Genomic DNA, 57,671 nt, shown 5'->3' on the forward strand with positions numbered 1-57,671 from the left:
TCCACCACAATACGGGTGCGCAGATCCTTCCCCTCGACCTCCCCAACCTGCTGCACCGAACTCTCGGCCTGCAACACCTGAGCCAGGTCATCGAGGGAAAAGCCGAGCTGCGCGAGGCGGGTCTCGTCGATATCCAGATAGGCCACCTCATCGATCACGCCGGATCGCGATACCTTGGCCACGCCCTCAACAGTCAGCAGTTCACGGCGAATCGCCTTGGTGATTTCCCGCATCTCGCTGTGGGAGAAACCCTCGCCGGTGACCGCATAATAAATACCGAAGACTTCCCCAAAATCGTCGTTCACCACTGGAGGCAGGGCGCCGCGGGGCAGTTGCACCTGGGCATCGCGTACCTTGCGGCGCAGCTCGTCCCAGATCTGGGGCAGCTGGTTGGAATCGTAATGATCTTCGATACTGACGCGGATCTCAGACATTCCCGGACGCGAGGTGGAGGTAATGTCTTTCAGTTGCGCCAGTTGCTGAATCGCAACTTCCAGCTTCTCCGTCACCTCCTCCTCGACCTGCTGCGCACTGGCACCCGGGTAGGCGGTAAAAACCCGCGCTTCCTTGATCGTAAACGCCGGGTCCTCCAGGCGTCCGATATCGGCGATTCCCCACAGGCCGCCGAACAAGCAGATGAGCATCAGCAGCCAGCTGTAAACAGGCTGCCGGATAAATATCTCGGAAATCTTCACCGCAATCCCCCCAGAGAGCCCGCTTTACTGCTCGGTCTCGGCAACAGGTTGTGCTGCCGCCGCGGCTGCATAATTACGCACTTTGGCGCCTTCGTAGAGATGTTGGCCACCAGCCGCTACCAGCATCGCGCCGGGGTTGAGCCCCGCTGTTACCTGCACGGAATCTCCGTCAGTGCGTCCAAGCTCAACGTCGATACGCGAGACACTGTGGTCGTCGTTGATCTGCCAGACATAGGGTGTGCCATCAGCGTTCGTCTGTACCGCGGACAGTGGCACCCGCAATTCGCCCACGTCCTGTTTCAGGCGCAGTTTCACCCGCGCTGTCATTCCGGGCAGTATCTGTACTTTTTCCGGGCGGGCCATGCCCAGCTCCACGACATAGGTCTGTGTCACGCTATCGGCTTCGGCCTGATGCTCGCGGTACTCCAGCGGAAACTCCTTACCTGGCAGGAACTCGAAGCTCGCGGTAATAGACTCGACCCGATCCGCATCAATGGTTGCCAGCAGCCGCTCAGGTACCGATACCTGGACACGGACCTCAGATACGTTCTGCAAGCGCACCACGCCCTGGCCCTTCTGTACATTGGAGTAGCTCTCGACCAGCTGGCGCGTGACCAGCGCATCAAACGGCACGCTCAGGCGGGTGTAGGCGAGGTCCTGCTCGGCATTCTCAAGCGCTACTTTGGCCAGGTCGTAATTGGTCTGCGTCTCGTCCAGCTGCTGCGAGGAAATCACGTTGCGCTCCTTCAGGGCCTGCTGCCGCTCGAGTGTCTTTTCCAGCAGCTGAAGGTTCACGCGAGCCTCCTTCACACGCCGGCGAAAATCCCGATCATCCAGGGCGGCAATCACCCGACCCTTGGGGACAAACTCCCCCTCACTGAATTTCACTTCCTGCAACTTGCCGCCGACCTGGAACGACAGGTCCACCGTCTGTACCGCCTTTACCCGCCCGGCAAACTGGCGCGCAGAAACGTCACCAGCGCTGGAGACACTGGCAACCTTTACCGGCCACACACGCTCGACCGGTTTCTCGGTATTTTGCGAATCGCTGCAAGCGGAAATGGCAACGACAGCCGCGAGCAGCAACGCCAGTGAAGGACGGACACTTCCGTACAATTTCATATTCAGTTCCCGGAAACTCTTGTTGGGGAAGAAGGGATCAACAGAAAAGTCAGTCGAGGTCTGCCGCCAGAGACAACAGGCGTTTGCGCAGACGTTCGAAAATGGGGTCATCGGGCTCCAATACCCCGAGCACACGCCCGAGGAACAGGCCACGAGTGGCGAGCAGCAACAGCAGGGCGAAATCAGGGTCACTGCAGTTTTCTGTCAGCTCACTGCGGATCTTGGCCTCTTTGGCCTTGATCGGCTCCAGCAGGGCCGGATCCTCGGCCACCGCGGCAATCAGCGCACGCGGCAGGCCCTCATCGTCCTGCATCATGCAGAAGGCGGAACAAATACGGGATGCCAGCGGGCCCCCGTTGCTGCCACCCTCGGCTGCATATTCCTCCACCAGCTCTGCCTCGCAGGCGATGGATGACTCCAGCATCGCCTGCAGCAGAGCCTGCTTGGTGCGAAAGTGGTGCAACAGTCCACCCTTGCTCAGGCCGCACTGTGCCGCCACCGCGTCCAGTGTCAGCTTGCGAGCACCACGCTCCCGCACCACCTCCTCGGCAGCGCGAATGATGGTCTCTTTGTCGACCTTGGACATATGACCCTCCAGCGGCTCTCGGTCAAAACCAACCAACTGGACGGTATGATACTGACTTGCAGAAACCAGTCAACCAAACCGTTACCCGCTGCCCCACCCTACCCAGTCAGTGATGTGTCAGTGGAGAACTCGGTAACTCGAGGGCATCTGCGGCAGGCGGGAATCAGGTATTGGCTGGGCAGGTGAAAAAGGCGGGCTGGCCGCGGAAGTTGCCAAGGGAGCCAGGAGCCCCAAAGAGCCCCAAAGAGCCCCAGGCAGAAGAACAAGACAGAAGAGCGGGTGATATCAGCGCGAGAATCGCAAAGAAATGAGGATGATCGGCTTCCGATTATCCCCTCCCCCACTGAAATTCACCGTCCGCCGCACGAGGGACTTTGCCGCCCACGCCAAGCCCTGCGCGCAGAGACGCCAGTTCATCGGGGCTGATTGCCCCCTGCTCGCATAGCGCAGCCATTGCGGCATACGCGATACTGGCGGCGTCGACTTCGAAATACTGACGCAGACTTTCGCGGGACTCACTCACACCAAACCCATCCGTGCCCAGCGTGACATAAGGGCCCGGTACCCAGCGGGCAATGCTGGCGGGCAATGCTCGCATGTAATCGGTACATGCCACCACAGGCCCCTCGAGGCCTGACAGCATGTGCTGCAGGTAGGAACGCTGCCCATCCCCGGGCGCCTCGCGATTCCGGCGCTCCACCTGCTCCGCGTCCCGCGCGAGCTCGGTGTAGCTGGTGACACTCCAGACATCAGCCTGGATTCCACGTTCCGCCAAGAACTCCTGGGCCTTGAGCACTTCCTGCATGATGCTGCCGCTGCCGAATAGCTGAACCGGTGGCAGCTTTGTGTCAGAACACCGGCCGGCCCGGTACCGATACAGGCCCCGGCGCACGCCCTCTGCGATTGCCTGGCGGTCACCTGTCGGCATCGCGGGCATGGGGTAATTCTCGTTATAGACGGTGAGATAGTAGAAAACTTCCTCACCGCGTCCGTACATAGCCTCAACCCCTTCGCGCAGTAATATCGCCAGCTCGAACGCAAATGCCGGATCGTAACTGCGCATGTTCGGCACGGTCGACGCCAAGATATGGGAGTGCCCATCCTGGTGTTGCAAGCCCTCACCATTAAGCGTGGTCCGACCTGCCGTGCCCCCGATCAGAAAGCCGCGGCACATGCTGTCAGCCGCTGCCCAGATCATGTCCCCCACGCGTTGGAAGCCGAACATACTGTAGAAAATATACAGGGGAATCGTGGGCACACCGTGATTGGCATAGGCTGTGCCGGCGGCCAGGAATGAGGCCATTGCCCCGGCTTCACAAATCCCTTCCTGAAGGATCTGCCCGTCCGCAGCTTCGCGATACGGCAGCAGGCTGTCGCCATCCACCGGCTGGTACTTCTGCCCTCCCGGCGCATAAATACCAGCCTCCCGGAACAGGGCCTCCATACCAAAGGTGCGCGCCTCATCCGGAACAATCGGTACGATATATTTACCTAACTGCCCGTCCTTCAGCAGCTTCGCCATCATCTTGACGATAGCCATCGTCGTCGAAATCGGACGCTCTCCGCTGCCACGGAAAAATTCTTCAAACAGCGCTTCATCGGGCGCACTCAACTGCTCGCAGTCCACACGGCGGGCAGGCATCCCGCCACCGAGTGCGCAACGCCGATCCAGCAGGTATTGCAGCTCCTCCGAGTCTGCCGGCGGCCGGTAAAGGCTGGCACGGGCCAGCTCTTCATCCGTTAAAGGGATACCCAGTTTTCTGCCAATATTGATGCGTTCCTGGTCGGAGAACTGCTTTTTCTGATGGGCTGTATTCTTGCCCTGCGTCGAGTCACCGAGACCATCGCCTTTGACGGTCTTCACCAGTATCACCGTGGGCTTGCCACAGGCCTCTGCAGCCCTGGCGAAGGCGGCATGAATTTTCTTCGGATCCTGGCCGCCACGTTTGATTTCCCGAACTTCGTCATCGGTCAGGCTACTCATCAGCGCCCGCAGTTCCGGAGAGTGCTCTACCCAGTGCTCACGCTGCGCGCCACCGGGTCGGGTCGAATACAGCTGGTAATCGCCGTCGAGGGTTTCATCCATCCGTCGCTGCAGCACGCCGTTGCGATCATTCTGCAACAGGGTGTCCCAGCCGCTGCCCCAGACCACCTTGATCACCTGCCAGTCGGCGCCGCGGAAGCTGCGCTCCAGCTCCTGGATCACCTTGCCATTGCCACGTACCGGCCCATCCAGCCGTTGCAGGTTGCAGTTGATGACCAGTACCAGGTTGTCGAGGTTTTCACGGGAGGCAATATTGATGGTGCCGAGTACTTCGGGTTCGTCAGCCTCACCGTCACCGATAAAATTCCAGACCTTGCCGCCATTGAGAGGTTTCAGTCCCCGGGCCTCCAGATATTTGGCAAAGCGGGCCTGGTAAATTGCGGAGGGGGTGGAGAGTCCCATGGACGCGGTAGGCGCCTGCCAGAAATCCGGCATCTGGCGCGGATGCGGGTAAGAGGAGAGCCCGCCGCCCGGCTGCAGCTGGCGACGGAAATTCTTGAGCTGTTGCTCCGTCAGGCGTCCTTCCAGATAGGCTCTGGCATAAATTCCCGGCGCCGCGTGGGCCTGCACATTCAGCAGGTCGCCACCGTACTCACTATCCCGGCAGCGAAAGAAATGATTGAAGCCCACTTCGAGCATGGTCGCCGCCGAGGCATAGGTGGCAATATGCCCGCCGACTCCGGTGCCACTGTCCGCAGCCTGCAAGACCATGGCCATCGCATTCCAGCGGTTGAGGTTCTCGATGCGCTGTTCGATGCTCAGATCACCCGGATACGCGGGCTGTTCGGAGAGCGGAATCGTGTTGCGATACGGTGTATTCAGCGGTGCCTCGTCCAGCTGCACACCATGCCTGACGAGACGCTCCTGCAATGCCTGTAGCATGCCTTTGGCTCGCTCGGCGCCATGGTGGCGCAGGATATCTTCCAGCGACTCCAGCCACTCCTGGAGCTCCAGATCCTGGCTGTCGATTAACTCCTGAACATCCAACTGCATATTCACGGTAACAAGATCCCGGCTAGGTGTAAGACGAAGGCAAACCGCTCACGGGAGCTCTCCCTGTACCTCCACCATAACAGCAGAAGTATCCGGTTTTCCCCCGATCGAACTGGCGTTTAGTCCTGAATTCGCACCGTGGCGATCAGCGAATACTGTCCAGAGCCTGCCCCAGGTCCGCCATGATGTCTTCGGCATTTTCCAGGCCCACCGCGAGGCGGATCAGCGTTCTGGAGATGCCCGCTTCGGCCAGCTCTTCCGGTCCGTAAGTGGAGTGCGTCATGGATGCAGGGTGCTGGATCAGGGTTTCGGCATCCCCCAGACTGACCGCACGCTTGCACATCTGCAGCTGGTTGATGAAGCCCACCGCCTGCTCGAAACTGCACTTGAGCTCGAATGCCATCACGCCACCGGCACCCAGCATCTGCTTGCCGAGCAGCCTGTAGCCGGGGTGATCCGGGAGACCCGGATAATAGACTTTCTCGATGGCGCTATGGTCCTGCAGAAACTCAGCCACCGCCTGAGCGTTTTCACTGTGGCGCTGTACCCGCAGGTGCAGGGTTTTCAGCCCCCGCATCACCAGCCAGGCATCGTGGGGGCTCATAATGGCTCCGATGTCCTTGCGGGTCGTCATCTTGATGTGATTGATCAGCTCAGCCGAGCCACAGAGAATGCCTGCCACCACGTCACCGTGGCCATTCAAGTACTTGGTAGCGGAATGCAGCACCAGGTCAATGCCGTGCTTCGCCGGGCGTTGCAGAATGGGGGACATGAAAGTGTTGTCGATCACGGTGGTGATTTCGTGCTCGCGGCCGATACCACCGATCATATCCAGGTCCATAACGGTCATGCATGGATTGATCGGCGTCTCACCGTAAATCACCCGGGTGTTGGGTTTGATGGCCGCGCGCAACGCCTGCTCGTCTGCCAGGTCCACAAAGCTGACCTCGATACCCAGTGCCGGCAATTGGTGATTGAACAGGGCAAAAGTGCAGCCATAGAGACGGTGGGAAGTAATCAGGTGATCGCCGGCTTTCAGCAGCGCAAAGATGGCCGCGGATACCGCGCCCATACCAGAGCCAAAAGCGGCTGCCGCCTCGGTTTCCTCCAGCACTGCCATGCGGGCTTCCAGCTCATCGACGGTGGGATTCCCCAACCGGGAGTAAATGTGCCCCTGGTCTTCACCGGCAAAGCGGTCGGCCCCCTGCTGCACATTGTCGAAGACAAAGGTCGATGTCTGGTAAATCGGTGTAGACAGCGGACCGAACTCACCCTGCGACTTTTTGCCGCCGTGAATGACATTGGTCTCGATGTTTTTTGATTCCCACATGTTTGCCTCTCTTATCGTTATTGATCCGGCGGGCCAAACATGTGGCGCCGCCTAGGGCTCAGGTAAGTCCAGCTCCGTTGTCTGCTTCAGGGCCTTCAACACAATGCTGGTATGAATCCGCGCTATCCCCGGTAGCGGAATCAGCCGCGTGGCAATGAAGTGGTCGAGCGCCCGGTTGTTTACGGTGGAGACTTTGATCATGTAGTCGTATTCACCGGTCACGTGATAGCACTCGAGCACCTCCGGCATCGCCACCAGCTGGCCCAGCACCTCGGCAATGCGTTCGTGCTGGTGCAGCTCCAGGGCAATCTCAATCAGGGCCAGGTTGTCGTGGCCCAGCTTTTCCCGGTTGAGCATCGCGGCATAACCACTGATATAGCCTTCCTGCTCCAGACGCCTGACACGGGCCAGGGTCGCCGGTGGTGACAGGTGTACCCGGTCGGACAGCTCCACATTACTGATCCGCCCTTCCGCCTGCAGCACCCTCAGGATGGCGATATCCGTGCGATCCAGGGACGAAATGGAGTTTAACATTATGGCCACCAAGCAGATTTAAATTAGGTTAATAGAACGATATTCAATTTATTATTAGGCAACAACCCCCAAATTGGCCCCTAAGTTAAGAATGTTCTGTTGGCGACAGCCGGGGCTTTCCAGTTGTTAAGTGCCGTCGCCAGCAGTCGACAGACGGCAACCCCGGTGTTCTTCTGGCTGGCATGCGCCCATGCGCCGTATTCCAGCTCCGGCCCATCTCACGATGCGGCAGACACCGCTATGCCCTATCATCCCGGGCCTCAGAACATAACAAGTCCACTTCATCATCGACGGTTGGAATTCACTCCCATGCATAAAGCAATCTCTCGCGGGCGCGCCAGACTGTTGGCAGGCTGCCTGCTCGCCACTGCCCCCCTCTGGGCTCTCACTGCACAAGCTAACGAGCTCGAAGCCCCTCTGCCCAAGCTGCTTCCCTGGGAGGGGGCTTCCGAAAAGCTGATCATGCAGGAGGGCGAGTGGGTGACCCCGGCAGAGGCAAGTGGTTTTGCCACCACCCCGAACTACCGGCAGACCCGCGCTTTCGTCCAGCAGCTTGCCAAGGCGAGTCCGGATATCACGGCCAGGGATATCGGCACCTCGTCCAGCGGCCGCAGGATTCAGCTGGTGACACTTACCGAGGGCGGTAGTGACCCCAGAAGCAACGGCAAGCCCACTCTGCTGGTCCAGGCCGGTATTCACTCCGGCGAGATCGACGGCAAGGACGCCAGCTTTATGCTGCTGCGGGACTATATCGGCGGCGACCAGGCGCTGCGGCAACTGATCCAGCAGGCGAACCTGCTGATCATTCCTATCCTGAATGTAGACGGGCATGAGCGCTCTGGTCCCTTCACCCGCATGAACCAGCGCGGCCCGGAAAACTCAGGCTGGCGGACCAACAGCAATAACCTGAACCTGAACCGCGACTACGCCAAGCTCGATACACCCGAGCTGCGGGCAGTGATGGAGATCGTCAACGAGTACCAGCCGACGCTGTACCTGGACGTGCATGTCACCGACGGTGAGGACTACCAGTACGACATCACCTACGGCTACAACGGCTCCTTTGCAAGCGATTCCCCGGCCATTGCCAGGTGGCTGGAAACCCGCCTGCAGAACACGCTGGACACAAAACTGACCGAAGCCGGACATATTCCCGGCCCGCTGATTTTCGGCGTGAATTCAAAGAACTTTGCCGATGGCATCAATCACTGGACAGCCAGCCCGCGCTTTTCCAATGGCCTGGGCGACCTCCGCCACCTGCCTACCGTGCTGGTAGAGAACCACTCGCTGAAGCCCTATCGCCAGCGGGTGCTCGGCACCTATGTATTGATCGAGGCAGCACTGCAGGCGCTGGCCGAGGACGGCAAGCAGCTGCAGAAAGCGATTGCCACCGACCAGCAGCGCCGCCCCGAAAACCAGGTGCTGGCATGGAGTACTAACAAGACCCCTGACACCACCGTCTTTGGCAAGACTCCGTTCAAAGGCATTGCTTATAAGAAAGAAAAGAACCCCATCACCGGCGACGAGCAGGTGGTATGGCTCGGTAAAGCCAAGGATTACCCCGCCCTGCCAGTTTTTATCGACAACGTAAAAAGTGTGGAAGTCAGGGTGCCCAAGGCCTTTTTCATTCCCAAATCAGAAACGCTGGCGCTGGAGCGCCTGAAAGCGCATGGCATTGAAAGCACGGAGCCCGAGCAGAAAACTGTGACGCTCACGCAACTGAATGTGGATGACCATAACTTCGCGACCGAGCCCTTCGAGGGCCACTTCCGCGTCTCGGCCACATTTTCGGAAGATCAGGTCGAGCGCAATCTGGCGGACTATGTCAAAGTCAGCACCAACCAGCCGCTGGGCAAGCTCGCGGTTGCGCTGCTGGACCCGCGCGGTCCCGACTCCTTCTTCCAGTGGGGATTCTTCAACGGCATATTCCAGCGCACGGAATACTATGAGCCCTACGCGCTTGTACCGCTGGCAGAAAAAATGCTCGAAGCAGACGCTGCATTGAAGGAAGAATTTGAGAAAAAGCTCCAGGACAAGGAGTTTGCCAATGACCCCAGGGCTCGCTTGGAGTTTTTCTACCAGCGCGGTCCGTATTACGACGGGGCCTACTTGAAGTATCCGGTGCTGATCAAGTACTGAGTCCACGGATATAACCGTCCCGGCCAAAAATCATATTAAACATCGGTCGGGACGCTTCCGCGCATGTGAACGCGCCGACTTTTCTGCCTTCTTCTTTGGATGGAAGCCCCATCTCTTCCGCGACTGCAGGGTATGACCTCTCACTCTGACGTGTTAGGGTGTTGTATTCCGATTTCCCGGACGGCGAACGCGCTATCTGAGATAAAAATGCACAATAATCCCCGGCATCGAGAATGGAGCAACCGAAAGAGCGCCCTCTCAGCGCTCTCGATGCAGCTTTACTAGGATCAATTTTACTTCTGGTTTTGGGCGGGGCTATCGGCCTGTTTGGAAGTAATTCGTTAAGCGGTGCCACTCAGGTGGCGATGATGATGACCGGCTTCCTCGCCGCACTGGTCGGCCTGAAGAATGGTATTGGCTGGGACGAGATCGAATCAGCCATCGTCAAATCTACCGCCCGCACAGCTGGCCCCAACCTTATCTTCCTTTCCATTGGCGCCCTGATCGGAGCCATGATGCTCTCTGGCGCAGTGCCAACGCTGCTTTTTGTTGGCATGAAACTGCTGTCTCCGCAGTGGTTTTATCCCACCTGCTGTCTCATCTGCGCCATCGTTTCAATCTGCATCGGCAGCTCATGGACCACTGCCGCCACTATCGGTGTTGCTCTGGTCGGCGTCGCCTATGGTTTCTCGCTCTCGCCAGCCATTACCGCAGGAGCGGTGGTGAGTGGAGCCTATTTCGGTGACAAGATGTCCCCGCTGTCGGAAACCACCAATCTCGCCCCAGCCATTGCCGGAAGCAACCTATTTTCCCACATCCGCAATATGAGCTGGGTTTCAGTGCCAAGCTTTGCCCTTGCACTGGTAATTTTCTTCCTGGTCAGCGTAATCAGCCCCACTGACGACAGCCAGGGCAATCAAGTTGAAGCCTTCCTCACTGCTCTGGAAGGCTCCTATGAAATCGCCTGGTATAACCTGATTCCCGTCCTCCTGCTGCTCACACTCGCCATTAAGAAAGCTCCTGCTTACCTGGCCATTACAGGCGCAACCATTGTCGCAATGGCACTGGCACTGCTCACACAAATGCCGGTCGTCACACATTTTATGGCGTTGCGCGAACTTGAAGGGGCTACGGCCCTGGGCCAGGCAATCTGGATCACGCTCTACGACGGCTTCACGATCCAGACTGGTAATCAGCAAGTCGACAACTTGTTGTCTCGTGGCGGAATGGTGTCGATGGTCAATATGGTGTGGCTGGTGCTGGCGTCGATGATGATGACGGGTGTGCTGGAGCGCATCGGCTTTATTAACCTGCTGATGCGCGCGCTGTCGCGACTGATTTCCTCCACTGGCTCACTGATCGCAACCACCATGGGGACAAGCCTCGGGGTCAATGTGCTGACAGGCGACCAGTACCTTTCAATTGTGCTGCCCGGTCAGATGTGGAAGGCCGAGTACAAGAAGCGCGGACTGGCCAGCGAGAACTTGTCGCGGAGCCTCGAGGATGGCGGCACCATCACGTCGCCCCTGATTCCCTGGAACGCCTGTGGTGTTTATATGGCGAACACTCTGCAAGTGACCACACTGGCCTACCTGCCTTTCTGCTTCTTTAACCTGATCAATCCGATCGTGGCGCTCGCCTATGGCTTTCTGAATATTCGTATCGTCCGCATGAGCAGCGAGGAAATGAAACAGCTCAAGGGCCAGAGCGGAGAGGATGGCAGAGAGTTAAGCGGGGGCAAGCCAGTCATTGCCAGCTGAGCGCCGACGACACTGGTCGCCCCGGGAGTTGAACAGGCAGCCCCCTACCCGTCTGCCTCCGACAAGAATGCCTCCGCGCACGCCGCGATCCTAGCGCAGGCTTTGTCCAGATCGGCCTCACTCACACAAAAGCTCGCCCGTACATGCCCGCGCGCACTGGGGCCAAAAGCTTCGCCCACTAATACCGAAACACCAAACTCATCCAGTAGCCGCTCTGCGAAGGTATCCGCACTCACGCCCAGCTCGCGCACGTCCAGCATCATAAACATTCCGCCCGCCGGCGTATGGCAGTTAACGCCCGGGATGGATTTGATCCTCGCGACCATCAGATCCCGGCGACCGCGGTAAGCCTGGCGCATTTCCTCAAGCTCGGGCAGTTCAGCGGTCAGGGCTGTCACAGCGGCCCTCTGCACAAAAGCGGGGCTGCCGTACAGCATACACAGGGTCAGGTTACCCGCATGCACGGCAAATTCCCTCGGCCCGATAACCCACCCGAGCCGCCAGCCGGTCATGGCATGGGATTTCGACAGGCTGGACACGGTCACCGTGCGCTCACTCATCCCGGGTAATTGCCCTGGATGGAAATGCTCGCCCTCGAACATCAGATCGGCGTAGACCTCATCGGTAATCAACCACAGGTCATGCTCAACGCAGAGCTCGGCCAGTGCTTGCCAGGTAGCCTCATTCACAGCCGCCCCGGTTGGGTTGTGGGGGCTATTGATGAAAATCGCTCGTGTGCGCTCTGTCACTTTCGCCGCGATCGCTTCAGGGTCGATGTTAAAGTGCAGCTCGGGCAGCAGAGGCACGTTGACTACTCGGGCTCCGGTGGCCTGCAGGAAGGCCTCGTAGGTGACATACATGGGTTCAGGGACAATGACTTCATCGCCCGGGTCGAGCAGGCACTGGGCAGCCACATAGAGGCCACACTGCGCCCCCGCCACCACAACCACCTGTTCAGGATCCGTCGAAACACCAGTCTGGGCAGTATGGCGTGCAGCCAGGACCTGCTGCAGCTCCTGTTCACCGCGATGATCCGCGTAATGGGTGGCACCGGCTTTGAGCTCGGCACAGGCGGTGTCGACGATGGCAGCCGGCGTATCGAAGTCCGGGTCCCCCACCGAGAGAATGACCACGTCTTCGCCGCGGGCCAATCGCTCCTGCGCCCGAAAATGAATGTCCCAGGCACTGGAACCCTCCCCGGTGATACGTCGGGTCAAATCTGAGTACTTCATAACCGCTCTCTGATTTTTATCATTAGTCTTTACGCAACCTTTCTACCAGCCCAGCCTCAGTCGCCAGCTTTTATATGGCGATATTTTCGGCATCGACCTCAATAAAACTGACTCCGGCAAATCCGAAAGCCTGCTGCAAATCCACGCTCAGCTCGCCCAACGTGGTCGGCTGGAAAACCTGGCAACCGAAGGCTCGTGCCAGGCCGGTAAAATCCGGGTTTCTGGGTAGCACTCCAACAGGCTCTATTTTTCGCTCCAGCATGTCATCACGAATTTGGCCAAGGCTGGCGTTGTTGTACACCAACACCACCAGAGCGGTATCGATCTCTTCTGTTGCCGTAGCCAGCTCCTGCAGCGTGTAGAGAAACCCACCGTCGCCGGCAATGACCAACACCGGCTGTCCGGGAAGAGCGATCTTTGCACCAATACCTGCGGGCAATCCATACCCCAGAGTCCCGTAGCCAGTGGGGTGGAGCCACTTCCGTGTTTCAGTGCTCTCGAAAACATAGTTGCCCGTATAGGCAATCTGCGTCATATCGGTAGCTACCAGGGCATCTTCCGGCAACACCTCCGCAATGCAGTCAAGCACCTGCTGATGCTGTAGTTGCAAAGGCGCGTGACCCTGCTTGAGCAGAGCTGGCAACTGTCGTAGCCGCTCCAGCCAGGTGCGGTTCGTCCGTGACTCGTGCCCCCCCATAGCCATCAGCAACGCACTGGTTGCCTGCTGACTATCCGCAAGGATCGGTAATGTTGGGGGATACAGGTCATTCATTTTGTCACTATCGATATCGATGCGGATTAGCTTTCCATTAATCGGCAACGTATCCCGCCACATATCGGTATCAGCCAGCTCAGTACCGATTGCCAGAACAAGGTCGGCATCAGCCACAAACTCCCATACAGGTGGTGTGCACAGGGTCGCACCGCCGGCCAGGGGATGGCCGGGCGGTAAGATGCCCTTCCCCGCAACCGTAGTGAATAGCGGCGCCTGCACAGTTTCTGCCAGTGATTGGAGTTCGGCGGCTGCTTCTATCGCGCCGCCCCCGGCGATAATCAGCGGTCTTTGGGAAGATTGCAGTAACGCTACCGCCGCCTCAACATCCTGTGCACAGGGCGCCGGACGCTTTGCACAGACGGCGACCTTCGACGACCAGTCGTAGGCCACAGGAGCAGCGAGCACATCCATCGGCACCTCGATATGTACCGGTCGCGGTCGCTGGCTGTTAAACACAGAGAAGGCCCGGGCCACGAGGTCAGGAATATCTTCCGGGCTGAGCGCAGTGGCACTGAAGGCTGTCAGGGGCTCAGTGATGGCGCGCTGGTCCTGGGTCTCATGTAAACGACCCCGGCCTTTTCCCAAAGTGCTGCTTTCGTTAACGCTGGTGATCACCAGCATGGGAATTGAATCGGCATAGGCCTGGCCAATGGCGGTAGCAGCGTTGGTCAGACCAGGCCCAGTGATCAAAAAACAGACCCCCGGTTTGGCGCTGACCCGCGCATAGCCATCGGCCATAAACCCGGCACCCTGCTCGTGGCGGGTCAGGACATGGCGGATATCGGTCTCCGGCAGGCCACGGTAGAGTTCCAGGGTATGAACTCCGGGTATTCCGAATACCGTATCAACCCCGTAGTTTTGTAAAAGCCGGACTAAGGCAACACCGCCGGTAAGCGCCATCCCATCACCACTCAATCGCATTAGGTCGGCCAGCAATGCTAATGGGCTGGTGATGAAACCTCAATCCGGGATTATCTCTCTCTGGACCATATCATTGCGGTATGGCCTCCTGCTCACCGCGATCAGTCCAACGGCCCATTTTCGTGGCCACCTGTGGCCGCGAAGCCTGCCATAGAAAGCCCGGCCATCACTCTTTATGCAATGAATTTTCTTCCGCGCATATTTTTGTATCTATACATCCTCTGATAGGCTCTTCTTTGCTTCGTAATCTCATAAAGCACAATCCCGGAAGTAGTTCCGAGGTTTAGGCTTTCGATCATGCCCAGCATTGGAATATTCACGCACAGCTCACTGCGCCTTACTGCCAGATCAGTGATGCCACGGGATTCACTCCCAAACCAGACAGCCAGCTTGGGAAATATTGTGTAGTCCCCTTCATGAAGCACAACGTTACGTCTCCCCTTCATGTGAGGCGACGTTACGATGGAGCTGAAGTTTTTGCTCTCGAGGTGATCAAGACACTGTTCCGTGCTGTCAAACCGCTTCACGAATGTCCATTTAATGGCTGAAACTGAGGTCCCTGAGAGGGACTTGCGCTCCCGCATATCTTGCCAGTCTTCTGGAAGGCTCCCTTTAGGGTCCACGATATACGCCTTCTCCACCCCAAGAGCGTTAACATTACGAATCACCGTGCCGATATTCTTGATATCGTGCGGATCTTCGATGACCGCGATAAGCTGCTTACATTGGTACGGCTTGATCCTGTCCGCCCGCACCCGCATAGAACTTTTCTTGTTTCCCACATCCATATGAAACCCTCCAATAAATCCCTAATTAAAAATCTAAAAACACCCAGATTCAAAACGTTCAAGCTGAAAGTTGCTGAGTGGAACTCTACCAGAGATATTGCCCCTCAGGATGAATCGGGAATCCCAGCCAAGAGAACGACTTTTATGCGGTAAGTAGCTGGCAGTCACGGCTGACACCGGCCGCACCGCTCACGCTAGAGAAATCCAGTAGATACCAGGACTGACGGTCGATCTTCTTCATTTTCCTCCTGGAGGACTTGTCCTCAATCAGGAATCCTGGACCTTCAGATACAGACTGGAAACAGAACTTCCTGGGTAAATTCCTGTACACCGACCGTGGCGGCGCACGGTGCTTTACTCTCCGACCAGTTTCCCAGCTGTGAAAATAGATCTTCCGGATCCCGATCTCATGCAGGAGGAACTCCAGAGTGGCCGAGAGAACAGCCTCATCCCAAATTGCCAGATGCTCCCTGACCGCGATCTCAAAATATTCTATAGCCTGCTCAGGTGTAAAATCGTAAAACCAATAGCGCTCTTGCTTTTCCCTGTCTACTTTCGACTTTGCCTTACGGATGTTCTGTGCATCATCATAAGCTTCCCTGGCAAACCGCAACCAGTCTGTCTGTACCTCTTCAATCAGTGCGGTATCAGATTCGAGGTCGAGGTCAATCCGCGACCATGCCATGGTATTCCGTGTATCACTTGTTGGGTGATCGTAGGAATCAAAGCAACCCTCGTCATCAGCGATGTTATAGCGCTTGTAGCAGACATCATGCTCATTGGAAAAGTTCATCTGCAAGACAAGGTTGTAGCCTGTTCGCGACGTCTGGTAATAGCGGCTCTTTATTTCACTTCCCCACAGTCCCAGACTCAATCGGTAACAATGAAATTGGGCGGGCCAGTAATTAACCAGCTGCTCAGGGGTCAGCAACCCGTTCCCAGAGCGACGGATGACCTCCCCCACAGCAGATTTTTCAAGCAACCTGGCGTACCGCCCCTGCCGCAGCGCCCTTATATGCTGCTGTTCCTTGCAGACCTGACGCAGCAGCAACAGGGCGTACCTGTCCTTGAAGTAATAGAACCGGGTACGCCCCTCGGGGAGGCATGCCATGATCTCTTTTGCTAACTCGATATCCATATCAGCTTAATGTGCCTTATCTGGCAATCATCCCTTCACACAGATCACCTGTCGCAGCGTGTGAACCACGTCCACCAGGTCTGACTGGTTTCCCATGACACGGTCGATATCTTTATAGGCAGCCGGGATCTCATCGAGTACCCCACTGTCCTTTCGGCAATCGACCCCCTTTGTCTGTTCCTCAAGATCACGCCGGGTAAAACGCTTGCGCGCTGCATTGCGGCTCATTTTCCGTCCGGCGCCATGGGCACAGGAACAGAAGGACTCCGGGTTCCCCTTCCCCCGTACGATATAGGACCTAGAGCCCATCGAGCCGGGGATGATGCCCAGCTGGTCTCGCTGTGCACTGATGGCGCCCTTGCGGGTTACAAACACATCGCGACCAAAGTGTGCTTCCCTCACCACATAGTTGTGGTGACAGTTGATGGCCTCGGACGTCAGCGTAAACGGCGGCAAGTATTCGCGCAGACAACCGATGACAAGCTTCATCATCTCCTGTCTGTTTACGCGGGCGTATTCCTGCCCCCAGTTAACTGCCTCCACGTAGTCATCGAAGTGCTGACTGCCCTCGCTGAAGTAAGCCAGGTCACGATCCGGCAAGTTGTGGATATGTACTGCCATATCCTTTCTGGCCAGCTTGATGAAATGCTGCCCGATCGCATTGCCGATACCTCGGCTTCCAGAGTGCAGCATGACCCATACCTGATCGCTCTCATCAAGACAGATCTCGATGAAATGGTTTCCTCCACCAAGGGTGCCCACCTGGGTAACCCAGGTGCGCTGTGGGTCCCGCAACATCTTCAGCAGCGCTGGGTGCTTTTCGAATAGCCGATCCGCACCGGGAGCGAGGTCCTTGCAGGCTGACTCCCTCGCATTGATCATCTTGTGCCGGGCAAAACCTACTGGCACCCTGGCCTCGATGGCCGCCCGTACTGACTTGAGGCTATCGGGCAACTGATTGGCTTGCAGTGATGTTCGCACCGCATTCATTCCGCACCCGATATCGACCCCAACGGCAGCTGGAATAATTGCACCAACGGTTGGAATTACAGAACCAACAGTGGCGCCTTTACCCAGATGCACATCCGGCATTGCCGCCACATGGGAATAGACAATGGGAAGCTGGGCAATATTCTTCAGCTGCTCTAGCGCAGCGTGTTCAATTTCTTTCGTGTAAATTTTCACCGGAACAGTGCCCGGGGATGCTTTTGCATTCAGTACCATTTTGACTGGCATGATCTTTTCCTGGACCAATTCATTGATAAGTTGTTGATTTCTACCGGCTTCAACGACCCTTTGTCTCGGCGATATATCGAGCTATTTCTGCGATATTTCCGCTTTCGATGTGGGAAATATCCACGTTGAACGTTTTCGAAACTCGTTTTCTTAGAGTTTCAATGGAGTCTCCTGCATAGGAGAAGTCCCAGAGCGAAGAACCATCTGTGATAAAAATATCCTCAGGGTCATATTCCAGCACATCGGTTATGATCCGGCTGACAATGCCCCGGTAGCGCTCGATTTCATCACTGGGCGCGAATTCTATCGGCAACCCCGTTCCGGGCCTTGGGAGCCATCCCCGTCTCTCCTTTACGGTTGCGAGTGATCTGCCGAGGTCCACCAGGGCCTCCTCTCTGGTTTCTCCAACACCCGAGATTTGCTACCAGTTCTCGATCTGGGCGATAAACCGCGGCATATACAACCCTTCTTTAGTATGCTCGGCCCTGATCTGCTCTCGAAACCTTACCGGATAATCCCTAATGCCCCAGTCCTCTTTCAGAAACGACAGGGTCCATTTAACAATCACATTAATGCTCAACATCTCTTTCACCTTCTGATCACATGCCTGCTCGGCCTATAACCTTCCATCACTCAGGTTTTACTATTCCTCGCAACCACTTATGCCGATTTCCAGTTGCGCCTGTCACTGAACCCGGCACTCAGATACTCCATCTGATCCGCCAGTATCTGGTGCGCCTGCAGCATGATCGCTTCATAGGGATTGGGTGTGAACGGCACCGCCAACAACGGCATACTCGCCTCGTCCGGTGTCATCGCACCCTTTCGGTTGTTGCAGCCTTTACAAGCAGCCACCACATTCTCCCAACTATCCGCGCCGCCGCGGGAAACCGGCATTACGTGATCCCTTGTCAGCAGAGAGGTGGAAAAACTCACACCGCAGTAGAGGCACATGTACTGGTCACGGGCGAACAGGCTCTGGTTCGTAAGAGCAGGACGGAGCCTTGAACCCACGCGGTCGATACTGCGCCCAGCGATCACCGGCGCAATCGAAAGCATCGAGCGACCACCGCAGCTTCTGTACCCGCCGCGCAGCGTTGTCTTGAATCTGCCGAGATCCCACAAAACCTGGTCTTTTGCGTACAGATAGGCAGCGCGCTGGAGATTTATCCAACGAATAGGTCTACCACCGGCATCCAGATACAGTACTCGAGCCATTGTCCTTTCCTTCGAGTAAAAAACTGGTCGCTTTTTCTGGCACGCCCGGAGGGATTCGAACCCCCAACCGAGACCTTAGAAGGATCCTGCTCTGCCAATTGAGCTACGGGCGCCTTAGAGTTTCATGAATGTCACGCGATCTGCAGTACGATATCCCCGGGCAACGAGGTACTGCATGGCCAGACGGCGGTCCTCAGGGGACACCTGATTCAGCACTACCCGCAGCGGTAGACAGTGCCGACCATTGCACCAGGACAGAAAACCGATCAGGTTTTCCCGGCTTGGTAGCGGTTGCACGACCTGCAGGATGGAAACTGGGAATTCGCGCATGATGCGCTTGGCGCTGACATAGTTTGTGGTGGCCAGACCCGCACCATGATCGCGAGCCCCAATGATGAGTCGCATATTGTCTCCTCGCGATGGTTGGCGATCCCGGCCGGACTCGAACCGGCAACCACAGGCTTCGGAGGCCTGAGCTCTGTTCCAGTTGAGCTACGGGATCATGTTTGTGGAATTGGTGCCCACGGAACGGATTTGAACCTTCGACTTCCTGCTTACAAGGCAGGCGCTCTCACCAACTGAGCTACGCGGGCGAAATCAGTGCCCTGTGTCATTGCCAACACTGGGGTATCTGGGACCACCGCGATGAATCGATAGTCCGTCTAAAGGTTGGAGCGGCCAGCGGGATTCGAACCGGCATCCTCGGCTTGAAAGGCCGGTATCGCTCCGCTCGATCATGGCCGCATATTGGGAGAGGACAACAAGATCACCCTCTGATTAGCGGATCTGCAGGCAGGCAAATAGCCTCTAAGCCAGCCCCGCAAGATCATTCAATCTGGTCGGCGCAGCAGGATTCAAACCTGCGACATCTACCTCCCAAAGGCAGCGCTCTACTCAGGCTGAGCTATACGCCGGTGAAGTGGCGCCCTGTACCGGATTCGAACCGGTGATCTATCGCTCGACAGGCGAGTGCATTGGGCCGCTATGCTAACAGGGCAAGATATTGGCAATTGATGGAGCGAACTGTGCGCAAATAGCGACTGTCTGGGATGCAGTTACGATGCTGGCGCTTTGATCTTTTTAAAGCTGGAGTCCCGTGGCGGATTTGAACCGCCGTGAACGGTGTTGCAGACCGCCGCCTATCGCACTCGGCCAACGGGACAAATATGGTGGCCTGAGACTACAGCCACTGACACAACCCTTTGAGGACCTTACCGGCATGCTTGCGGGCTGCCGTTAATCCCGTATCCACTGCATCCGCCAATGGGCGCAATACAGTAGGTTGCATGGCTGCCTTTTTTGACGGGTGGCGAATCCCGTATCAATCCTGTCTACTCGAATCTTCCACTACCGCCTGCCTTGCGGGCAATCAAGGTGTGCTAACACCACCGTGCGTTTCTGATTCAACAAGGGTCGAGCTTGCGGCTCTCCCCCTGGCCGCGTTATCCCTGAGGACCACGGCATTAAGCCATTTTCGACAAGACCTGGACACGTCTTTGCATTTTTAGAAACATTGCCGGAATCGAACCAGCGCCATTGACTATAGGATCAACGCTCTACCATCTGAGCTAAATGCTTACCCTGCCACGAAGCGCGTGCCCGGTAGTTTCACGGCCTTTTGAACCGCGAAATGCTACGCTCCGCCTGTGTTTCGCCTGCCGGCTACCACACTGAAATGCCCGATCCCGTCAACTCGGAACCGTTATCTCTGGAATGCGCCCTCGGCTGCCACCTCGAACTGACATCCCTACCCTTTGTCGCCACCGCTCAATGTTCTGGTTGCATGCAGGTCGGCACCACCCGTTACCTTCGGAGCCAGCATCGCCTGCCCCTCAAACACACACATCGTCACGGCTGTCACCCCCCGGGAGAATGACTTAGCGTCTCGGCTTTTCCGCACTGACCGGTAGTCCGGCGCGGCCCCGCAAGGTAGGCACCGCTTTCCCCAGCTCACACCAGGTTATCGGGGGCGGACCCCCGGCACCGGTTTCCCGGTACCAAACCGCTGCCGGCAAACCGGCAAAGATGGCAGGCCGTCCCGGGGTCGAACCGGGAACTCAAGACTCAGAATCTTGCGAGTTGCCAATTACTCACAACGGCCAATTGTTGACGTACAGCAATTGCACCATGTTTGATAAGGGTGCCGGTCAATAACGCACTTTATGTTTCTGATTGCGACCTGCCTTGACATCAGCTTTGCGGTTGCGGTGGACAGACGCGCGGTTGAACTGCCGTGCGTATTTGGCCACAAAGTTACGATTCTTCTGCGCTTTTATCACAGACACCCCCTATTGGTTGTTAAAAGGATTTTACTTACGGACAGGATCAAACAGCTGGTGCCCGGCCCCGGACCTGAACCGGGAATGGATCTGCGTTTGCAGCAGGCGCGTCTACCAATTTCGCCAGCCGGGCTCTGCTGTCTGGTACCCCGTGAGGGAGTCGAACCCCCAATGACCTGGGCCTAAACCAGGCGTGTCTGCCTATTCCACCAACGGGGCAATAACTGGTGCGCCGGGCGGGCTTCGAACCCGCAAAAAAGCAGGGTTTAAACCTGCCGCGTCTACCCATTCCACCACCGGCGCATGATGAACGTGTCTGGCGGAAGGTACAGGAATCGAACCTGCGTCCCGTAACGGGCCACCGGCTTTCGAGACCGGAGCATTGCCACTCTGCCAACCTTCCTGAAAAAATCTCTCCTTCCCAATCAGCAGACAGGAGAGTCACTGAGCCCGACCACACCGGAACCCACCTTTGGCGGAGACAGGAGGATTCGAACCTCCGCGGCCCAGGGGCCCTCGGATTAGCAATCCGGCGCAATCAACCACTCTGCCATGTCTCCATCGATTGCTCCCGGACAGAAGATTCGGGCTCGAGAAACCTTCGTGTCAGCATTGCGGACCAGGGCCTCTACGCACTCGGGTCGACTCGCTGAAACCTTTCACCGCCCCACCAACGCCGTGAACATGACTGCCCTCTGGCAGCCCCCCATGCAACGATTCGGGAGAAGGATTTGACCGCTGCTTGCCTGGCGCACCCGGCAGGATTCGAACCTGCAATCCCCGGCTTCGTAGGCCGATGCCGTCAATCCAGCTTGGCCACGGGTGCATTGAACTTTGGGGCGACCGACCGGATTCGAACCGGTGTATACGAGGGCCACATCCTCGCGCATAGCCGCTCTGCCACGGCCGCCATCAGGGCGATTACAGCGTGAAACCGTCAGGGCACTGATTCCGCACCCAGATCGGGACCCGCCTGGCACGCTGCCACCAAGAAGACAGGTAATCCTCATCGCCAGATCCGCGTTGGAGAGACGCGGCCCTCTGTGTGGATGGCGAGGCGGGGGTCGAACCCGCGAGTCTCCCGGTTAACAGCCGGGTGCATTACCACTTTGCTACTCGCCATTAGCCGGTGCATCGTGCAAGAGTCGAACTTGCGCGCCCTGGGCTTCAACCAGGTGCTCTACCCACTGAGCTAACGATGCAGAATGATTGCGGAGCCCAGGCTCGAACTGGGGACCTACGCCTCATGAGGGCGCCGAGCTACCACTGCTCTACTCCGCAAAGGATTGGCGGGCCAGGCAGGGATCGAACCTGCAACTACCGGTTTTGGAGACCGGCACTCTGCCAGTTGAGTTACTGACCCAATCAAAACCCATGGTTGGCGCAGCGGGATTCGAACCCGCGTATGCCGGCTTAAAAGGCCGGTGTATCACCGCTCTACCATACGCCAACGATGGAATCTGAAATTGGTATCCCCAACGGGACTCGAACCCGTATCTGCTGCTTGAAAGGCAACTGTCCTCGACCAGTTAGACGATGGGGACAATGTTTTCTGGTTGCGGCGGACAGATTCGAACTGCCGACCTGTCCCTTATCGGGGGCTTGCTCTACCGCTGAGCTACACCGCATCAGAAAAAGCGACCAGATTGTTAAACAAACGTGCTGGGTGTCAGTGCCAGCGCACTTCTACCCGCCATAAAAAAACCCGGATGGCGGGATTCGCCAACCGGGTTTTTCAAACGTCGTGTTCAAAAGTCCGGTTGGTGCGCAGCCGACCGGACAGGTCGAACTACGCTTTCATGCGGTCACCAAAATCAATCTCTGTACCTTTCGACGGATTTATTGATGGCCAACGCACAAAACTCCTGGGCAATGCATAGGCATACTGGTCCCGTCCCAGATCCTGGGCCGTCCCGAGCATGGTCTTATGGCATTGCAGTCTTAATAACACTTGAGTCACCAGTCATGAACGCCGCTTCGCGGCAGATAACTTTGGAGGCAGAGCAACATCGGATGCCTCACGTTCTTTTTAAAACTATCACGAAAAAGTTGTTTTGCAACCCATAAATTCACATTTTTTTCCATATTTTTCAATAGGTTACGCATGCAATAAACGAGCGAATTCCTGCCGCAACTTCAGCATTAAATTTTGGGCATGAGTGCCGGTCGAAGCGTGACTTCATACGCTTAGTGCTGTCCCGTTCTCAGAATTCTTCTCAACATTTTCCCTCTCTAAAGAACTTGCTGTTCAGCAACTTCCTGTTCTCTACATCGCTGACACGGTACTCGATTTCTACAGTGGCAATCCGCACTGCAAGCAAGTTGCCGTGTCTCTTTTGGCCCCATCTTGCGTGTCAATATGGAGCATGCTCTTTCCATCCAACTGGTGGGCCCCGGGGGACTCGAACCCCCTCCCCTCGCTTATGAGGCGAGAGCTCTTACCGGATGAGCTATGAGCCCTGAAAACAAAAAACCCCCGAAGGCGAACCGACGGGGGCTATAGGGGGCCGACTCCAGAAGGCTCGCGCCTCCCGGAAATCAGGAGGCCGTTAACAGAGTTTTTTCTCGACGCAAATAGTCCACGCCCGCGTCCCTTGTGGGGCGGCATGGCCTATTCGGTTGAGGTAGCTTGATAAGCTGGTCACGGTGTTCTCCTTGGACAATGCAGGAATTCTAGCGCCTGCTTCTGAATAAGCAACGAACAAATAGTGCACACCCGCAATATGGCGCCCTTTTTTGCTGCCTCATCACCCTGGCAAGCTGAAACCATCAGTAGCCGACGCTAAACCCCACAGGCAAACGGCGGGGGCGCGGGTCGTGCTCGTATAAACAAGTGGGTGAAGCTCAGCACATCTGCAGCCAAAACTGGTCTCCCACCGAGCTGATCATTGATCGCGTTGAGGACAGGTACATTCGCGGCCTATGGGACCGTAAAGGTCGATCACGGCAAATTTCAATGAAATCACTCCGTTGAGTTGGCAGCGTTCTCTGCTAAGGAGGCATTCCAGGGTTAACGGTCTTCTTTATGGGGACAGGGAACCCACCGCATCAGAGAGGCATAGCGCAAAATCAGCTTGGGTATTCAGGGCAGACAGCGGCCTGAACGATCTTCACCCGGCAACCTCTCACTATACACATCATAAAAGGGAGTCAGACACCAACTTAAGCGACTCGACCAAAACATCTCAGTCACCAAATGCCAACTGTGTGCCCCAAAAGAACCAAGCTCCCGATATGCAAGTCACTCCAGAATGACACAACATCCACTCCCTTGATCTTTGTCAAAAACAAGCATCTATATCAAAGAGTTTTGATATTCATGGGATTTCATCTGCGTTAAGGTTCTGTAAAACACGATAAACATGGAGCGGGAACCGCAATGAGCAAAGCATACAATGAGATGTCTTATGTTGAAGTCGCTGCAATCTATAACGACATCAACAATATCCCCCTGGATGCTGCGGAAGCACTGGGCAAGTCCACTGCCGAACTTGTCGGTGAGGGCGCCAAGATTATGGATTTTGGTGGCGGAGCCGGCCGCATTTCAGTCCCCATTGCCGCCCATACAGACATGATCGCCATGGACATTGAGCATCATATGCTCAAAGCCTCCAAGAAACTTGCTGCCGACCGCAACATAGCCGCACGCCAGGCCGTGGGTACTGTGCTGCAAACCCCGTTCGCCACCAACACATTTGATGCAGTGATCACAACCAACGTACTGCACCAGATCGAGTTCTGGCGGGATGCGCTGAAGGAAGCTGCCCGAGTCCTCAAGCCGGAAGGCCTGTTCCTCATTGGCCGTGACGTGCTCGACGAAAGTTCCAATGCCGCCGTACTCCGCAGCCAATCTCGTATGTTTACCGTCGACATCGCTCCTGAAATGCAGCCCACCGATGCCGCAGGGCCGGCACTGTTCCAGGAAATCCAGAAACTCGGCGGACAAATGACCCGTCCCGTTGTTGCCTGTAGCTGGATTGAGCGAGTTTCCGTCGCCGAGATTCTGGACCGTATGGAAAACGGTATTCACAACGAAACCTGGAGCCTGAAAAGAGAGCTGATCGACGCACTGATGGCCAAGGTGCGGCCATGGGCCGAAGAGAATTTCGACGATATCCATGCAGTTGAAGATGTGAAGTGGGAGTTCCACCTCTACCCGATCTCTGGCATCGGCAAGTAGTCCATCCGGGGGTTGAGGTTTAGCCCCTGTCGCCTACCGACAAACTCTAATAACAATGGTTAACCCAAGGGCATTTTATGGACAGGTTCCTACTGGTCTTACGGGCCTTTCAACTGACTTTACCGCGTGCAGCTGCTGGTTGGCTTTTTGCAATTCTGACCAGTAACTTCAACCGTATTTCCATCTACGAACTTGGCATCACAGCAGTCGTCATCACCAGTCTGTTGGGGCTTTATCACTTCCTTTCACCATTTGGGGTCGTCCTTGGCCGGCTGGCAGATCGTGTTCCACTGTTCGGCATGCACCGGACACCTTATGTTCTGATCGGAATGCTGCTCTCCGCTGCAGCAGTGGCGGTACTACCCTACATCGTGGTGCCAATGTCGCAGAACCCCAATGAACTGTTCGGGCTAAGCATTCCTTACATTACTTACATTGTTGCCTTCCTGGTGCTCGTGCTGTTCGGTATCGGATTCGCGATGGCCGGTGCCAACCACCTTGCCCTGGTTGCAGAGGTGATTCCCGAGCGCAGCAGGGGCCTGGTAACAGCCCTGATCTGGACAATGCTGATCATTGGCATGATCGCATCACTCCAGTTTATCCGCGGCTATATGCCGACGTATGACGAGCAGACGATGCGCTCACTGTACCTGCTGTCCATCCCTGTAGTTGGAGTCACTACGTTACTGGGTCTGATCGGGGTCGAGAAACGCCGGAAGCCAGGCGAAGTCATCCCGGGAAGTGGAAAACTGGATGCGCAGGAGCATTCCAGCCTCAAAGACTTCACTCTGGACGTGGTACGCAATCGCACCGTAAGAAACTTCTTCTGCTTCATCTTCCTCTTCATGTTCGGATACAGCCTGCAGGACAACATCCTCGAGGTCTTCGGTGCGGATGTCCTTGGGATGACCGTCGGTGAAACCGGTCGCTTTCAGCAAATATGGGGAACCGGAGCCATCGTTGGCATGTTTCTGATGGGCGCACTGGTATTCCGCGGAGGAATTTCCAAGATCAGTGCGATCACCTTTGGCATTAGCGGCATCGGAGTATCAATGTTCGCTCTTGCCTATGGCGCCTATATGGCTCAAGCGTCAATCGTCAATTACTCACTGGTTGGGATGGGCTTTTTCAACGGATTCGCACTGGTCGGCACGCTGACTAGCATGATGGAGTTCACCACTGATCACGAACGCGGAGCCTATATCGGTCTCTGGGGGTTCGCGATTGCCTTTGCCAGCGGTCTTGCATCCATGGCTGGCGGGCAAATGGTGACATCGCTCATCGAAAGTGGTCTGTTCGCCGCGTCCGATGGCTTCGCCATCATCTTTACTGTCGAAGGCTTCGTCAGCCTGTATAGCCTCTACTTCCTGTGGCAGATCAATGCAGAGAATTTCCACAAGCGCATCAGCAAAGATGGTCTCAGTAATGCCATGGCGGCAGACCTCGGCTAGGGATTGATCAATGGATTCAAGAGGGGAATTGAAATGAAAGTGAGTGAAGGTCAGGCAAAGTTACAGTTTACCCTGCAGAAAATCGCCATTGCCTGGAGTTTCTGCATGGTGGTAACGAGTTTCAACCGGATTGCCATCATCGAAATGGGATTGCCAGCAGCGATAATCTCACTGTTGATTGGTGTTTATACCCTGTTCGGCCCTATTCAACCGATCATCGGTCGCATGTGTGAGCGCTGGCCCATTTTCGGCTATCGCCGCACCCCTTACATGCTGCTGGGCACCCTGCTGGGCAGCCTCGCCTTCCCACTGATGCCGGGTGTTCTGGTGGACATGCAGGCCGGCAGCGGCCTCGCCTATTTTTATTGCCTGCTACTGTTCTGCGCCTTTGGTATCTGCATCGCCATGCAGGCAAATGTGTTCCTCGATCTTCTGAACGATGTCACCACCAAGGAGAGTCGCTCGCGCGTGGTCACCCTTACCTGGACAGTGCAGGCACTGGCCATGGCCGGGTGGGCGTGGGTATTTGGTATCCTGATGCCGGTATACAGCCTGGAAGCCATGCAGGAACTGTATAACCTGACCCCCTTCGTGATGATCGGCATCACTATCCTCGGACTGGTAAAGCTGGAAACACCACTCAGCAAGGATCAGCTGCAGGAGATTAAAACCAATCCGCCGAAGCCAGTGAAGCTGCTGGAGCCGATGAAAGAGTCCATGGCGGTACTGACCTACAACCGTCAGGCCCTATTGTTCTTTGTTTTCATCATCTTTTCACTGCTTTCGGTGTTCTTGCAAGACATGCTGCAGGAACTGTGGGCCGATGATCTGTTCGGGCTAGCCGCCGGCGAATCCACTATCTATCAGCGTTTCTATAACGGCATCCAGACCCTCGGCATGGCAGCTTGTGGCATTTTTGTCGGCGTAACCGCCAAGAAACGCCTGCAGGCGAAAAAGGCGGCGGGCCTGTCTGTCGAGAACGAAAAAACCCTGCCAATGGATTTCGGTAAACGACTGATGGCCATCGGCGCTACGCTGTCCATTATCGGCTTTGGCCTGCTCGCCTGGGCCGCCTGGCTGCAGAACCTGACCCTGTTCAATATTTTCTACTGCTACAGCGCATTCGCCCTCGGCTTGCTGGTATTCCCTTCCATCAGCTTTATGGCCGACATGACCGTTGAAGGTCAGGAAAGTCGCTATCTGGGCCTCTGGAGCCTTGGACAGGTCATCGGTTTGTTCCTCTCCTTTACCGTCAGCGGGTGCCTCTATTCCCTGCTGGTAGAGAGCCAGATACTGACTGCCAATATCGCCTTCGCACTCATATTCTTACTGCAGGCGCTAATGGTTGTATTCAGCTTCCTGGTGGTGCGTAACGTCACTATCGAAGGTCTGCAGAATGGCGCAGAAGCCGAACCTGACACAGGCATACCTGCGCAGGCATAACCCACTTCAATGCAATACCCATAACGGGAGAGATACCATGAATACTCAAGAATACATCGAAATCCTCCGCTGCCCCCACTGCACTCGCGAGAACAAGGGCGTACTGAAAGAGATCAAGCCTGACTGGCTGGGCTGCAGCGATTGTAGCCGTCAGTACCCGATTGTTGAGGGGATCCCGGTGATGTTGCCGGAAGAAGGTGACAAGTGGCTCGGCGTAGCTAGCGAGGATCTGCCAACGATTGAAGAGCACGACCGCTTCGTCAGCGCCACCAGTTAATTTAATCCGCAGTGCCACGGACGGCTCTAGGCAATCCCCTCTCCCCGCCCACGGAAAACGGGAAGAACGGGCAGGCAAGCCGATTCAATGCGCACAAAAACAGAATTACGGTCGCATAACGGCCAGGCTAAAGCGAGATACACCCATATGTGGAAGACAGACCTGTTCCCGACCCAGCTGGTAGGCAGCTACGTAAAACCCCAGTGGCTGGCAAACCACGACAAGGTCTACCAGAAAGAAGGCACCTGGTGGAATGTTGATAAGGAACTCCTGCCTGCAGCAATTGACGACGCCGTGCGCCTCGCAATCTACGACCAGAACATGGCCGGAATGACTTTTGCGACCGACGGCGAGGTTCGCCGCCAGACCTTCAGCGGTCATTTCTATAATCTGCAGGGTATCGACCAGGACAATCCTGCTGAATTCACCAACTTCCATAACGACATTACGGAATATCTGAAGATGAAGCAGAAGGCCACCAATGTGGGTGCCGATCTGCAAAAGGAAAAAGAAAGCGAACCCAAGCAGGCCCATAAGGTCCTGTTCCCCGCGGTGCGGGACAAGATCCGCTGGCCCGGTCCGATGGTGGTCAGCGACATCCCATTCCTGAAACGCTATGCCGCAAACCGCAGCAAGATCACTGTGATCGGCCCGGTAACCCTGTCCTATCGCCTGGTGGATACCGGTATTTACCCCGATCAGGCGTCCCTCTGTTTCGCCATCGCTGACGCGCTCAACCAGGAATTAAAAGCCCTGGCGGCCGCGGGTGTTGACCTGATTCAGATCGACGAGCCAGAAGTGCATTTCCGCTACAGCCAGTGCCAGGACTTTGCTGTTGAAGCGATCAACCGCATGGTACGCGACGTCGACTGTCTGACCTCGGTACACGTCTGCTACGGCTACTCCAAGAATATCGCCCTGAAAGAGCCGAGCCCGATCTACCCGAAAGCCGTATCGCTGATCGCCGAGTCCGACATTGATGCCATCCACACAGAGTACGCACAGCCCGGCCATACCCCGGACTTCCTGCAGTCCGTCGGCAACAAACTGGTTGCCATTGGCGTGCTCAACCTGGACCCACAAGGAGAAGTCGAGGAAATCGAGGCGATTCGCAAGCTGGTGATCGATGCCATGGAGGTCATACCCAAGGAGCGTATCAGCCTGGCACCGGATTGCGGCATGTGGTTCTTGGAGCGGGATTTTGCCTTCCGCAAAATCAACTCCATGTGTCTTGCGGCGCAGTCCCTGAGAAACCAGTTCGGCTAAACCAAAGAGGCATACTCGTGCAGATTGAGAATGCATTCCTGAACCAGGTCCGGTGGTTGCAACTGCGTCTTAACTCCGCCGTACCACTCAGTCCGAGCCAGATCCGGGTGCACCTGTACCGCGACAAGACGGATGCTGAGGTGCTGGACACTCTGAACCAGTGTTTTCAGCAGCAGCGGCCAATGCCGCTGCACGCACCGGACAGCTACATGGCATTTATTCTGTGCAAACCCACACTCACCGACGACACGCTGGATATACACGCGCTGGAGTGCCTCGGGGAGGATGGTAAGCCAAATGGCGAACTGTGGCTGAAACTGAAGTCCAGCGCAGGCCTCGCAATGGCATATGGTGCGCCGGGCGCCGATCCATCAATACCGCTACAGGCGCTGCAGCAGTATCTTATCGGCGCGACGGATCTGCCGGCACTCACCCCCCTGCCCCAGAAGGATGGGCCCTCCTGGCTTTGCGCCCCGCTGCAGGCTACGGGCGGGGTCTGGGCGCTACCAGTGCTGGAAACACCACTGGATGTACCCCCGCGCTTCGCCGGCCACTGCTACCTGAAGCTGGTCACTGAACACCACCCAGTGTGCCGGAATCTCTCACTTGCTATCGAAGAAAACACTAAATGAATACGTATCACGTCTACGGCCTTGGCGCCGCTCTGGTGGACACCGAAATCGAGGTATCCGATCAGGACTTGCTTGACCTGAAGGTGGATAAAGGCCTGATGACCCTGGCGGACAGCGAGCGTCAGCAGCAGTTACTGTCACAACTGAAGGGCCACCTGGTGGCTGCGAAACGTGCCAGTGGTGGCTCTGCTGCAAACACCATCATTGCCGCAAGCTATTTCGGTGCGAATACGTTTTACAGCTGCAAAGTGGCCGCCGATGAGAACGGCGACTTCTACCTCAAAGATCTTGAAAATGCCGGGGTTCAATATCATCGCACCTTGTCCCGCGAAGAGGGCGACACCGGCAAGTGTCTGGTAATGGTTACTCCAGATGCCGAACGCACCATGGTCACTTACCTCGGCATCAGCGAGACGCTGTCCTCGGTGGAACTGCACCCGGAAGCCATTGCCAGCGCCGCCTATCTCTATCTTGAAGGTTACCTGGTGGCATCGGAAAGCGGTCGCGCTGCCGCGATTGAAGCCGCACGTATTGCGCGAGCCAGTAATACCCGCGTCGCCATCAGCTTGTCCGACCCCGGTATGGTGCAATTCTTCCGTGACGGGCTGCTGGAGATGATTGGCGAGCGCGTTGATTTGTTGTTCTGTAACCGCGATGAAGCCCTGGGCTTTACCGGTGCGGACACCATCGAAGAAGCGGCAGAGCGCCTGAAGCAATATACCGACTGTTTTGCCATCACCCTCGGCGCCGATGGCGCACTGGTTTTCGATGGTGCCAACTCGATAACCGTACCCTCCAGCGCAGTTACCGCGATTGATACCAACGGCGCTGGAGACATGTTCGCCGGGGCTTTTATTTACGCCATCACTCAGGGACAAAGCTTTGAGAAGGCCGCCACGCTCGCCAACCGCGCCGCGGGCAAGGTCGTGACCCAATTCGGGCCCCGCCTGGAAGCAGAGCAGCACCAGGAAATTCTGGCGGTACCGACTCCCGCGTGATCGCTGTTTACGGGGTATTGCGGATATCCGCAGTATCCCGTGAATATCGGCCTATATAGGCAACCACCGTTCCCCTTTCTCCTCTTCTCTCTCTTGGTTACTCGCCACTTCCTGCTCACCATTCGCCTGTCGGGATCGTACTGCTTCCGGCATGCTATTGGCCTCTATTCAGTTCCAGCTCATAGCCGCATACATTATCACTGCCAAGCCTCCCTTTAATATGCGAAACATCCCCTCATGCTCTTTATTGCATGCGCATATCGTATTTCGGTGCATCTCCCTGAAGCACAGATATCTGAGTCGGAGAAAAATCATACCAGGAAAGCTACGGCTTTCAGCACCGCAGCCCAGGGCACAGCAGGCAATCAACAACGGCTCGAGATGCCACAGAAAAATAGAGGACATAAAAATGCCCGCCGAAGCGGGCAGGTTCACATCCTGTCGACAAGAAAATTAGAACCGGTAGCCCACACTGAGACTGGTCATACGGCCCATACGGTTGATGATGGACGGTGACTGTTCCTGGGTCCAGATGAAGGGACGGTAGGCACTTGAAGGGGTATCGTCGTCCAGCAGGTTCTTGACGCTGAGTTTGCTATACCAGTTGTCCCCTTCGATACCGGTCACCAGGTTTACATCCCAGTGATCCTGGATCCACAGGGTATTGACGGTATTGATATAGCGCTTGTCTTTCCACACCGTACTGAGGTCGGTATAGAACTCGGCACCATTCCACACGTCGCGACGGTAGCGGAAACCGGCATTGAAGGTATTGCGGTAGTTGTTGACCATTTCCTTGCCCGCAAGGTCACCGTCAGATACCTGCGGCCCGTTACTCGGGACCAGACAGCTTCTCTCACTCGTAAAGGGATTCGTTAACACATCGACGCAGTACTCATAGCTGGTCGAGTTCAGCCCCATCGCCTCGTAATCAACAAAGCCATAACTAAAGGTCTGTACGCCTTTAACCACTTCGGCGTCGTTGAAGGTATAGGCAGAATGGAAACTCCAGTTGTCACTGATCTGGAAAGCGGTCTCAATTTCTATACCACGGATTTCCACCTCACCGAGGTTGCTTACGATGGCCGCCGGAATGGTGGCGCCGTTGCTGAACTGTGAGAATGAGCGGATCTGCTGGTCATCCCAGTTCACCTGATAGGCGGCGATGTTCATGTAACCGCGACCATCAAGTACAGTGCGCTTGGCACCAATCTCGTAGGTCACGTTTTTTTCCGGATCGTAGGTAATCTCCGACTCCAGCGGAGTACCGCCGTTGATACCACCAGACTTGGAGCCCTCGGCGATGTTCAGGTAGAAGGTGGTGTACTCATCGTAAAGGTAGGTGGCAATCAGGCGAGGAGATATCCAGTCCCAACTACCTTCCTCCTGACCCTGAGCGCCGGTAAAGTGCAGCACGTTGTCTGCAACCTTCTGTTCCTTGGTGTAACGCGCCTCAACCCCCACATTCAGCTTGTCGGTAAAGTCGTAAGCCAGTGCGACAAACGCCGATTCCGTCTCGGTGGTGTGGTTGGTCTGGGTGATCTTGCGCGCATCGCCGTTTTCATCCACTGACAGGATGGAAGACGCAATGGATGCACTGTTGATCGCGTCACCAAATGGACTACCGCTGGCGGCCAGCGCGCTTGAGGCCAGCCACTGATCCAGGTCGGTTTCCGAATACAGCAAACCCGCACTCCACTGCAGGGGGCCTGAGTCATTGGACTGAATACGGAATTCCTGGCTTACCATCTGACGGTCATCGTTGGGCTGGCCACCGTAGTTATAGGCATTCACCCCGAGGAGATAGGCATTCTGCCCACCCATGGTAAACGACCCGATCAGGTTGGGCATATCTGCGGTCGCAGTGACCGGGCCCATGCCGGTATCTACCGGAATAACCGGTGCGAACACTAGGGTTGCACCAAAATAGGCATTGTTATAACCCTGCAGCGAGCGTGTTTCTGTGTCGGATACAGCGGTTATGGACGTCAGCGTCACATTGCCCACATCCCAGTTCGCGCGCAGGCTGTACAGGTCGGATTTATTGGTTACACCGAAAGCATTGCCGGCAAAGCCATCGGGATCTGCCGCTTTGGCCTCGCCGTAGTAGGCGGTAGGGGTACCGGTCAATGCCGCGATACCCGCTGGAGTGAGCTCATTAGTGAAAGTGTTGTACTCGCCAGGAGGACCGAACGGGCCAAACGGACCCGATACACCATCCTGGCCGACCGGCCACAAAAATGGCGGATGCGAGGGGTCGCTGATGCTACCAAAGGGTATCTCGGCGTTTTTCTCAACTTCGTAGCCCGCATTGTGATGCTCTTGCACATCAATATGCGCAGCGGTGAAGTCGAACTCGAGGTTATCGGTGGGAGTGAACAGCAGGCGCACACGCTGGGATTCATTGTCGATCGCACCCAGGTAGGTATCGTTATACTCGAACGTGGAACCCGATTCGGAATTCACCATATCGACGCTGACGGCCAGTTTGTCGCCTATCGGAGCGGCCATCCGGGCCTTGACTCCAGCCTGCCCCTCAGCACCACCGGTGACCTCGATCTGGCCCTCAAACTCCCCTACAGGCTTCTTGGTGATGTAATTCATGGCTCCGGAAAAGGCGTTGCGACCGTAGATCGCTGATTGCGGCCCCCGCACCACCTCGACACGCTCCAGGCTCATCATCGGCATAAAGGTCGAGGCGCGACCGGAAACGTACACTCCGTCGACGAACATGGCCACGTTGGTGTCATCGCCAATCAGGCCCGGCTGGCTCATACCGCGAATGCTGATCGCGCCGGTGGCAATGGTACCTGAAGAGTCGTAGACCAGACCCGGTGAGCTGCGCACCACATCACGCAGATCCTGCATGTCGGAACGCTCGATCTCCTTGGCTGAGAAAGCGTTAATGGCAACGGGGATCTCCTGGAGACTCTCGGTCCGGTTCCGTGCTGTGACCGTCACTTCTTCAAGTACCGGCTGCCCCCGATTGACCACACTGGCTTCGCCAACACGTTCGTTTGTGTCCGCCACCGCAGTTGAAGCGAGACTTCCCGCCACCACCGCAACATAGAGCGGTTGCCGCTTGAATTTGGACATTTATCCCTCCAGGGCTCAATTATGATTATTCGTTCACGCCTGAGTGGTCTGCAACAACTTCAAGGGCAAATGCATGGACTGGATTGATCCAAAGTCCCTTTGCTGACGTAACCCTAAATTGGCTTTTTAACTACCAATGAGACAGTAGCAAGGTGGAAAAGTACTATCAATATAACATTTGCCAGTAATAGACGGGGAAATTGAGAAATATCAATTTTGACCCAGCGTTGCACCGGGACTTTTACTGAACCAGATTTGACCAAAAATTGATCGCACCACAAAGGCGTGATCAAGAGGCCACGAATGACTGTTCCGCACCACGATGGATCATGTAATCGGGCTGCGGATTTGCCTACCGGGAAGCATAACCAATACCGCCCCGGCCGCTACGTCGCGGCACGAGGCGGTCCTGCACACTGGTGACTATCTGTTAATACTTGTAGCTTTCCGGCTTGTAGGGCCCTTCGACACCCACATGGATATAGGCCGCCTGGGCTGGGGTGAGTTGGGTAACTACCCCTCCAAAACCTTCGACCATGTCCCTCGCTACTTCTTCGTCCAGCTTCTTGGGCAATACTTTTACATACAGCCCTGCGACCTTTTCTGTTTGCGGCAGATCGGCAAACTTGCCCTCCCAAAGGTAGATCTGAGCCAGCACCTGGTTGGCAAATGAGCCATCCATAATCCGTGAGGGATGCCCGGTAGCGTTGCCCAGATTTACCAGGCGGCCTTCCGACAGCAGGATCAAGTGGTCATTTTCTGTACGCTTTCGGTAGACCTTGTGCACCTGGGGCTTTACTTCCTCCCACTCATAGTGCTCACGCATGAAAGCCGTATCGATTTCATTATCAAAGTGACCAATGTTGCATACCACCGCACCGCTCTTCAGGCTTTGCAGCATAGCCGCATCACAGACGTTGATATTACCGGTTGTGGTGACCAGCAAATCAGTGCTTCCCAGCAGCGCTGACTCGATATCTGCGATTTCTCCGGTATTGATACCATTCTTGTATGGGGAGACGACTTCGAACCCATCCATGCAAGCCTGCATCGCACAGATTGGGTCAATCTCGCTCACCTTCACGATCATGCCTTCCTGGCGCAGCGAGGCAGCCGATCCCTTGCCTACGTCTCCATAGCCGATCACCAGTGCCTTCTTGCCGGATAACAAGTGGTCAGTGCCACGCTTGATCGCATCGTTTAGTGAATGGCGACAACCGTACTTGTTGTCATTCTTGGACTTTGTGACCGCGTCATTCACGTTGATGGCCGGCACCTTGAGTTCGCCCTTCTCCAGCATTTCCTGCAGACGATGCACGCCGGTCGTGGTTTCCTCACTGATACCGTGGATGTTATTCAGCAAGTCCGGATACTTTTCGTGACAGAGCTGGGTCAGATCCCCACCATCATCAAGAATCATATTGGCATCCCAGACTTCCGTTCCGTCCTTCTCCGACAGAATAGTCTGTTCGATACACCACCAGAATTCCTGTTCAGTCTCGCCTTTCCAGGCAAACACCGGAATACCCGCCGCCGCGATGGCCGCCGCAGCGTGATCCTGAGTAGAAAAAATATTACAGGATGACCAACGCACTTCAGCGCCCAGCTCTACCAGCGTCTCAATCAAAACCGCGGTCTGGATTGTCATATGAATACAACCCATGATCTTGGCACCCGCCAGCGGCTGCGAGTCACTATATTTGCGGCGCAACGCCATCAGCGCAGGCATTTCACCTTCTGCGATAGCGATTTCCTTCCGCCCCCATTCCGCCAGGGAAATATCTGCAACTTTGTAGTCATTGAATTCAGTCATATCTTGTTCCGATTGTGCAGGCACGGAAACCAGCTAATAACTGGCATCCGGTACTGCAGGCAAAAATTCAGTGTTGGAGAGCAACTAGGTCAGGATGCAGGCCCGATCCAAAACCCACCGGGCCTCCCGATCAGTCATCAAGGGCCTTCTTCAGTGCATCGACCTTGTCCGCCTTCTCCCATGAGAAGGCAGTAAATGTAGAGCTCTTATCTTCCCCGTTCTCCCTCCAGTGATAGGTGTACTCAAATGGTTCACGACCAAAATGCCCGTAAGAAGCAGTCAGCTGGTACATTGGGTGCTGGAGGTCCAGTACTTTGGTGATGGCATAGGGTCGCAGGTCAAAGACGTCGCGAATGGCCTTGATCAGACGCTTGTCGCTGACCTTACCGGTCCCAAACGTGTTCACCGAAACCGAGGTGGGCTCCGCTACACCAATGGCATAGGAAACCTGTACTTCACAGCGATCGGCGAGCCCCGCAGCCACCACATTCTTGGCCACATAACGCCCCGCATAGGCCGCCGAGCGGTCGACCTTGGAGGGATCTTTGCCTGAGAATGCGCCACCGCCGTGGCGAGCCATGCCGCCGTAGGTGTCGACAATGATTTTACGCCCGGTGACGCCGGCATCCCCCACTGGACCACCGATCACAAAGTTCCCGGTCGGGTTGATGTGGTAGCGGGTATCCTCGTGAAGCAACTCTGACGGCAAGACCTCCAGAATGATGTTCTCCATGAGTGCCGCTTTCAGATCCTCCTGGGTAATCTCAGGCGAGTGCTGCGTAGAAAGTACGACGGCATCGATAGCTTCTGGTTTTCCATCCTCGCCATATCGGAAGGTCACCTGACTCTTGGCATCCGGACGAAGCCAGGGCAGGATATTTTTCTTTCGCAGGTAGGCCTGCCGCTCGACCAGCCTGTGCGCGTAATAAACCGGAGCAGGCATCAGAGTTGGCGTTTCGTTGGTGGCATAACCGAACATGAGGCCCTGGTCACCGGCCCCCTGATCCTCCGGCTTTGCGCGGTCAACACCCTGGTTGATATCCACCGACTGCTTGCCAATCGCATTGAGGATGCCGCAGGTCGAGCCGTCGTAACCCACTTCAGAACTGTTATATCCAATGTCGGTAACGACATGGCGTACCACGTCCTCGAGATCGACGTAGCAGCTGGTAGTAACCTCGCCGGCCAACATCACCAGCCCGGTTTTTACCACGGTTTCAACTGCAACACGGGCGTGGGGATCTCGGGCGATGATTGCATCCAGTACAGCATCAGAAATCTGGTCGGCCATTTTATCGGGGTGACCTTCGGAAACCGACTCCGAAGTAAAAACGGAATATTCAGACATAGGTGGTTCTACCTTTTTATTAGATCGTACCAAGGCGCCGACAGACTCTCCGCAAGACGCCGACAACCCAGTCTACCCACCTCAACCTATATCAAAATATTTTGATATAGGTATTTTTGATAAATCGCAAATTTGACCTCCTCTCCTGCACCGTTAAGCAGCCTTTTGTGTCGAGCAGATGAATACTGCGGATGAACCCACGAGTATCCCTCCTTGCGCTTTGCAAGTAACTACAATAAAAATACTATTGTTATGCTGTTAGCTCTTTTGTCGCTGAGGGTTATTGCCAGCGCGTAAGTTTCAGAGGGCACGCAGCACCAGGAACTACCGAAATGTTGCCAGGGCTATCAGTATCGGCCCGCCACCCGATTGTCGGAGTGACGTTGGCACTCGACCACCAAGTACTGCCGGTTGGCATGCGTTCGGGAACCTCCGCCACATCAATCAGGCTCTTTCTTTAGGCAAATGGAAAACCCATGGACGTATCCGTCGCTGTCTACACGCTGATTTTCTACAAAATCCTGCTGCTTCTGATTGGTTTCTGGTCCCAGCAAAGAACCAAAAGCACCACAGACTATTTTCTCGGTGGTCGCAATCTCGGACCGGTAGTGGCGGCAATCAGTTATGGGGCTAGCAGTGCCTCCGCCTGGACACTTCTTGGAATGAGTGGTGCTGCCTATGTGTTGGGTCCTTCAGCCATCTGGATAGTGGCGGGCGCCATTGCCGGCTGCGCCACCGCCTGGATATGGATTGCGCCCCGATTGATGCATTACACCCGCACCAGAAACCAGATCACATTGACTGCGTTTCTCGCTGAAGACGAGCGCCCAGGTGCCAAGGGGCCCAGCCATAGGATTCAGCTGCTCGCCTCAGTGGTGATACTGCTGTCTTTCATGTTCTACATCGCGGCTCAGTTTCAGGGGGCCGCCACAACCTTTTCCACGGTGTTTGCACGACCTCTGGCGGAAAGCCTGATTCTGGGTGCGGCGATTATCACCATCTATACGTTTCTGGGTGGGTTCTGGGCTGCGAGTATCACCGATACCATTCAGGGGGCGCTCATGCTGGTCGCTGCGATACTGCTCCCTGTCGTAACCTGCCTGAGTATCGGCAGCTGGGATGAAGTCTGGGAATCAGGAATACTCTCTCTGGAGAGCCTGTCAGTCAGTGGGCCCAATACAGGGCTTGCCGCCCTTGGCTTTGTACTCGGGAATCTGGCCATTGGCCTTGGCACCCTCGGACAACCACACCTTCTCAACCGCTTTATGGCACTGAGGGATGATCGCGCACTCAAACAGGCCCAGCTCTTGTCAATCAGCTGGTTTTCCATCGTCTTTGTCAGCATGTTTGCCCTGGGCCTTCTGGGCAGGGTTGTGCTGCCCGAGCTGGAAGACCCGGAGGGGCTGTTCTTCGAGCTGTCCACCCAGCTACTCCCGCCCTTTGCAGCGGCGGTTCTGCTGGCTGCGGTGCTCTCCGCAATCATGTCCACCGCAGACAGTATGTTACTCGTGGTCGCCTCCACCATATCGCACGATTTGAGATTACAGCGGCTGCTACCCGGACGGGAGCTCCTTCTGTCACGGCTTTCGATGCTGACAGTGGCAACCATTGCAGTACTGATTGCCCTTTACCTGCCCGCGAGCATTTTCGAGCGGGTATTATTCGCATGGGTAGCCATCGGTTCGGCGTTTGGACCGACGATACTCGCCCGACTTGCAGGCGCTTCACTTTCGCCTGATGCTGTTGCTCGCTCTATCGGTACTGGCTTCGCACTGGCCGTGTTGCTTTCACTACTTCCCAGTACCAGCGGAGACTGGGCAGAGAGATTTATCCCGTTCTGCACGGCAACGCTAGTGCTCTTACTACCCTCGATAGCCATCAAAATCTCGCCCAGCTCGACTCGGAAAAGCGCGATTCGACCCTCCAGGTAGCTAACAACCCCCGTCACCAAATGCAAAGAACCCAACAAAAAAGCCGCGCTGTGAGGCGCGGCTGACGGCTTTAACTATGTGGTTTTCAACCATTAGGCATGGTTGACCACCTCAATCAGACCGACTCCGGCTCCGTAGAGTCCTTGGCCTGCGCAGGTACACTGCGGCGCTTGGGTGGCACCAGAGGCACCGTGTCCAGAGCCCACTTGAAGTGCGGATTGGCGCGACGACCTGGAGAAGGTATGGTAAATACCTTCTCCCCTTCAAAGGGCTTCATGGCTTTCGTATCAATTTTCCAGCCTTTTTCCTCGATATGCTTTCGGCGGATCATACGCCAGGCACCCATAAACTTGTCCTGCTCGACGGAAACTTCATGTTCCAGAGATTCCGGCAGGTAGTTGGGCGAGAGCTCGGCGACAATATCGCCATCTTCGCCGAAAACCTTCTTGGTGCGTTTCTTCGCACCATTATCGAAAATCGGCCACTTGAAGAAATTCCGTACCTGCACCGCAAATGAGCGCGTTGTATTCTCATCAATCGGCGTATTGGCATCGAAGATGATCATCTCCATCCAGGAGTTAACCTTGATATGCAGGCGAACACAGTGACCAGGGAGATAGAAAGCCGGTGTCACATAGGTCGCCGCCTTGTCGGCACGGAAGAGCTTCATCAAGCCGAAGTTGCCTTCCAGTTGTGGCGGGTACAGTACATTGTCTGAGGACCCCCAGTACTCGCCTCGATCCACTTTCAGGATCTCATTCTTGTCAGCCATTTCCTGGTAACCGAAGCCCGGGTGTACGAAGGCAGTATGGGCAATATCGATACCATTCTCGACGACACGGTCGACGGATCCAGTCCAGTTATAATCCACTTCAACCGCACGCCAATTGGCCTTGTCATCGTACTCGGGGAATTCGGGAATCGGATAGCGCTCTTCTTCGGGGAGGTCCCCGAGGAATACCCAGATCATCCCGTAGCGCTCCTCTGTCGGGTAAGCATCGATACGGGCACGCTCAGGGATCGGAGCGCCTTCACCTCGGGACGGAATAAACTGCACTTTCCCCTCGGCATCGAATTCCCAGCCGTGGTAGGGACAGGCCACACAATTGCGATCGGTCGTCCAACCTTTAGACAGTGAGCCGCCGCGATGGATACAGACATCGCTCAAGCAATTGACCTTGCCAGCCTTGTCGCGAAACAGAACAAAGTTCTGCCCCAGTAATTTTACCCGTACCGGCTTGTCTTTTACCGCCTTGGACCATTCGGCCACATACCAAAGGTTCGTCAACATGATTGCCACCTTAGTGTTTTTATATATCTATATTTCTTACGCAATCGCAGTAACCCAAGATTACTCGTTTTTGTCTTTCTTTTAATATTTGTCGTCAGACTTCCTGACTGGCATTCACCAGGCTCGGATTGTGTTCACCCAGCTTCGGCAAACGCGTGTTTACCTGTGCTGGCTCATCCATGAACTTGATCGGCACACCCAGGTGACGGTTACCCTGCACGTCTTCAAAAACCATCTGCCGGGCCTGGAGATGCTCCTCTGCCAGCGCCTCATGCAAGAGCCGCACAGGGGACCAGCAGACATCCAGCCCCTCAAACCACCTGCTCCAGTCAGCCAGTGTTCGACGAGAAAATTCCTGTTCCAGATAAGCGATCGCCTCACCCTGCTCTCCCGGTGAACGCCTGCAGATTTCTGCAAGTTCGGGGCGGCCTAGTTTGGCAAAAAGATTTTCCGCAAACTTAACTTCACTGCCACCCAGGGTCAGGTAGCGCCCGTCCGCTGTCCGGTAGACCCGATACATGGCATTGCCGCCCCAGGAACGCTCATTTTTGACCTCCGGCGAACGGTCCTCAGCAAAGACCGGACCGAGTGCGTTCGGAAGCCAGGCTACCAGGCTGTCCTGCATGGAGATATCCAGGTAATCGCCCTTGCCGGTCTCGGCCCGCCGCAGGAGTGCCATTAGTATGCCTGAAAGTGCCATTAACGATGCAGCCATATCTGCAACTGGCATTGCCGGGGAACAGGGTTCGCCGTTACTGCCTTCGTTGAGAAATACTGTTCCGGAATCTGCCTGAATACTGAGATCATGGGCTGGCTTCAGCCGCTTCGGGCCAGTCTGCCCGAAGGCGGAAATGGAACAGTAAACAAGGCCAGGGTTGCGAGCACTCAGGGTGGCGTAATCCAGACCCAGCCGGGCCATGGCGCCCGGGCGAAAGCCCTCAACGAAGACATCCGCGGTATCGATCAGCGAAAGCAGCTGCTCTCGCTGACCTTCATCTTTGAGGTTCAGGCACAGGCTTTTCTTGCCACGATGAGTATTGCGGAACCAGACTGCTTCCCCATTTTTGCGCAGCCCGATATTACGAGACGGCTCACCGGCAGGAGGTTCCACTTTTATTACCTCGGCGCCGTGGTCTGCCATCATCATGGTCAGATGCGGCCCGGGTAGGAAGAGGGACAGGTCGACGACACGTATGCCTTGAAGCTTCATGGGCGGCAATGTCTCCAGTCAGATCGCAGTTGGGCCCGGTTCAGATGGCCCGCTCCGCTCGCAGAGAGTCAATCTCAGCGCTGGAATAACCGAGCCCCTTGAGCAGGTTCTCCGTGTCCGCGCCAAGCGATGAGCAACCGGTGCCCGAGGGCCTGTTTCCATCAAATTTTAACGGGCTAGCCAGGAGCTGGAATTGACTATTGTCAACGTGAGGTATTGGCTGAATCATACCGATGCCCGCCAACCATGGATTGTCCATCGCCTGGGGGAAGCTGTTCACCGGCGCCAGAGGGAGGCGGCCGCCGAAGCGATCCAGCCAATAACGGCTGGTATGCTGAGAGAGCTCAGCATCGAGGATTTCTGTCAGCGACTCGCGGTGGGCCCGGCGATCCGCAACCGTAGCAAACCGGGAATCCGTCAGCAGGTCTTCGCGACCCAACCCCTCCGCCAGCACCCGCCAGAACTTTTCCGTCATAGCCATGACAAACACCCAGCCATCCGCACTGCGATAGATCTGACAGGGAACTGTGGAAGGGTGCCCGGAGCGCGATACCCGTTCTGTCTGATGACCGCGGTTAAGGTACCAGGTTGCGGGATAGGTAAGCTGGGTTACGGCCACGTCAAAGAGACTGACATCCACATCGCGGCCGACGCCGCCGCGCAATACGCCAACCAGGGCGCCCAGTACTGCCATCGCCAGCGTAACGCCACTGGTAAAGTCCACCATCGACAAGCCAAACCGGGCCGGTGGCGTACCCGGCTCACCAGTGAGATCCATAAAGCCAGCTTCCGCCTGCATCAGGTAGTCATACCCCGGCCAGCTGGCACGGTCATTGTCACGTCCGTAAGCGGAGAGGTGGCCGCAGATGATTTCCCGTTTCACGGAACCGAGGCTGTCGTAGTCCAGGCCAAGCTTTGCCGGCTGGTCTCCACGCAGGTTGTTCATCACAACATCGGCGCTTTGCACCATGCGCTCAAACACCTCGCGACCGCCCCGGCTCTTCAGATCGAGCGTCAGGCTCTTCTTGCTACGGTTGAATGTCTGGAAAAAATCACTGTCGTCGTCACCGAGAAAATAGGGCCCCGACTGCCGGGCGATATCACCGCCCGTAGCGGGGTTTTCGATCTTGATGACTTCGGCACCCATGTCAGCGAGCTGCATGGAACCGAAGGGACCCGCACCGTACTGCTCAATGGCAATCACGCGAATCCCAGACAGGGGTTTTGACGCCTCCATCAGATGGCCTCGCGTGCTGCAAGCTGTTTGGCGATGATGATGCGCTGCATCTCGTTCGTCCCCTCACCAACGCACATCAGCATGGCATCCCGGTAGAAGCGCTCAATCTCGTATTCGGTGGAAAAACCGTAGCCACCGAAAATCCGCATGGCTTCCTGGGCACAGAACACACCCGCCTCACTGGCAAAGTACTTTGCCATGCCTGCTTCCATGTCACAGCGCTGGCCGGTGTCATACATACGGGCTGCCTGCTCAACCAGGAGTTTTGCCGCTTCCACTTTCGCGGCCATCTCTCCCAGCTTGAGCTGGATTGCCTGGTGCTGGATGATCGGTTTGCCGAAGGTTTCGCGCTCCTGGGCGTAGCGCACTGCAAGCTTCAGAGCGCCCTGTGCGATCCCTGCGCCACGCGCAGCGACGTTAATGCGGCCCAGCTCCAGACCACCAACGGCGATATGGAACCCACGCCCTTCCTCACCACCAACCAGGTTGTCGATTGGAACACGGAAGTCCTCGAATACCACTTCGGCGGTATCGATGGCCCGGTAGCAGGTTTTCTTGATCTTGTTGATGCTGATTCCCGGCAACAGGTTGCCGGCATCATCTTTGGTGCGGATCGCAAACATGGACATACCGCGATGCCGCGGCTCCGCATCGGGATCGGTCTTTACCAGCAGCGCAAGGCAGTTGCCGTTGAGGGCGTTAGTGATCCACATTTTGCTGCCATTGACCACATACTCGTCGCCATCACGCCGTGCCACACAGCGAATTGCCTGCAGGTCCGAGCCGGCATTGGGCTCGGTCAATGCAATTCCCCCTCGCAACGTGCCCTCTGCCATGAGCGGCAGAAATTCCTGCTTCTGCTCCTCGGTACCGAAGCGCTCAATGGCTGCGGCCATGATCAGGTGGGAGTTGAAAATGCCACCCGGTGCCATCCACACGGCAGAAATCTTCTGCACGATACGCGCATAGGTAGCAGCAGAAAGAGAGAGGCCGCCATAGGTTTCACCAATAGTGGCGCCGAACAGGCCCAGCTCCTTCATGGTTTCCACCAGCTCGTGGGGATACTCGTCTGCGAGGTCCTTTTCCCGGGCGATGGGTGCGACTTCATTGGTCACGAAGCGATCGATGGTATCGAGGATCGCGCCCTCTTCTTCTGCACTCCAGCTCATAACCTTCTCCTCTGGTCTCGCACCAGCTCAATAATTCACTTTGTCTTCCATTTCTGCACCACGCTTCCACACCAGCACTTTGCGCAGAAAGGTGCAAACCTCAGTACCATCCTGTTTGATGCCGCGGGTTCGTACGGTGACGATGCCCTGATTAGGACGTGATTTGGACTCACGCTTGTCGAGCACCTCGGACTCTGCGTAGAGGGTATCGCCGACAAAAAGCGGCGCACTCATGCGGATATCGTCCCAGCCCAGGTTGGCAATGGCCTTCTGGCTGATGTCGGTTACGCTCATACCCACCATCAATGCCACAGTAAACGGGCTGCACACCAGTGGCTTACCGAACTCGGTACCTGCCGCATATTCCTTGTCGAAGTGCGCAGGATGCGTATTCATGGTCAACAGGGTGAACCAGGTATTGTCCGTTTCGGTAATCGTGCGCCCGGGACGATGCTCGTAGGTATCACCTACCTTGAAGTCATCAAAAAAACGTCCAAACGTCTCTCGGTAGCGATTTTCACCGACCTGTTTTACTTCTCCAGCCATAGGTAATTTCCCACTGCGATTTAAACCAATTCTTCCCCGGCCCCAGCCCGTACAATCAACCTGAGGGCACTGTCGACGACCGGCTGATCTACCATGCGTCCATCCACCATTACAGCACCGCCCTGCGCCTGTTCGAAGGCCGTCACAATCCTGCGTGCTTGCTGTAACGCCTCGGCCTTTGGGGCGAAGCCACGATGGATTCCCTCGATCTGCACGGGATGAATAGCGGCTTTAGCAGAAAAACCGAGCGCGGCGATACGCCGCGTTTCGTTCTCCAGCCCTGCAGAATCGTGAACGTCTAGGTAGGGCACATCAATCACTGGCAGGGAATGGGCGGCAGCGGTAGTGACCATCTGAGAGCGCGCCCATAACAGAGGCTCCCAGGCAAACTCGGCACCGATCTGCGCGGCAAAATCGCCACCACCGAACATCACGGCGTCCAGCACGGGCTCGCTACAGATCGAATTCAAGGCCAGCAGGCCACCGGCGCTCTCGATCAGCGCGATCCAGGCTGCAGAACGTCCGAGAAGCCTTCCCGCCAACATGAGATCGTCAGCCTGCTCGGTTTTGGCCAACATCAGACGGGCCGGCAGGCGGGTTTGCGCCAGCGCCGCCAGGTCAGCCCTACCCTGCTCACTGTTGACTGAACTGACACGAACCACAAAACGCTCCAGCTCCGCTGTCTCGCAACCTGCGAGAAATTCGCACACACTATCCCGGGCAAGCGCCTTCTCCGCGGCTGGTACCGCGTCCTCGAGATCGATACAGACCAGATCGGCACCGCTCGCCAGCGCCTTGGGGAATCTCTCAGGGCGATGGCCCGGCACGAACAGCAGACTCCGCGCGTCAAACATCAGAATTTCTCCCAACCGCGCAGCGGTTCGCGGATCTGGTTTTGCGAAACCTGTGCGCTGAAGGCGTCAGCGATCGCAGCCCGGGTTGCGAACCAGAGCCCGTCTTTGGAACTGGCATAGCGCAGAAACTCCTCCAGGGCACCGATGCGACCGGGCCGACCGATGATCCGCAGATGCAGGCCAAGCGACATCATGCGGGTCTGCATTGCCCCTTCGGCCAACAACGTATCCAGCGTCCGGCACGCATAGTCCAGCCATGCCTGTGGTGTCAGGGAAGGCGCAGTCCAGAATTTCATATCGTTGGAATCGATGGCGTAAGGCAGGACCAGCATCGGTCGATCTGAGCCCTGCACTGGTGCCCAGAACGGCTCGTCAGCACTGTAGTCGTCCATGTGGTAGTCGAAGCCCTCTTCCTGCAACAGTTTGCGAGTGTTGTCTGTATGCAGGTAGCGACTCAACCAGCCCCGGGGTCGCTGGCCGGTGGTATCGGTGATAGAAACGATGGCCTTACGGATGAACGCCCGCTCCTCGTCCTCGCTCATGGCAAACTGGTGCTGCCAGCGGTAACCGTGGCTACAGACTTCGTGTTCGCCCTCGGCAATAAAGCGCGCAATCTGTGGTGCCCGCTCCAGAGCAACCGCTGCCGCACAGAAAGTTGCCGGCACCTGATAGCGCTCGAGCAGTGCCTGGATACGCGGCCAACCCTCGCGAATGCCGTACTCGTAGTTGCTCTCGTTGGCGTGTGCCCGGATCGGTTTGCGCGGGGCCACGCCGAGTTCGTCCACTGGCTCGGGACCCCTATCACCGTCGAGCAACGTGCTCTCGGAGCCCTCCTCGACATTCACCACAATGGAAACAGCGAGCCGTGCATCATCCGGCCAGATCACCTTTTTACTCATCCCGGACAGCTCCCGAACCGCTTAATGATATTCCTCACCGCCCGAGACATTCATCGCCTCGCCGGTGATATAGGAAGCCTCTTCAGAACAGAGGAAAGCGCAGGCCTTGGCAACATCCTCCTGCAAGCCGGGGCGGCCGAGAGGAATTCGTGCACGCATATCTTCCATATAGCGGTCGTATCCCTTACCGGTGACCTCGGAAAAATGTGCGTTCTGCCAGGCACCCAGTCCGGTAGTGACGTGATTGGGGCAAATGGTGTTTACGGTAATTCCCGCTGACCCCAGTTCCTGCGCCGCAGCGCGAGTCAGCCCCACCAGTCCATGTTTGGAGGCGGTATAGGCCGCCGCATGGGCAAAGCCGGACTTGGAAGCCTGGCTGCCAATATTGATGATGCGACCTCCGTGCCCCTGACGAAGCATGACTTCGGCCGCATACTTGATGCCGAGGAAGGCTCCACGCAGGTTCACCCCCAGCACTGCATCCCACTTGTCGACGGGCATCTCCACCACTGGCTGCATCAGGTAACCGATACCGGCGTTGTTGACCCAGATATCCAGGGAGCCGAAATGCCCCAGGGCAAACTCTGCTGCCGCCTGCACTTCCTGCGGCTCCAGAACATTGCAGGTATAGGTCGCGACATCGCCGCCGGCCGCACGGATTTCTGCCGCTATCTCCTCCATCTCAGCGGTGGTCCCCACCGCTTGTGCAGGAAGATTCTCACCCGCCGCATGACCAATATCAGTCAGCACCACCCTGACGCCTTCCGCTGCCAGCCGTCTGGCCATGGCTTCGCCGAGCCCATCACGGCGCCCTGCTCCGGTAATTACCGCGACCTTGTCGCGCAATTCGGGATACTTGCCCTGTGTTTCCATCTTGTTGCGCCCCCTCACAAAGACTGTATTCAGACGATTTCGGTCAACATGAACTGCGGATTGTCCGCGAACTGCTGGAACTCGCTGGCGACCCGCTGCATCGTCTCGCTGGAGACATCCCCCCCCAGCTTCTCCATGTCATTCACTACCAGCAGCTCGACATACTGGTAGGGCGCTGGCGTCTCGGTGCCCAGCAGGCCGGTGGTACGCAGAACAGAGAAGTCGTCCACAGAACCGAGTTTGCGCACGGTGGGCAGGTCAGTGCTCCTGGCCCACTGCTCATAATCAGATGGACTGACGCCCGGTTTGAGGTTGAACAGCACGACAATTGTGGTGGTCACGGCTTTGCCTCCGGCTGATGATCAATGTCATTCCATCCTATTCTTGAGCTAATGTTATGTCAATATAACAATTGTGAGGGCGACGGATTTGAGGCCGAGGGCATATGAGGGCCCCCTAAAAGGAAGCGAGAGCCAACCTCTAACGAAAAAGGGAATAAGAAGAGCGGAGGGAAAAGGAGAAATGTGGCGTGCAGCCGGAGCTACACGCGCAACCATGGAAGGCAAATATTTCGCTGCTAGTCAGGCCTTGGCCACAAGGCTGTCGACGAACGCATGGTAGGCGGTGCGCACCTCCTGCAGGGTCTCGCTGACCGCCGCAGAGCGGTTGATCCAGGACCACCAGGCGCCAAGCGCGGGAAAATCTTCCAGTGGCTTTTTGACTCCGGCCACAGGGGCCAGCTCCTGCAGATACAGCATCGTCGGAGCCAACGCAATATCACCCAGCGTCAGCTGACGATCGCTACCGAAATCGCTGATCAATCGCTCCCCTTTCATCAGTTCAGCGCGCAAACTTTCCGCGATACCCTCTGCAATACCGTCCGCATCCTCCTGTCCTATGCCCATGGCGGCGCGGAACAACGGAAACAGCGCATTGGCAGCCAGGTGGAAATCCGCATACCGGCCCAGCATGCGCATCTGCGCCCGCTCCAGTGCAGTGGCAGGTAACAGTGCACTGCGTCCCGCTGGTGCGGTCTCGGCAAGGTATTCCATGATTGCCCAGCTTTCCGCGATGGTGTCACCGCTCTCGAGCTCGAGTACCGGCACCTTGCCCAGCGGAAAGCGCTCCAGGAAAGCCTCGGTTCTCAGGGGGACCGGCGGCGGCAGCACCTCCAGCGGCAGTGCATCCATGCGGGCCTGGATACGGACCCGCGCCGCATAGGGTGAATGAGGCAAGCTGTACAGTTTCATCACAAGTCTCCCGCGATCAGTTAATAAGATGCAGACCATAAGCGGCATTGGCCAGCAGCCCCACCCAGATCAGAAAAACAAAGGGCCGGCAGGAGGCAATCGAACTGCGGATAGTCTGATTGACCGAGGCACTGTCATTACCCGACATCAATTCACCCCAGGCAGAACCGAACAATTTCAGGCGCATGCGAATGATTAACCCGCACAGCACAAGCAAGGCGAAAATGCCCAGCTTGATCGCGAGCCAGTCCGCGGCAAGGATGAAATTGGTCGCCAGTGCGTAACCTGCCAGCGCGAGCAACCCGATGATCAGGACTACCCGCAGGTAGAAATCGAAGCGGGTCAGCGCCGGGACAAAAGACTTGCCTTGGGCAAAGTGAAGCGTCGCCACCAGCGCCAGCCAGCCGAGGCAAAATACCCACGCAACCCCCAACCACACTGGCGCTACAGAAAACTGCCCGGTCATGTGAGCCAGCTGCAATCCCAGAGGCAGTATCAGCGGCATACAGAACCGCGGCCCCTGGTCACAGCCCATCATGATGGTCAGAGCGGTGCTCCGTGCCTGCGGCGACAGATCCGACCTGGTTACGTAGCGACTGGCATAAAAAGTGCCCAGATCGCCCCCGAGCCAATAGACAAAGCAAAGGTTGTGCAACAACTTAACGAAGAGGTATGCGCTCATACTGGTACATTCTTATTAATTGAGGTAACAATAACGACAAAAGGCTGACGCTGCACCCGGCATGCGGGACACCCGCCCCGGAGCCGAACTGCCAGAGCCCTTCCAGGGCTCAAACGAGCTCCGCGTTGCCGCATTAGGCATATTGATATACCATTATAACAACAATTACAATCCTGCCACTGATTCGGGGGCGACCATGGAAACAACAACAAAAACAGCCAAAGAGATTTACCGGGAAGTCAAAGCCAACCCCGCGCGCAAACGGTTTGGGTTTGGCGGCAAGGCAGCACTGGTGAATGTGGACCCGCAGAAAGCCTACACACGCACAGATCTGTTCAAGACGGCCTACGAAACAGACCCCAACCAGTTGCACTACATCAACGAGCTGGCAAAGAGCTTCCGCGCAAAAGACTGGCCGGTTATCTGGACCCACGTGGCCTACATGGATTCCGGTGAGGATGCCGGCATCTGGGGTACCCGCACCGACACCCCCGATTCATTGCAGAATATAAAATTCGACTCCACCCGCAGTGAATTCGATGATCGGCTCGAAATCGACCGCAACCGCGATGTCATCTACTGCAAAAAAATGCCCAGTGCATTCTTTGAGACCCAACTGCAATCTCTGCTGGTCTGGCATCAGGTCGACACGGTGATCATTACCGGCGGCTCAACTTCGGGCTGTATCCGCGCGACTGCCGTCGACAGTCTCTCCCGGGGCTACCGGACCATCGTTCCTGAAGAGTGCGTGGCCGATAAACACGAAAGCTACCACTACGCAAACCTTACCGATCTCTCGCTCAAGTACGCCGATGTAGTGGATGTCGCTGAAGTCTTTCACTGGCTGGAAACTAAAAATACCTGAGCAGTGGCGGCGCGGCACAAGGACCGCGCCTGCCCTCAGTAACACTCCTGCGCGACCCGCGTGAAAACAGTCGAGGCTGCCCATGCAATCCGACCCCGGTTTTTATGAATACTGGCCCTACCACCAGCGCCCCCGCCTGACCTGGCCAAACGGTGCTCGAGTCGCTTTCTGGGTCGCACCCAACATTGAATTCTATGAGCTCAACCCGCCCGCCAATCCGCACCGCAAGGCGTGGCCACAACCGAGCCCGGCGGTCCCCGGTTACAGCATTCGCGACTACGGTAATCGCGTCGGACATATGCGCCAGATGGCGCTGCTGAATAAATATGGGGTCCGTGGTTCCATCTCCCTCTCCACCGCTCTCTGCGAACACCACCCTGAAATCATCGAGCTCTGCCAGGAGCGCAACTGGGAGTTTTTCAGCCACGGTATCTACAACACCCGCTACACCTATGGCATGTCCGCAGAGCAGGAACGCAGCATGATTCGGGATTCCATGGAGACCATTTACCGGCACACCGGACAGAAGTGCGCCGGATACCTTGCTCCGGCTCTGTCCCATTCGGAAGATACTCTCGATCTATTTGCCGAGGTGGGAACTGAACTCTTCGGCGATGACGGGGGCTTTTACACCTGCGACCTGTTTCACGACGACCAGCCCACCCCAATCAATCTGCGCAGCGGCAAGCGTTTTGTTTCGGTGCCCTACTCCCTGGAGATGAACGACACCATCGCCTACGTGGTGAATAAGGTAGAGCCCCGCCGCTATGGTCAGATGCTGAAAGAAAATTTCGATCGCCTGTATCAGGAGGGCGCGGAGAGCGGCACCGTGATGTGCATTCCAACGCACAATTACCAGGTGAGCTGCCCACACCGCATGCGCGCGTTCGAGGAGGCCCTGGAGTACATCACAGGCCATTCTGACGTCTGGGTAACGACCGGGCGGGAAATTGCCGAATATTATCTCCAGCACTTTTACGATACCGCACGCGCCGATATCGAGCACAAGAACGCATCGGCAAAATGGGAGGCGACCTGTCAATGAGCGATCGTAAACCGCTCGGCTCCGAGCACCTCCAATACCCCCAACGCCATTACGGCATGGACCATAGCCACTATGAGTGGCAGATGCTGACGGAACGAGAGCCCGTACACTGGCAGCAGGGTGAACTGGCGCTCTGGGTTAACGTCAGCCTGCAGTTCTTCCCTCTCAACCAGCGAGGCACGCCTTTTCCACCCCCGGGGGGCATGACCATGCCCTATCCCGATCTGCGCCACTTTTCTCTGCGGGATTACGGCAACCGGGTCGGGATCTACCGCATTCTGCGAGCACTGGACCAATACGGGGTAAAACCAACCTTCGCCGTCAACGGCGAACTGGCACTGCGGACTCCGTACCTCATGCACATGTTGCGTGAACGCGGGGATGAACTGATCGCCCACGGTTGGAATATGGATTCACCGCACTATGGCGGCCAGGCACAGGAAGAAGAGGCAGAGCTGATCAGCCGTACGCTGGACACTCTACAGGAGGCAAGCGGGCAATCCGTCCAGGGCTGGCTCAGCCCGGGCAAGGTGCACAGCGAAAACACTCCGACACTGCTGGCGAAACACGGCATTGAATATTTTTGCGACTGGGTCAACGACGATATGCCCTACCACTTCCGGACCGGGAGCGGTGCACTATGGGCCATGCCGCTCTCCACTGAGCTCGAAGACCAGTTCATTCTGCGAAATAACCTGCATTCCGAAACCTCCTACGCAGAACAGATCGAAGATGCATGCCGCTTCCTGCTGGCAGAGGCGCGGCAGCAGGGAGGGCGTATCCTCGCACTCAACATCCACCCCTGGATGCTCGGGCAGCCGCACCGAATCGGCTATCTGGAGCGCGTCCTGGAGTTCGTCACTGCGCAGCCGGGCGTTTTTTCCGCGCCCGCTGGTACCCTGCTCGAGCAATGCGCCCGGCCTGTGACTGAACCTGCCTGAGCCCGGCTGTTATTTGACATAGAATGTTATATCATTATGCGCTTTAACAAGGGCACAGGAGGCAATGCTATGGATGCCGTGAATACCCTGTTCAGTAAGCAGCAACTGGAATCACTCACAGAAGAGTCGCATGCCCCACTCTATTACCAGCTTTATGCACTGCTGAAAAATGCCATCCTGAACGGCACACTGGAGCATGGTGACCAGATGCCGACAGAGTTGCAATTGGCCGATGCATTCAGCGTATCCCGTATTACCGCCAAGCGCGCAATGGATGAGCTGGCAGCCGAAAGCCTGGTAGAGCGTCGCCGTGGCAAGGGCACCCACGTAATTTACGAGTACAAACAACAGCCGGTGAAGGCGCCACTCGTGGGCATGCTGCAAGAGATTGAAAGCATGGCTCGTCACTCGGACGTGGAAGTGCGCAGCTGCGAAAAACTGCAACCGCCCGCTGAGATCCGTGAGGAACTGGGCCTGGCAACCGGTGACACTGCCCTGTTACTCGAGCGTACCCGCTCACGAGACGGCGCCCCATTCGGCTACTACGTCAGCTGGACAGCGGGGTTAAAAGGAAAGGTGACAGCGAAGCAGTTTGCAACCACGCCGAGGCTGGAGATCTTCCGCAAACAGGGGCTGGAAATTGCCCACGTCACCCAGACTCTGAGTGCCGAGGCCGCTACGGCAGAGAGCGCCCGGGAACTGGAAACTACAGTGGGCGCGCCACTACTCAGCCTGACCCGCCGCTCGTATAGCAAGGTCAACGGCAAAGAACAGCTGGTGGATATTCTGCATGTGCTCTACCACCCTGACCGCTTCAAGTATCAGATGGATCTAAAAGCCGACGAGATCTGAGTTCTTCTCGAGTCTCGCTCTATTGGTTTGCATTCACTGCCGGCCGGGTACTGGGCCAAAGTTCAGCACCCGGCCACCGACCATCCAGATTTTTCAGCCGCACCACCCAGTTTGCGCCCCTTTGTTGCCAGCGGTATTCGTGTAACAACCCATTTGCCAGCCAATAATCGGCTCCACTCTCGTACTGACCACCGGAATAACGAAAGTGATCCAACTCCACACCCTCCTCGGCTTGAGGGTTGCCACTGCCGCTACTACCCAGATACTGCACGCTGCGGACTGAAAATTCGGGCTCAAACAACCTGGTTTCCTGGGTTGGATCATGAATCCAGGGTACCAACACTCTACCACTGCCACCCTCGGCGACGAGCGCTTGAATAATTCCACCGACAAAGACCCGCAGCAGGGGAAAGCAATGCGCATCACCCACGGCGACACTGCGGGCGGGGGCTCCCCGGGGGCGATAACGATAAACACCTTGCTCCGGTGAAGCAGCGAATGTGGCTGTCGCGACAGACTCCTCCGAGATCGTGGATCGCCACTGCAACAGACAACGCTCCATCCCTGCCCCGCTGAAGTGAACCCGAACGACAATGACAACGGACAACAGGGGAATCGCTCGTTGACTGAGCATTGCAAAGCCACGCTCTGTGCGCGACAACTGCCAACTCTCACTCACGGGGACCAAGTGCCCATCACAAAGGTACTCGTATTCTCCCCCGGCCAATAGCCGGGATTCCTGCGGAGCAATCAAAGCGCTGGCTCCCCGGCAACCGTCAACAAGCTGCGAGTAGACTGATGCGGACGACTGTGGAGCAAATGAGTGTTGGCAGAAATCATCTTGTTCTCCGCGGCAACGGGGTGCAGGAAGGCAATGGTCACCTCGCCTTTCTGCATGGTATTCAGGGGCATGTTGATGTTGCCGTCGAAGTGTCGCTCCTGCCACGGCTGCATCAAGGTGAATTCACGCTCCAACGTAGCCAGCAGACCACCTCCACTGCGACTACAGGCTGCCAGGCAAACTCGGTTTTCCGCTGCCCGCGCCGACAGTAGCAAGGACATATCTTTGCTCTTGTGCACTTTTGCCACCCGCTCTCCATTGCGGGGCACCAACAGACAGTGGGCGCCTTTGATAGCCGCAATGCGTGCGAGCTCCGGGTACAGACAGTCATCCCCCGCCAGAATGGCAACACGCCCCCAAGGTAGATCGAGTACATGCAGGTCATGCCCGGATGGCGCCAGGCCGAGCGCACTGCGATGAAGTTCCGCCTGTTCGAGTCGGCGACGGCCCTGATCCAGTAACAACCCCAGGTGACGCCACTCTCCCGGCTCGCCCTCAATCACACTCATACAGATCTGCAGGCCCCTGCGCGCGCTGATCTGGGACAGGCGCTCCTCAGCGAAACGACACAGCTCCACGGTGCGCTCCCAGTTTGTCGCAGCGTCCCGCACCGGGAAACACGCCGGAAGTACGGCCAGGCGGACGGTATCCGGCAGCGCCGATAGCAATGCCTCGGCACGATGAACTGCCGTGGCACCCTCACCCTGTGGATTGAGCAGAGCGACTTCGATACAGCTGGCTGCGCCACTGGGCACGTCCTCAGCTTCCAGCTCGAGGGGACCATAGAGCGATGGTCTGCGCCGCGCCAGATTTCCCATGTACAACTCCAGACGCTGCGCGCGATCGGGAATATCCGCCACCACCACTTGCTCCCTGCCCCGATCTGCTACCACCAGAGGCCGCCCATCAGGTCCGACTACCTGGCTTTCCCCTGCCCCGTAAAGCAGTGCCTCAGGAATCGAAGTCAGACTACTGACCTGTGTCAGCTCACCAACTGGCACCAGGGGGCCCACTTTATTGGCCGCAACCATAAAAAGGCTGTTTTCCGCAGCCCTTGCCCTCACATGCAGGCTTGCTTCGTCAAAAGCAAAGGAGTTGAGGGAGTTGCACAAAATATCTGCACCGGCGAGTGCCAAACGGCGGGACGGCTCAAAGCTGATACCGTCCCGACAGGCAATGAAACCTATTCTGCCCAGCTCCGTTTCGACCAGCCCTGCCGCACGAGTCGCCGGCGTGAAGAAATCGTTTTCGTGCCCCATAAGACTCTGCTTGTCCGCCTCACCAAGCAGGTCGCCAGTCGGACCATATAACAGGGAAGTCACCGTGATCTGTGGTCGCTGACGGCGCAGAGAGACGTTAATCAGGACGTAGCACTGATGGTGGCGGGCCCGCTCGGCTATCGCCGCCAGAAATGGGCCAGGCAAAGCGACCGCACAGGCCCAGGCCTCTTCCCGATCGCGATACCAGGATATGTGATTACAGAATTCGGGCAGAACTGCCAGCCGCGCCCCCTCTGCGGCGGCGGCATCGATCATACGGATACAGGTAGCCAGGTTTTCGGCAATATCTGTTCCAGTGGCAAATTGCAGCGCAGCAACCTTTGACATCTTTCCCTCATCCCTTTTCTTGAAAAAATCCCAACCCAGGCAATTGTACTATTGTTATATCTTTATTACACTGCCCGTGTATACCTCATTCATTCCGCGACTTTCAGGGACTTCCCGCATGGCCAACATCGTCATCACCGGTAGTACCAAGGGCATCGGCTTCGGCCTCGCCAGAGCGTTCCTCGATAATGGGCACAACGTCATCATCAGCGGTCGCAGCGAAGAAACAGTTAGCAGTGCTCTGGACCGTTTGCATGCCCCCACTGCTCAATGCAGGGGCCTCGCATGTGATACCGCAGAGCTTTCACAGGTAGAAGCGCTATGGGAATTCGCCGAAGCGACATTCGGGACCGTCGATATCTGGATCAATAACGCCGGTCTCGCCCGTACCGGCTGGTCCATCCAGGACATCCCCCAGCAGGAAATCGCAGCGATGGTGGGCACCAATCTCCTGGGCACCATCAATGGTTGCAGGGTGGCAGCGGCGGGTATGCGGAAGCAGGATGAGGGCAAGATATTCAACATGCTGGGCGGCGGCAGCGATGGCGAGTACTTCCCGGGCATGGGTGTCTATGGCACGACCAAGCGCGGACTCGATTATTTCACCGATGCCCTCTCCAGAGAGCTGAAGGACACCGGTATACTGGTTGGAAAAATTCGGCCCGGAATGGTGATCACAGAGGCTGTCATCCGCGAGGCCAGGCAGAATCCGGACAGATTCGCCAGTTCGCGCAGGTTCATGAACAACCTGGTGGACCAGGTTGAAACTGTTTCCGCCTACCTGGCCGAGAAGATACTGGACTGCAACAAGAGCGGCGAAAAAATCCGCTGGCTCAGCGGCGGCAAGATTGCCGCTCGCATGCTGGTTGGCCTGGTGCGCAAGCGGGAAGACCAGTTTGCACGTCACGGGCTCTGAACAAGAATAAAAGTTGAATAAGACATAAGAAGAATCGGGAGCAATCCCTCAACGGCGAGGCAACGCACCATGGCCCCAAAGACCTGGCTGGGCGTCCATCTGGCACCGAGCATTTCACGCAGCAATTTCGCCACCTACCTGTTTGCCGTTTTCATCTCATCCGGGTATGCAGGCGCACTTTCTGTCCTACAGCCAGGCCTACTCCATGTGATGGGCATAGCTGAAGATACCCAGGCCATGTTGACCGGTTACCTCGGTGCCTTGCAGGAGCTGGTTTTCATCCTGCTCCTTGGCGCCGCCGGTGCCCTTTCCGACCGGATCGGCCGTCGACCGGTCTACGTCTTTGGCCTGGCCCTCACCGGCCTCGGGTTTATCCTTTACCCCCACGCCAGCTCGATACCGCAACTGGTCGCATTCCGACTTCTGGTTGCCGTTGGCAGTGCTGCCATGATTGGCATGATGGTGACCGTCGTCGCGGATTACGCCGCTGAAGACTCCCGCGGTCGCGCCAATGGCCTGCAGGCGATGGCGGCTACCCTCGGTGCCTTTGTACCGCCCATACTGGCCAGCCTGCCGAGAGTATTTAGCGGCCGAGGATTCGACGAACTGGCGGCACAGCAGTGGACCTTTGCCGTCGGCGGCGCCCTGGGCCTGATTGCCGCCGTAGTCGCGCTCGCCGGCCTCGCTCCCAAGGTCCTCCAGACTGCCGCCACGGTGAGAGAATCCCTGACCAGCACCCTGATCGGTGGCCTGAAAGCTGCGCGCGACCCACAGACTGCCCTTTCCTATGGAGCAGCATTTATTTCCCGCGGCGACCTGGCAGTAACCGGCGCATTCATTTCACTTTGGTTGGTGCAATACGGTACCCGCGAGCTGGGACTTTCCGCCAGTGAAGCGATGTTTCAACTAGCCGTGCCGCGAGTGCTCGCAACCGTGGCCGGTGCGCTTCTCGGCGCAGTCATCATGGGGAAAATTGCCGACCGCATTTCGAGAGTGAGCGCCGTAGCGCTGGCTTCGGGGCTGGCGGCAGTTATCTACAGCGCTGTTTTCCTGATCTCAGACCCTACAGCCGACTGGGTCATCGGCCTTCTGTTTGTCATGGGCATCGCCGAGATCAGTGCCTTTGTCAGCAGCCAGGCGCTGGTAGGCCAGCAAGCACCTGAGGCTTACCGGGGGGCGACCATTGGTTTCTTCGGCGTCGCTGGAGCCTTCGGCATTCTACTCGGCACGTCGGGCGGTGGTGTTTTGTTCGCAAAGATATCGCCCAGCGCTCCTTTTGTACTGTTCGGTGCGCTCAACTTTGCAGTCTTCATCTGGAGCCTGTGGCTTCGTAATTACCTTTCCAATCAAACCGCGGCTAAAGGGCAG

Annotated in this window: 47 protein-coding genes and 22 tRNA genes (2 of these 69 cut by a window edge); 16 read left to right on the forward strand and 53 right to left on the reverse strand. The window is 56.6% G+C overall.

The window, feature by feature from the left end:
* The 6 genes from AUP74_RS14110 to AUP74_RS14135 form a co-directional block, all read right to left on the reverse strand.
* A protein-coding gene (locus AUP74_RS14110) for an efflux RND transporter permease subunit (protein ID WP_069948119.1) crosses the window boundary here: on the reverse strand, positions 1-695 show its 5' portion. The gene continues 2,356 nt to the left of window position 1, outside the view; 695 of the gene's 3,051 nt are visible here — the first part of the coding sequence; it begins with the start codon at positions 693-695; the stop codon falls past the left edge of the window.
* A 24-nt stretch (positions 696-719) separates the two neighbouring features.
* Entirely contained in the window at positions 720-1,817 is a 1,098-nt protein-coding gene (locus tag AUP74_RS14115; protein ID WP_069948120.1) for an efflux RND transporter periplasmic adaptor subunit, read from the reverse strand.
* Between the two features lie 49 nt (positions 1,818-1,866).
* Entirely contained in the window at positions 1,867-2,403 is a 537-nt protein-coding gene (locus tag AUP74_RS14120; RefSeq protein ID WP_069948121.1) for a TetR/AcrR family transcriptional regulator, read from the reverse strand.
* 328 nt (positions 2,404-2,731) lie between these two features.
* Complete coding sequence (gene aceE / locus AUP74_RS14125) at positions 2,732-5,440, reverse strand: pyruvate dehydrogenase (acetyl-transferring), homodimeric type (protein ID WP_069948122.1); 2,709 nt, start codon at positions 5,438-5,440, stop codon at positions 2,732-2,734.
* Between the two features lie 145 nt (positions 5,441-5,585).
* Positions 5,586-6,770: a methionine gamma-lyase gene (megL, locus tag AUP74_RS14130; RefSeq protein WP_069948123.1), complete on the reverse strand. Its 1,185-nt coding sequence runs from the start codon at positions 6,768-6,770 to the stop codon at positions 5,586-5,588.
* A 51-nt stretch (positions 6,771-6,821) separates the two neighbouring features.
* Entirely contained in the window at positions 6,822-7,304 is a 483-nt protein-coding gene (locus AUP74_RS14135; protein ID WP_069948124.1) for an Lrp/AsnC family transcriptional regulator, read from the reverse strand.
* Between the two features lie 309 nt (positions 7,305-7,613).
* On the opposite strand from AUP74_RS14135, the gene AUP74_RS14140 reads away from it, so the two are divergent.
* The gene (locus AUP74_RS14140) at positions 7,614-9,443 is read left to right on the forward strand and encodes a M14 family metallopeptidase (protein ID WP_069948125.1); all 1,830 of its coding nucleotides are present in this window, start codon (positions 7,614-7,616) and stop codon (positions 9,441-9,443) included.
* A 233-nt stretch (positions 9,444-9,676) separates the two neighbouring features.
* A complete protein-coding gene (gene nhaC / locus AUP74_RS14145) occupies positions 9,677-11,203 on the forward strand; it encodes a Na+/H+ antiporter NhaC (protein WP_069948126.1) in 1,527 nt (508 codons plus the stop codon).
* A gap of 44 nt (positions 11,204-11,247) precedes the next feature.
* On the opposite strand, the gene AUP74_RS14150 is transcribed toward nhaC, so the two are convergent.
* From AUP74_RS14150 to AUP74_RS14300, 31 genes are all read right to left on the reverse strand, one after another.
* Positions 11,248-12,435, reverse strand: a complete 1,188-nt coding sequence (locus AUP74_RS14150) for a pyridoxal phosphate-dependent aminotransferase (RefSeq protein WP_069948127.1) — start codon at positions 12,433-12,435, stop codon at positions 11,248-11,250.
* 70 nt (positions 12,436-12,505) lie between these two features.
* On the reverse strand, positions 12,506-14,110 hold the full coding sequence (locus AUP74_RS14155) for a 5-guanidino-2-oxopentanoate decarboxylase (RefSeq protein ID WP_069948128.1): 1,605 nt from the start codon (positions 14,108-14,110) through the stop codon (positions 12,506-12,508).
* Positions 14,111-14,304: 194 nt separating this feature from the next.
* A complete protein-coding gene (locus AUP74_RS14160) occupies positions 14,305-14,919 on the reverse strand; it encodes a TrmH family RNA methyltransferase (RefSeq protein WP_069948129.1) in 615 nt (204 codons plus the stop codon).
* A gap of 142 nt (positions 14,920-15,061) precedes the next feature.
* Positions 15,062-16,057: a hypothetical protein gene (locus AUP74_RS14165; protein WP_069948130.1), complete on the reverse strand. Its 996-nt coding sequence runs from the start codon at positions 16,055-16,057 to the stop codon at positions 15,062-15,064.
* Positions 16,058-16,084: 27 nt separating this feature from the next.
* Positions 16,085-17,293 carry an RtcB family protein gene (locus tag AUP74_RS14170; RefSeq protein ID WP_069948131.1) on the reverse strand — a complete coding sequence of 403 codons (1,209 nt, stop codon included), beginning with the start codon at positions 17,291-17,293 and terminating at the stop codon, positions 16,085-16,087.
* A 49-nt stretch (positions 17,294-17,342) separates the two neighbouring features.
* Positions 17,343-17,675 (reverse strand): hypothetical protein, encoded by a 333-nt coding sequence (locus AUP74_RS14175; RefSeq protein WP_145924409.1) that lies wholly within the window; start codon positions 17,673-17,675, stop codon positions 17,343-17,345.
* A 278-nt stretch (positions 17,676-17,953) separates the two neighbouring features.
* Positions 17,954-18,511, reverse strand: a complete 558-nt coding sequence (locus tag AUP74_RS14180) for an HNH endonuclease (protein ID WP_069948133.1) — start codon at positions 18,509-18,511, stop codon at positions 17,954-17,956.
* A gap of 37 nt (positions 18,512-18,548) precedes the next feature.
* Positions 18,549-18,624: transfer RNA gene (locus AUP74_RS14185), tRNA-Arg, on the reverse strand.
* A gap of 1 nt (position 18,625) precedes the next feature.
* Positions 18,626-18,916 (reverse strand): hypothetical protein, encoded by a 291-nt coding sequence (locus AUP74_RS14190; RefSeq protein ID WP_069948134.1) that lies wholly within the window; start codon positions 18,914-18,916, stop codon positions 18,626-18,628.
* 19 nt (positions 18,917-18,935) lie between these two features.
* Positions 18,936-19,013 (reverse strand) — tRNA-Arg (locus AUP74_RS14195).
* A gap of 13 nt (positions 19,014-19,026) precedes the next feature.
* A tRNA-Thr gene (locus AUP74_RS14200) sits at positions 19,027-19,104 on the reverse strand.
* Between the two features lie 77 nt (positions 19,105-19,181).
* Positions 19,182-19,255, reverse strand: a tRNA-Glu gene (locus tag AUP74_RS14205).
* A 92-nt stretch (positions 19,256-19,347) separates the two neighbouring features.
* Positions 19,348-19,425 (reverse strand) — tRNA-Pro (locus AUP74_RS14210).
* 6 nt (positions 19,426-19,431) lie between these two features.
* Positions 19,432-19,508: transfer RNA gene (locus AUP74_RS14215), tRNA-Asp, on the reverse strand.
* A 90-nt stretch (positions 19,509-19,598) separates the two neighbouring features.
* Positions 19,599-19,673, reverse strand: a tRNA-Cys gene (locus AUP74_RS14220).
* A gap of 985 nt (positions 19,674-20,658) precedes the next feature.
* Positions 20,659-20,796 (reverse strand): DUF7230 family protein, encoded by a 138-nt coding sequence (locus tag AUP74_RS17575; protein WP_418287623.1) that lies wholly within the window; start codon positions 20,794-20,796, stop codon positions 20,659-20,661.
* A gap of 49 nt (positions 20,797-20,845) precedes the next feature.
* Positions 20,846-20,923, reverse strand: a tRNA-Leu gene (locus AUP74_RS14230).
* Between the two features lie 9 nt (positions 20,924-20,932).
* A tRNA-Leu gene (locus AUP74_RS14235) sits at positions 20,933-21,009 on the reverse strand.
* A gap of 6 nt (positions 21,010-21,015) precedes the next feature.
* Positions 21,016-21,093, reverse strand: a tRNA-Leu gene (locus tag AUP74_RS14240).
* Between the two features lie 14 nt (positions 21,094-21,107).
* Positions 21,108-21,193: transfer RNA gene (locus tag AUP74_RS14245), tRNA-Ser, on the reverse strand.
* 70 nt (positions 21,194-21,263) lie between these two features.
* A tRNA-Ser gene (locus AUP74_RS14250) sits at positions 21,264-21,350 on the reverse strand.
* A gap of 187 nt (positions 21,351-21,537) precedes the next feature.
* Positions 21,538-21,616 (reverse strand) — tRNA-Arg (locus AUP74_RS14255).
* Positions 21,617-21,625: 9 nt separating this feature from the next.
* Positions 21,626-21,700 (reverse strand) — tRNA-His (locus AUP74_RS14260).
* A 136-nt stretch (positions 21,701-21,836) separates the two neighbouring features.
* Positions 21,837-21,912, reverse strand: a tRNA-Asn gene (locus AUP74_RS14265).
* A gap of 8 nt (positions 21,913-21,920) precedes the next feature.
* Positions 21,921-21,992: transfer RNA gene (locus AUP74_RS14270), tRNA-Phe, on the reverse strand.
* A gap of 7 nt (positions 21,993-21,999) precedes the next feature.
* A tRNA-Met gene (locus AUP74_RS14275) sits at positions 22,000-22,071 on the reverse strand.
* Positions 22,072-22,077: 6 nt separating this feature from the next.
* Positions 22,078-22,153, reverse strand: a tRNA-Trp gene (locus tag AUP74_RS14280).
* A gap of 12 nt (positions 22,154-22,165) precedes the next feature.
* Positions 22,166-22,240, reverse strand: a tRNA-Lys gene (locus AUP74_RS14285).
* A gap of 17 nt (positions 22,241-22,257) precedes the next feature.
* A tRNA-Glu gene (locus AUP74_RS14290) sits at positions 22,258-22,334 on the reverse strand.
* Between the two features lie 9 nt (positions 22,335-22,343).
* Positions 22,344-22,418, reverse strand: a tRNA-Ile gene (locus AUP74_RS14295).
* 756 nt (positions 22,419-23,174) lie between these two features.
* Positions 23,175-23,250, reverse strand: a tRNA-Met gene (locus AUP74_RS14300).
* Between the two features lie 919 nt (positions 23,251-24,169).
* Here AUP74_RS14300 and AUP74_RS14305 point away from each other — a divergent pair.
* The 7 genes from AUP74_RS14305 to AUP74_RS14335 all read left to right on the forward strand — a co-directional run bounded on the left by AUP74_RS14305 (position 24,170) and on the right by AUP74_RS14335 (position 31,037).
* Positions 24,170-24,970: a class I SAM-dependent methyltransferase gene (locus tag AUP74_RS14305; protein WP_069948135.1), complete on the forward strand. Its 801-nt coding sequence runs from the start codon at positions 24,170-24,172 to the stop codon at positions 24,968-24,970.
* A 77-nt stretch (positions 24,971-25,047) separates the two neighbouring features.
* Positions 25,048-26,421 carry a BCD family MFS transporter gene (locus AUP74_RS14310; RefSeq protein WP_069948136.1) on the forward strand — a complete coding sequence of 458 codons (1,374 nt, stop codon included), beginning with the start codon at positions 25,048-25,050 and terminating at the stop codon, positions 26,419-26,421.
* Between the two features lie 33 nt (positions 26,422-26,454).
* On the forward strand, positions 26,455-27,864 hold the full coding sequence (locus tag AUP74_RS14315) for a BCD family MFS transporter (RefSeq protein ID WP_069948137.1): 1,410 nt from the start codon (positions 26,455-26,457) through the stop codon (positions 27,862-27,864).
* 37 nt (positions 27,865-27,901) lie between these two features.
* Complete coding sequence (locus tag AUP74_RS14320) at positions 27,902-28,141, forward strand: Trm112 family protein (RefSeq protein ID WP_069948138.1); 240 nt, start codon at positions 27,902-27,904, stop codon at positions 28,139-28,141.
* A gap of 147 nt (positions 28,142-28,288) precedes the next feature.
* On the forward strand, positions 28,289-29,407 hold the full coding sequence (locus tag AUP74_RS14325; protein WP_069948139.1) for a cobalamin-independent methionine synthase II family protein: 1,119 nt from the start codon (positions 28,289-28,291) through the stop codon (positions 29,405-29,407).
* 17 nt (positions 29,408-29,424) lie between these two features.
* Positions 29,425-30,039, forward strand: a complete 615-nt coding sequence (locus AUP74_RS14330) for a hypothetical protein (protein ID WP_069948140.1) — start codon at positions 29,425-29,427, stop codon at positions 30,037-30,039.
* Positions 30,036-31,037: an adenosine kinase gene (locus tag AUP74_RS14335; protein ID WP_069948141.1), complete on the forward strand. Its 1,002-nt coding sequence runs from the start codon at positions 30,036-30,038 to the stop codon at positions 31,035-31,037. The genes AUP74_RS14330 and AUP74_RS14335 overlap by 4 nt, the downstream gene beginning before the upstream one ends.
* A 453-nt stretch (positions 31,038-31,490) precedes the next feature.
* Here AUP74_RS14335 and AUP74_RS14340 read toward each other — a convergent pair whose 3' ends face one another.
* The 3 genes from AUP74_RS14340 to metK all read right to left on the reverse strand — a co-directional run bounded on the left by AUP74_RS14340 (position 31,491) and on the right by metK (position 37,294).
* Entirely contained in the window at positions 31,491-34,133 is a 2,643-nt protein-coding gene (locus AUP74_RS14340) for a TonB-dependent receptor (protein ID WP_069948142.1), read from the reverse strand.
* 430 nt (positions 34,134-34,563) lie between these two features.
* Positions 34,564-35,946, reverse strand: a complete 1,383-nt coding sequence (gene ahcY, locus AUP74_RS14345) for an adenosylhomocysteinase (RefSeq protein ID WP_069948143.1) — start codon at positions 35,944-35,946, stop codon at positions 34,564-34,566.
* 130 nt (positions 35,947-36,076) lie between these two features.
* On the reverse strand, positions 36,077-37,294 hold the full coding sequence (metK, locus tag AUP74_RS14350; RefSeq protein ID WP_069948144.1) for a methionine adenosyltransferase: 1,218 nt from the start codon (positions 37,292-37,294) through the stop codon (positions 36,077-36,079).
* A gap of 476 nt (positions 37,295-37,770) precedes the next feature.
* Between metK and AUP74_RS14355 the strand changes: the two genes are divergently transcribed.
* Entirely contained in the window at positions 37,771-39,225 is a 1,455-nt protein-coding gene (locus AUP74_RS14355) for a sodium/proline symporter (protein ID WP_069948145.1), read from the forward strand.
* A gap of 115 nt (positions 39,226-39,340) precedes the next feature.
* Here AUP74_RS14355 and AUP74_RS14360 read toward each other — a convergent pair whose 3' ends face one another.
* The 11 genes from AUP74_RS14360 to AUP74_RS14410 all read right to left on the reverse strand — a co-directional run bounded on the left by AUP74_RS14360 (position 39,341) and on the right by AUP74_RS14410 (position 49,236).
* Entirely contained in the window at positions 39,341-40,516 is a 1,176-nt protein-coding gene (locus AUP74_RS14360; RefSeq protein WP_069948146.1) for an aromatic ring-hydroxylating dioxygenase subunit alpha, read from the reverse strand.
* Between the two features lie 94 nt (positions 40,517-40,610).
* Positions 40,611-41,726 (reverse strand): CaiB/BaiF CoA transferase family protein, encoded by a 1,116-nt coding sequence (locus AUP74_RS14365; RefSeq protein ID WP_069948147.1) that lies wholly within the window; start codon positions 41,724-41,726, stop codon positions 40,611-40,613.
* Positions 41,727-41,766: 40 nt separating this feature from the next.
* On the reverse strand, positions 41,767-42,963 hold the full coding sequence (locus tag AUP74_RS14370) for a CaiB/BaiF CoA transferase family protein (RefSeq protein ID WP_069948148.1): 1,197 nt from the start codon (positions 42,961-42,963) through the stop codon (positions 41,767-41,769).
* Positions 42,963-44,132, reverse strand: a complete 1,170-nt coding sequence (locus tag AUP74_RS14375; protein ID WP_069948149.1) for an acyl-CoA dehydrogenase family protein — start codon at positions 44,130-44,132, stop codon at positions 42,963-42,965. Before AUP74_RS14375 ends, AUP74_RS14370 begins: the two co-directional genes overlap by 1 nt.
* A gap of 27 nt (positions 44,133-44,159) precedes the next feature.
* Positions 44,160-44,678 carry a MaoC family dehydratase gene (locus AUP74_RS14380; protein WP_069948150.1) on the reverse strand — a complete coding sequence of 173 codons (519 nt, stop codon included), beginning with the start codon at positions 44,676-44,678 and terminating at the stop codon, positions 44,160-44,162.
* 20 nt (positions 44,679-44,698) lie between these two features.
* Complete coding sequence (locus tag AUP74_RS14385; RefSeq protein WP_069948151.1) at positions 44,699-45,532, reverse strand: HpcH/HpaI aldolase/citrate lyase family protein; 834 nt, start codon at positions 45,530-45,532, stop codon at positions 44,699-44,701.
* Complete coding sequence (locus AUP74_RS14390) at positions 45,532-46,431, reverse strand: polysaccharide deacetylase family protein (protein ID WP_069948152.1); 900 nt, start codon at positions 46,429-46,431, stop codon at positions 45,532-45,534. Before AUP74_RS14390 ends, AUP74_RS14385 begins: the two co-directional genes overlap by 1 nt.
* Before the next feature lie 21 nt (positions 46,432-46,452).
* Positions 46,453-47,304, reverse strand: coding sequence for an SDR family NAD(P)-dependent oxidoreductase (locus AUP74_RS14395; protein ID WP_069948153.1), 852 nt, complete (start codon positions 47,302-47,304; stop codon positions 46,453-46,455).
* Positions 47,305-47,333: 29 nt separating this feature from the next.
* Complete coding sequence (locus AUP74_RS14400) at positions 47,334-47,645, reverse strand: REDY-like protein HapK (protein ID WP_069948154.1); 312 nt, start codon at positions 47,643-47,645, stop codon at positions 47,334-47,336.
* A 240-nt stretch (positions 47,646-47,885) separates the two neighbouring features.
* Positions 47,886-48,554 carry a glutathione S-transferase family protein gene (locus AUP74_RS14405; RefSeq protein WP_069948155.1) on the reverse strand — a complete coding sequence of 223 codons (669 nt, stop codon included), beginning with the start codon at positions 48,552-48,554 and terminating at the stop codon, positions 47,886-47,888.
* A 16-nt stretch (positions 48,555-48,570) separates the two neighbouring features.
* Positions 48,571-49,236, reverse strand: coding sequence for a hypothetical protein (locus AUP74_RS14410; protein WP_069948156.1), 666 nt, complete (start codon positions 49,234-49,236; stop codon positions 48,571-48,573).
* A 196-nt stretch (positions 49,237-49,432) separates the two neighbouring features.
* On the opposite strand from AUP74_RS14410, the gene AUP74_RS14415 reads away from it, so the two are divergent.
* The 4 genes from AUP74_RS14415 to AUP74_RS14430 all read left to right on the forward strand — a co-directional run bounded on the left by AUP74_RS14415 (position 49,433) and on the right by AUP74_RS14430 (position 52,939).
* On the forward strand, positions 49,433-50,101 hold the full coding sequence (locus AUP74_RS14415; RefSeq protein WP_069948933.1) for an isochorismatase family protein: 669 nt from the start codon (positions 49,433-49,435) through the stop codon (positions 50,099-50,101).
* Between the two features lie 82 nt (positions 50,102-50,183).
* Positions 50,184-51,146, forward strand: coding sequence for a polysaccharide deacetylase family protein (locus tag AUP74_RS14420; RefSeq protein WP_069948157.1), 963 nt, complete (start codon positions 50,184-50,186; stop codon positions 51,144-51,146).
* Positions 51,143-52,087, forward strand: a complete 945-nt coding sequence (locus AUP74_RS14425; protein WP_069948158.1) for a polysaccharide deacetylase family protein — start codon at positions 51,143-51,145, stop codon at positions 52,085-52,087. The genes AUP74_RS14420 and AUP74_RS14425 overlap by 4 nt, the downstream gene beginning before the upstream one ends.
* Positions 52,088-52,156: 69 nt before the next feature.
* The gene (locus tag AUP74_RS14430) at positions 52,157-52,939 is read left to right on the forward strand and encodes a GntR family transcriptional regulator (RefSeq protein WP_069948159.1); all 783 of its coding nucleotides are present in this window, start codon (positions 52,157-52,159) and stop codon (positions 52,937-52,939) included.
* A gap of 19 nt (positions 52,940-52,958) precedes the next feature.
* On the opposite strand, the gene AUP74_RS14435 is transcribed toward AUP74_RS14430, so the two are convergent.
* Together AUP74_RS14435 and AUP74_RS14440 are read right to left on the reverse strand one after the other, a co-directional pair.
* On the reverse strand, positions 52,959-53,573 hold the full coding sequence (locus AUP74_RS14435) for a hypothetical protein (RefSeq protein WP_145924410.1): 615 nt from the start codon (positions 53,571-53,573) through the stop codon (positions 52,959-52,961).
* 116 nt (positions 53,574-53,689) lie between these two features.
* Positions 53,690-55,387, reverse strand: a complete 1,698-nt coding sequence (locus AUP74_RS14440; RefSeq protein ID WP_069948161.1) for a carbon-nitrogen hydrolase family protein — start codon at positions 55,385-55,387, stop codon at positions 53,690-53,692.
* Between the two features lie 118 nt (positions 55,388-55,505).
* Here AUP74_RS14440 and AUP74_RS14445 point away from each other — a divergent pair, with 118 nt between their 5' ends.
* Together AUP74_RS14445 and AUP74_RS14450 are read left to right on the forward strand one after the other, a co-directional pair.
* Complete coding sequence (locus tag AUP74_RS14445; RefSeq protein ID WP_069948162.1) at positions 55,506-56,303, forward strand: SDR family NAD(P)-dependent oxidoreductase; 798 nt, start codon at positions 55,506-55,508, stop codon at positions 56,301-56,303.
* A 69-nt stretch (positions 56,304-56,372) separates the two neighbouring features.
* Positions 56,373-57,671, forward strand: partial view of an MFS transporter gene (locus tag AUP74_RS14450; RefSeq protein WP_069948163.1) — the 5' portion only. Its footprint extends 33 nt past the window's final position; the window shows 1,299 of its 1,332 coding nt (coding positions 1-1,299); it begins with the start codon at positions 56,373-56,375; its stop codon lies beyond the right edge, outside the window.

The sequence above is a fragment of the Microbulbifer aggregans genome (genome assembly GCF_001750105.1).
In the GTDB taxonomy this organism is placed as follows: Bacteria; Pseudomonadota; Gammaproteobacteria; order Pseudomonadales; family Cellvibrionaceae; genus Microbulbifer; species Microbulbifer aggregans.

What these genes read in the sequence shown, in the direction of transcription:
- AUP74_RS14440 (WP_069948161.1), bottom strand. Translation starts at nt 55,387, where the DNA reads ATGTCAAAGGTTGCTGCGCTGCAATTTGCCACTGGAACAGATATTGCC.
- AUP74_RS14435 (WP_145924410.1), bottom strand. Translation starts at nt 53,573, where the DNA reads ATGCTCAGTCAACGAGCGATTCCCCTGTTGTCCGTTGTCATTGTCGTT.
- AUP74_RS14315 (WP_069948137.1), top strand. Translation starts at nt 26,455, where the DNA reads ATGAAAGTGAGTGAAGGTCAGGCAAAGTTACAGTTTACCCTGCAGAAA.
- AUP74_RS14370 (WP_069948148.1), bottom strand. Translation starts at nt 42,963, where the DNA reads ATGGAGGCGTCAAAACCCCTGTCTGGGATTCGCGTGATTGCCATTGAG.
- AUP74_RS14365 (WP_069948147.1), bottom strand. Translation starts at nt 41,726, where the DNA reads ATGAAGCTTCAAGGCATACGTGTCGTCGACCTGTCCCTCTTCCTACCC.
- AUP74_RS14380 (WP_069948150.1), bottom strand. Translation starts at nt 44,678, where the DNA reads ATGGCTGGAGAAGTAAAACAGGTCGGTGAAAATCGCTACCGAGAGACG.
- AUP74_RS14410 (WP_069948156.1), bottom strand. Translation starts at nt 49,236, where the DNA reads ATGAGCGCATACCTCTTCGTTAAGTTGTTGCACAACCTTTGCTTTGTC.
- AUP74_RS14150 (WP_069948127.1), bottom strand. Translation starts at nt 12,435, where the DNA reads ATGAAGTACTCAGATTTGACCCGACGTATCACCGGGGAGGGTTCCAGT.
- AUP74_RS14115 (WP_069948120.1), bottom strand. Translation starts at nt 1,817, where the DNA reads ATGAAATTGTACGGAAGTGTCCGTCCTTCACTGGCGTTGCTGCTCGCG.
- AUP74_RS14385 (WP_069948151.1), bottom strand. Translation starts at nt 45,532, where the DNA reads ATGTTTGACGCGCGGAGTCTGCTGTTCGTGCCGGGCCATCGCCCTGAG.
- AUP74_RS14340 (WP_069948142.1), bottom strand. Translation starts at nt 34,133, where the DNA reads ATGTCCAAATTCAAGCGGCAACCGCTCTATGTTGCGGTGGTGGCGGGA.
- AUP74_RS14325 (WP_069948139.1), top strand. Translation starts at nt 28,289, where the DNA reads ATGTGGAAGACAGACCTGTTCCCGACCCAGCTGGTAGGCAGCTACGTA.
- AUP74_RS14375 (WP_069948149.1), bottom strand. Translation starts at nt 44,132, where the DNA reads ATGAGCTGGAGTGCAGAAGAAGAGGGCGCGATCCTCGATACCATCGAT.
- metK (WP_069948144.1), bottom strand. Translation starts at nt 37,294, where the DNA reads ATGTCTGAATATTCCGTTTTTACTTCGGAGTCGGTTTCCGAAGGTCAC.
- AUP74_RS14135 (WP_069948124.1), bottom strand. Translation starts at nt 7,304, where the DNA reads ATGTTAAACTCCATTTCGTCCCTGGATCGCACGGATATCGCCATCCTG.
- AUP74_RS14120 (WP_069948121.1), bottom strand. Translation starts at nt 2,403, where the DNA reads ATGTCCAAGGTCGACAAAGAGACCATCATTCGCGCTGCCGAGGAGGTG.
- aceE (WP_069948122.1), bottom strand. Translation starts at nt 5,440, where the DNA reads ATGCAGTTGGATGTTCAGGAGTTAATCGACAGCCAGGATCTGGAGCTC.
- AUP74_RS14355 (WP_069948145.1), top strand. Translation starts at nt 37,771, where the DNA reads ATGGACGTATCCGTCGCTGTCTACACGCTGATTTTCTACAAAATCCTG.
- AUP74_RS14395 (WP_069948153.1), bottom strand. Translation starts at nt 47,304, where the DNA reads ATGGAAACACAGGGCAAGTATCCCGAATTGCGCGACAAGGTCGCGGTA.
- AUP74_RS14335 (WP_069948141.1), top strand. Translation starts at nt 30,036, where the DNA reads ATGAATACGTATCACGTCTACGGCCTTGGCGCCGCTCTGGTGGACACC.
- AUP74_RS14165 (WP_069948130.1), bottom strand. Translation starts at nt 16,057, where the DNA reads ATGGATATCGAGTTAGCAAAAGAGATCATGGCATGCCTCCCCGAGGGG.
- AUP74_RS14405 (WP_069948155.1), bottom strand. Translation starts at nt 48,554, where the DNA reads ATGAAACTGTACAGCTTGCCTCATTCACCCTATGCGGCGCGGGTCCGT.
- AUP74_RS14390 (WP_069948152.1), bottom strand. Translation starts at nt 46,431, where the DNA reads ATGAGTAAAAAGGTGATCTGGCCGGATGATGCACGGCTCGCTGTTTCC.
- AUP74_RS14425 (WP_069948158.1), top strand. Translation starts at nt 51,143, where the DNA reads ATGAGCGATCGTAAACCGCTCGGCTCCGAGCACCTCCAATACCCCCAA.
- AUP74_RS14360 (WP_069948146.1), bottom strand. Translation starts at nt 40,516, where the DNA reads ATGTTGACGAACCTTTGGTATGTGGCCGAATGGTCCAAGGCGGTAAAA.
- nhaC (WP_069948126.1), top strand. Translation starts at nt 9,677, where the DNA reads ATGGAGCAACCGAAAGAGCGCCCTCTCAGCGCTCTCGATGCAGCTTTA.
- AUP74_RS14415 (WP_069948933.1), top strand. Translation starts at nt 49,433, where the DNA reads ATGGAAACAACAACAAAAACAGCCAAAGAGATTTACCGGGAAGTCAAA.
- AUP74_RS14445 (WP_069948162.1), top strand. Translation starts at nt 55,506, where the DNA reads ATGGCCAACATCGTCATCACCGGTAGTACCAAGGGCATCGGCTTCGGC.
- AUP74_RS14320 (WP_069948138.1), top strand. Translation starts at nt 27,902, where the DNA reads ATGAATACTCAAGAATACATCGAAATCCTCCGCTGCCCCCACTGCACT.
- AUP74_RS14140 (WP_069948125.1), top strand. Translation starts at nt 7,614, where the DNA reads ATGCATAAAGCAATCTCTCGCGGGCGCGCCAGACTGTTGGCAGGCTGC.
- AUP74_RS14420 (WP_069948157.1), top strand. Translation starts at nt 50,184, where the DNA reads ATGCAATCCGACCCCGGTTTTTATGAATACTGGCCCTACCACCAGCGC.
- AUP74_RS14160 (WP_069948129.1), bottom strand. Translation starts at nt 14,919, where the DNA reads ATGGATGTGGGAAACAAGAAAAGTTCTATGCGGGTGCGGGCGGACAGG.
- AUP74_RS14310 (WP_069948136.1), top strand. Translation starts at nt 25,048, where the DNA reads ATGGACAGGTTCCTACTGGTCTTACGGGCCTTTCAACTGACTTTACCG.
- ahcY (WP_069948143.1), bottom strand. Translation starts at nt 35,946, where the DNA reads ATGACTGAATTCAATGACTACAAAGTTGCAGATATTTCCCTGGCGGAA.
- AUP74_RS14180 (WP_069948133.1), bottom strand. Translation starts at nt 18,511, where the DNA reads ATGGCTCGAGTACTGTATCTGGATGCCGGTGGTAGACCTATTCGTTGG.
- AUP74_RS14155 (WP_069948128.1), bottom strand. Translation starts at nt 14,110, where the DNA reads ATGGCGCTTACCGGCGGTGTTGCCTTAGTCCGGCTTTTACAAAACTAC.
- AUP74_RS14190 (WP_069948134.1), bottom strand. Translation starts at nt 18,916, where the DNA reads ATGCGACTCATCATTGGGGCTCGCGATCATGGTGCGGGTCTGGCCACC.
- AUP74_RS14170 (WP_069948131.1), bottom strand. Translation starts at nt 17,293, where the DNA reads ATGCCAGTCAAAATGGTACTGAATGCAAAAGCATCCCCGGGCACTGTT.
- AUP74_RS14305 (WP_069948135.1), top strand. Translation starts at nt 24,170, where the DNA reads ATGAGCAAAGCATACAATGAGATGTCTTATGTTGAAGTCGCTGCAATC.
- AUP74_RS14430 (WP_069948159.1), top strand. Translation starts at nt 52,157, where the DNA reads ATGGATGCCGTGAATACCCTGTTCAGTAAGCAGCAACTGGAATCACTC.
- megL (WP_069948123.1), bottom strand. Translation starts at nt 6,770, where the DNA reads ATGTGGGAATCAAAAAACATCGAGACCAATGTCATTCACGGCGGCAAA.